The organism is Castellaniella sp., assembly GCF_036379515.1.
Classification (GTDB): Bacteria; Pseudomonadota; Gammaproteobacteria; order Burkholderiales; family Burkholderiaceae_B; genus Castellaniella.
The window spans coordinates 57,136-114,674 of record NZ_DASVGN010000021.1 but is presented as its reverse complement, the minus strand read 5'-3'; the positions used below and the strand labels follow the sequence as shown (position 1 = coordinate 114,674).

Here is a 57,539-nt window from a genome sequence, read left to right as displayed (position 1 = left end):
GCAGCCCGTGCCGTGCGTGTTCTTGGTTTCGATTCTCTGCCCAGGCAGTTCAATCATGCGGTCACCATCGTGCAGAACGTCGACTGTGTCGCTGCCGGGGAGGTGCCCCCCCTTAAGGTACACCCAGCGCTCCCCTTGGTCACTCATCAGTCGCCGTAGCCGCTCGGCCGTGCGGCGCATGTCCTTCACGTTGTCGGGTGGACTTTGTTCCAGCAGGACGCCTGCTTCCGGCAAGTTGGGCGTGATGACCGAGGCCAGCGGGACCAGCCCTGTGCGCAGGGCGTCCACGGCCTGACGTTCGAGCAGATGGTCGCCGCTCTTGGCGACCATGACGGGGTCCAGGACAAGATGGGTTGGCTTCCAGTGTGCCAGGCGGTCGGTGACAGCCCGGATCACGCCGGTCTGCCCCAGCATGCCGATCTTGACCGCGTCCACGCGCACGTCGGAAAACAGGGTGTCGATCTGCGCAGCCACGAAATCTGGCGGTACGGGGCAGATCTGCGTGACGGCCTGTGTGTTCTGTGCCGTGAGCGCCGCGATGACGGCCATTCCGTAGGCCCCCAGTGCACTCATCGTCTTGACGTCAGCCAGAACGCCGGCACCCCCCGAGGGGTCCACGCCGGCAATGGTGAGTGTGTTGGGAATCATGCAGGGCTCCTGTGGCGCGGGGTGTCAGGAATCACCCCTTGAAGAGCTCACTAGAATAATGCATTTGGATGCTCACTGAGGCACGCGGGGGGTGGTCGCCTCTCGGCTGCTTTCAAGATCCCTGCACAGCGCGACGGCTGCGTCGACCAGGCGTGGCCCGGGTCGGTGCAGCCAGTCGGAGGCGATGGCGTAGAAGTGCCCGTCCTTGGCAGCTGGCAGCCCGTAGCGGGCCCACCAGCTGCGTCGGGCCTGCAGGGTGTTGTGCCCCTCAGGTGACATGATCACCACGTCGGGGTTCAGGTGCAGGACGGATTCGACGCTGACTTGCGGGGCGGCGATGCGTGAATCCGCATACAGATTGCGCCCGCCGCAGTGTCTCAGGATGTCATTGATGAGCGGGTCTTTGCCCAGTGTGTAGAGTGGGTCGGCGCTGACTTCAATGAACACGCTCTGGACTTTGGCGCGGGGCGCGTGCAACTGGCGGATTTGTTGCTCCAGATGCGAGGCTTCCTGATTGGCCACCCTCTCGGTGCCCAGTCGCCGCCCCAGGCTGCGGATCAGAGTCGGGATATCTTCCAGGCTTTGCGGATTGGCGTAGATCAGCGGCACCTTCAGCCTTTTGAGGCGTTCTGCCAGCGCCGAGGTGTTTGGCGAAGGCTGCCATCCGATCACCAACGTGGGGCGCAGCGCCAGGATGGCTTCGTCATCGAGCTGCATGACGTCACCTACGTGGGGCAGGGCTTGCACGGCCGGCGGGTAGTTGCTGTTGCGGTCCGTACCCACGACGTCAGCCCCTGCTCCGGCCGCAAAAACCAGCTCCGTGACGCTAGGGGCGAGCGTAATGACCCGGGGAGACGCCGCAGCAGCAGGGGTGATGCTTGCCAGACACAAGGCGGCCCACCAGGCCCACGCTGTTCTGACGAGCACCCTCATGGCTACATTTTCCAGGAAAGGTTCACGAACACATTGGAACCCGGTGTGTTGTAGCCGTCTACCAGAACGTAGTCCTTGTCGAGTACGTTGTTCCAGCGCACCTGCACTCCCAGGGATTTCGTGAGGTCATAGGCGGCCGTCAGGTTCACCAGTGAGTAGCCGCCCAACGGGGTGGTATTGGCGGCATCGTCGTAGCGGTTGCCGGTGTATTGGTATTCGGCACCGAACTTCCATGCCTGGATGCGTTGCTCTGCTGACAGATGGAAAACCTGGCGTGCCCGGCGGGGGAGCATCGAGCCTTGATTGGCACGGGGTGCGTCATTGCGTGGGTCCATGAAATCGGCGCTGGCGCGCAGCGTCGTGTTCCCCAGGTGTTGCTCTCCGGTGAGCGTCAGCCCGCGAATCACCGCGCGATCCAGGTTCTGCATCTGGAATGCTGAATCCGCCGCGATCATGTCGGTGATGGTCAGCTGGTAGAGCGTTGCCCGCAGGAGTGACCCGTGGGCCTGATACTGCAGATGGGTTTCCAGGTTGCGCGATTTTTCCGGCTTCAGATTCGGATTTGAACCCCATCCGGGTCCGGCGTAGAGGTCGTTGAACGTAGGTACCCTGAAGCCCGTGTTGCCGGCCACGCCCGCTTGCCAGTGGTCGCCCAGGTCCAGGTCGGCCCCCAGGCTGCCCGTGGTCTGGCTGCCATAGCTGCTATAGCGGTCGTTGCGCGCACTGGCCTGCAGATGGACTGGGCCAAACACCCCTTTGTAGACGGCGCCGGCCGCGGTGTCGTCACGTTGATTCTTGGAATAAAGGTTGGATCCGAAGATGTTTTCTTCAGTGCGCTCTATGAACAGCGCCACCTGCTGGCCTTTGACAGGCTTGAAGGTGTGGGTCCAGTTGTATTGACGCTTGATCGATTCGACGGTGCTGTCGTAGGCGCGATCATCGTAGCCATCCTTGGAAAACCCGAAGCGCAGGCTGCTCGTCCACCAGGGGGTGAGCTCATCCGTGCTGGTGAGGCTGTAGGCCTGTTGCCGGTAGATGGCGTGGGCGTTGGGGATGGATGAGCCGGCATCGTAATCGCCATCGATATAGCCGTTGTAGGCCGTGAGCCCTACGTGGTGGCCCGGGGCCCAACGATATCCCAGGGTGCCCGACCACGCGTGGCTGTGGTAGCCGTCCCGATCCGGGTTGTAGCTGGAATTGGACGTCCCGTCTTCTTCCAGCCTGCGCGTGGCGTTGTAGCCTCGGCTGTCGGCCCCGCTCGTTGAAAAGCTGTAGTCCCAGCCGTGGCTGGCACCCGAGAGTCCCAGGCTGGATTTGGCGGTGTCGTTGCTGCCGTATCCCAGGTTGGCCCAGGCCGAAAGCGGCTTGTCCTGTGCGCCTTTCTTGGTAATGATGTTCACGACGCCACCGACGGCACTGGACCCGTACAGGCTGCTGGCGCTGCCGCGCAGGATCTCGATGCGTTCTACGGTAGACGGGTCTATGGCCGCGAAGGCGGTTTCGCCGGACGAGGCACCGTTGACGGGGATGCCGTCGACCAGAACCAGCGTTTCCTGCGTGCTGGCGCCTCTCAAGGAAATACCGGTCAGGGTCTGGGGCCCGCCGCGTGGCGTGATCTGGACGCCGGGCGCTTGCCCGATGATCTGGGCGACGCTTTCGCCCTGTGCGGCCTGCAGTTGCTGCGGACCGATCACAGTGACGTCACCCACGACATCGCTGAGCGGTTCGGGGGCACGGCTGGCGGTGACGATGATTTCCTGCAGTGTCGGAATGGTGCCTTGATCGGGCAATGATTGGGCCGTAGCGGCCAGGGGGAATAAGAAACAGAGGGCGACCGTGCAGCGGCACGGTGAACAGGCAAAGGGCATGATGGTGTCCTGGTGGGCGCGCGTCCCCGCACGCCGGATGGCAAACGCTCGTCGATCACGGTCGTGGTTGATGATCGTGAATCAACAAAGAGTCAGGAAATTGAAGCAGGCTGGTATCGGGCTGGCGCGTCGTCCGGTCTTTCGACCGGGCAGCGCGCTCACCGTTGCGGGGGCAGCACAGCCAGACTCGTGAGGAGTCCTCTGTTTCCCATTTGAATGCCGCGCATTGCACTGCGAGGCATACCTTGTCGTACCAACTGATTGATCTGGTGCGCCTTTTTGAGTGCGCACAGTCGTCAGTCAGCACATGACTTCGACGCGCAATATATCATGCTGGCTCGGCGGTTCCAACAGGGGCCGTGTGACCGGCTCTTTGACGCTCCCCCCTGTTGCCGACTGGCTTTATCACCCTCTCTGCCGTTCCAGCAGCTGGCGCAGCATGGCGGCCTGAAGAGAGGGCAGTACCGTCTGGTGCGGCGTTCAGGCTGCCTGTGTGGCGTGCCAGCGGTTCCCCAACAGGAAGTTGGCGATGCGCTGCATCAGGCCGTGTTCATCCTGGGTGCGTGCGGCACGGGCTGCACGTTCTTCGGCCATCAGACGCTCGAAGGCCTGGTTCACGGGGTAGTTGGAGAAAGGTGCCACCATGGAATGCTCCTTCAGTCGCCGGTTTGATTAGGGATAACCCTTATAGGGTTTACGATAGGATACCAGATTCCGGTTCGAATTTGAAGGTAGATGAAACGGCGGTGCAATGATTGGTGCGGAGGCGCGAACGATACAATAGAAGCCTTTTTTCTTTCGTCCCGGATCGACTGTGAGCTACCCCGTCCTGCCTTATCCCATCGAATCCTATACACGGGGCGCCGATTTCGTCCGCCTGCTGGATCAACGCATCGTGGTGCTCGATGGCGCCATGGGAACCATGATCCAGCGCTACAAGCTGACCGAGACCGATTTCCGAGGCGAGCGTTTTGCGTCTCATGTGAAGGACCTGAAGGGCAACAACGATCTGCTCCCGCTGGTGCGCCCCGATATCCTGCGCGATATTCATCGGGCCTACCTGGAGGCGGGTTCGGACGTCATCGAAACGGATACGTTTGGCGCCACGCGGGTGGCCCAGGCTGACTACGGCCTGCAGGATATCGCTTACGAGATGAACCTGGCGGCCGCCAAGCTTGCTCGTGAAGCTTGCGATGCAGTAGCCACACCCGATCATCCGCGTTTCGTGGCCGGGGCCATCGGCCCACAGCCCAAGACGGCCTCGCTATCGCCCGACGTCAATGATCCCGGCGCGCGCAATGTGACCTTCGAAGAGTTGCGCGTCGCGTATACCGAGCAGATCAATGGGCTGCTCGATGGTGGCGTCGATATCCTGCTCATCGAAACTATTTTCGACACGCTCAATGCCAAGGCGGCGATCTTCGCGATTGAAACTGTCTTCGACGAACGCGGCATTCGGCTGCCTGTCATGATTTCAGGGACAGTGACGGATGCATCCGGCCGCATTTTGTCGGGGCAGACGGTCGAGGCTTTCTGGAATTCGGTCCGGCATGCGCGGCCCGTCACGATCGGTCTGAATTGCGCGCTGGGCGCGGCGCTCATGCGGCCCTATGTGGCCGAGCTCTCGAAGATCTGCGATACCTACATCAGCGTGTATCCCAATGCAGGCTTGCCCAACCCCATGGCTGAAACCGGATTCGACGAAACGCCGGCTGATACCTCGGGGATGCTCGAAGAATTTGCGCAGGCAGGGCTCGTCAACGTGGTGGGCGGCTGCTGTGGCACCACACCGGACCATATTCGCGAAATCGCGCGCAAGGTCAAGGGCTTGCCTCGGCGCGAGCCTCCTGTCATCCCGGTGAAGACACGCCTGTCGGGGCTGGAGCCACTCAACTTTGATCGTGAGACGCTCTTCATCAACGTGGGTGAGCGTACCAACGTCACGGGCAGCAAGAAGTTTCTGCGTCTGATTCGCGAAGAAAAATTCGACGAAGCGCTGTCGGTGGCGCGGCAGCAGGTCGAAAACGGGGCTCAGATCATCGACGTGAACATGGACGAGGGCATGCTCGACGCCCTGGCCCTGATGCCGCGTTTCCTGAATCTGCTGGCGTCGGAACCCGATATTTCGCGAGTTCCCGTGATGATCGACAGCTCGAAGTGGCCGGTGATCGAGGCGGGCCTGCGCTGCATGCAGGGCAAGTGCATTGTCAATTCGATCTCCATGAAAGAAGGCGAAGAGCCGTTCATCGAGCATGCAAAATTGTGTCGCAAGTATGGTGCGGCAGTGGTCGTCATGGCGTTCGATACCCAAGGCCAGGCGGACACGCTGGAGCGCAAGACGTCGATCTGTGCACGCGCCTACGACATTCTGGTCAATCAGGTCGGGTTTCCGCCGGAAGACATCATTTTCGACCCCAACGTGTTTGCAATCGCCACCGGGATCGACGAACACAACCCCTATGGGGTGGATTTCATCGAGGCGTGCGGCTGGATCACGAAGCACCTGCCACATGCGCGCGTTTCGGGCGGGGTTTCCAATGTGAGCTTCTCCTTCCGTGGCAATGAAGCCATGCGAGAGGCCATTCACGCGGTGTTCCTGTACTACGCCGTCAAAAACGGGCTCACCATGGGGATCGTGAATGCCGGGCAGCTGGGGGTGTATTCCGATCTGGATCCCAAGACGCGCGACTTGGTCGAAGACGTGGTGCTCAATCGGGCCGAACCGGTCGGGAAGACCGATCCGGCAGATGAACGCACCCCGACCGAACGGCTGGTGGAACTGGCCGAGACCATTCGGGGTGCCGGCACCAAGAAGGAAGAAGACCTCACATGGCGTGAGGGCACGGTGCGCGAGCGTCTGACGCACTCGCTCGTGCATGGCATCACGACTTACATCGTCGAGGACACCGAAGAAGTTCGCCAGGAGATCGCCGGAAAAGGCGGGCGCACGATCGAAGTCATCGAGGGTCCGCTCATGGATGGTATGAACGTGGTGGGCGATCTGTTCGGTTCGGGCAAGATGTTCCTGCCGCAGGTGGTCAAATCAGCGCGCGTCATGAAGCAGGCAGTAGGCCATCTGCTGCCGTTCATCGAAGACGAAAAGAAGCTGCTGGCCGAAGCCGGGGGCAACGTGCGCTCCAAGGGCAAGGTGGTCATCGCCACGGTGAAGGGTGACGTGCACGACATCGGCAAGAACATCGTCACGGTGGTCCTGCAGTGCAATAACTTCGAAGTCATCAACATGGGGGTCATGGTGCCGTGCGCCAAGATCCTCGATAAGGCCAAAGAAGTAGGGGCTGACATGGTGGGGCTCTCGGGGCTCATCACCCCCAGCCTCGAAGAAATGGCCTACGTGGCCTCCGAGATGCAGCGTGACGAGTATTTCCTGAGCCGCAACATCCCCTTGCTCGTGGGCGGCGCCACCACCAGCCGTGTGCATACTGCCGTGAAGATCGCCCCCAATTACGAAGGGCCTGTGATCTATGTGCCGGATGCCAGCCGTTCAGTGCAAGTGGCCACCAGCCTCATGTCCGATCAGGTCGAAAGCTACCTGAAGAGCGTGGTGGATGAATACGAATTGGTGCGCGAGCGCCATGCCCAGCGCAAGGCGCAGCCCATGCTGACCATCGGTCAGGCGCGGGCATCTCGTCCGGCCATCGACTGGGCTCATTACACGCCGCCCCGCCCCAAGTTCATTGGCCGGCGCACGTTCAAGCACTACGATCTGCACGAGATCCTGAAGTTCCTGGACTGGACGCCGTTCTTCCAGTCCTGGGGGCTGATGGCACAGTTCCCGGCCATTCTCCAGGACGACATCGTGGGCGAGCAGGCGCGCAAGCTCTACGCCGAAGGGCAGGCCATGATGAAGCGTATCGTCGAGGGGCGCTGGCTCACGGCCAATGGGGTGGTGGCCTTCTATCCGGCCAACAGCATCAACGACGACGACATCGAGATCTACCGCGACGAGACGCGCAGCGAGGTCTTGCTCACGTGGCGTGGTGTCCGCCAGCAGACGCAGAAGCGTTCGGGGGTGGACAACAAGTGCATGTCCGATTTCGTGGCGCCCAAAGACAGTGGGGTGACGGATTACATCGGCATGTTTGCGGTCACGGGCGGTCTGGGCATTGAAAAGCACATCGATCAGTTCCAGAAGGATGGCGATGATTACTCCGTCATCATGCTGAAGGCGCTCGCCGACCGCCTGGCCGAAGGGTTCGCTGAAACTCTGCATGCGCGGGTGCGTCGCGACTTGTGGGGGTATGTGCCCGACGAAACCTTGTCCAACGAGGACGTCATCGCCGAGAAATACCAGGGCATCCGCCCGGCACCGGGCTATCCGGCTTGTCCGGAGCACATCGTCAAGCGCGAGATGTTCCGCGTGCTGGATTGTGGCGAAATCGACATGGAACTGACCGAAGGGTTTGCCATGATGCCTGCTTCCAGCGTGTGCGGCTTCTACTTCAGTCATCCGCAGTCCAAGTACTTCAACGTGGGCAACATCGGCGCCGACCAGGTCGAAGACTATGCCCGCCGCACGGGGCGTGACGAAGACGACGTGCGCCGGACGCTCGCCAGCGTTCTGCGTTAGAGGGGGGCCCATGCCTGACGCCACGCAGCGCAAGACCTTGGGCGCCTTCCTGCGCGGCGCCCGCGCGCGCGTGAGCCCGGGCGACCATGGCTTGCCTGCGGGGGTGAGGCGACGTACTCCTGGCTTGCGGCGTGAAGAGCTTGCGCAGATCTGCGATATCAGCACCACGTGGTATTCCTGGATCGAGCAAGGGCGGGACGTGACCGTGTCGGTCGACGTCTGGAGCCGCCTGGCCCATGCGCTGCGCCTGACGCGTGCCGAGCGTCATTATTTGTTCAGCTTGGCCGAATCTGCGGACCCCGAGGCGGCGCAACAGCAGGCAGTAGCCTTGCCCGATGGGCTCAGCGATTGCGTCGACAGTATTCGCTGCCCGGCCTACATCCTGGATCAGGCCTGGAACATGCTTGCGTGGAATGAGGCGCTTTCGCACGTGTTCGATGGTTGGCCTTTCAGCGGCCGAGCCAATTTGTTGCGCTATATCTTTCAGGAACCGGCTGCGCGCAGCCTGGTGGTGGACTGGGAAGAGCGTGCAAGCCGTGTCGTGGCCGAGTTTCGGGCCGACGTGGCAAGCCATGCGGCCGACCCTGACATCCAGCGCCTGGTGCTCGACCTGCAGACTGTGAGCCCGCTCTTTGCGCGTTGCTGGACGCGTCAACAGGTGGTGGACCGAGAAGGCGGGTTGCGCGAATTTCAGCATCCCACGAATGGCCGCCTGTCGTTTCGGCAGTTCACGTTTCGTCTGGCGATACGGCCGGACTGCAAGCTGGTGATGCTGCTGGATGCAAGCTCAGCGCCGCCGATTGCGTAGCTGATTGCCCGCGTGGGCCGGCAGGCGTTGGAACGAAAGGCTGGAGGCGGCTGCCATGATCGACACTACGGCAAAGCCCCACATGACGTCGATGCGATTGGCTTCCAGCCCCCCGCGCAGGCTGATGCTCAGGTTCAATGTCAGCGCTGCACACGCGACCCCCAGGCTCACGCCCAGCTGCTGTGCCATGGCCGAGAAGCTGCTGGCGCGGCTCATTTGGGCGGAGTCCAGATCCGCGTAGGTGAGCGCATTGATGGCAGTGAATTGCAGCGAGCGGAAAAACCCGCCAATGAGCAGGACCCCCACCATGATCCAGACCGGTGTGTCGGCACGAAAGAGCGCGCAGGCAGCCGTCAGGCTTGCAGCGATCAGGGCATTGATCGTAAGGACGCGACGGAACCCGAAGCGGCTGACGATGGGTGTCGCCACCAGTTTCATCACCAGGGCCCCTGCTGCCGACGTGAACGTGATCATGCCGGCTGAAAATGCCGAGAGACCGAAGCCCACCTGAAGCAAAATGGCCAACAGGAACGGTGAGGCGCCGGTGGCAAAGCGGCACAGATTGCCGCCCAGCACGGATACGGCAAAAGTCTGTGTGCGCAGCAGGCTCAGGTCGATGATGGGGTAGGTGACGTGACGGGCGTGGCGCACGTACAGCACGGCGCAGAGCACGCTCAGCACCAGCAACCCGGCGATGGTGCCCATCCCCATGCTCTCGTGGCCGATGGCTTCGAGGCAGGTCATGACGGCCGCCATGGCGATGCCGCTGAGCAGGAAACCCACCCCGTCGAGCCGGGGGCGGGTCTCTGGAGGCAGATGGGGGATGAACTTCAGCACCAGTGCAATGCCCAGGATGCCTACCGGGATATTGATGAGAAAGATCCAGTGCCACGAGGCATAGGTCACGAGGAACCCGCCCACAGGGGGTCCGATGACGGGTCCCAGCAACGCAGGAAGTGTCAGAAAGGCCATGGCCTTGAGCAGCTCGGATTTGGGTGTGCGTCGCAATAGCACGATGCGTCCCACTGGCACCATCATGGCGCCCGCCGCCCCTTGGATGACGCGTGCGGTCACCAGCTCGGACAGCGTCTGAGAGGCAGCGCACCCGGCCGAACTCAGGGCAAACAGCGCGATGGCCGCCAGAAAGACGCGCTGCCCGCCGAAGCGGTCGGCAGCCCAGCCGCTGATGGGCACAAAGATGGCCGTGGCCAGCAGGTAGGCCGTGATGGTGATGTTCATGTGAACTGCCGTCGTGGCGAAATCCACCGCCATGGCCGGCAGTGCCGTTGCCACGACCGTAGAATCCAGCATCTGCATGAACAGTGCACATCCCACGATGAACGGGATCATCCGCTGCTGCAGCGGGCGGTCGGGGGTGTCGGAGCCAGAATGGGCGTTGTGTGCGGGCATCAGAAACGGCGGGTTGCACCTAAGGGTGCTGTACACTTGGGGCAAATTGGCCACGGCGGCCGACTCAAGCTCGTTATTATGGCAAACAATTTTCAATCCGAACTGACGCAGTTCCTGAATCATTACAAGACGGAACATCCTGATACCGAAGCCCGCCAGCGCGCGGGGCGCTTTCGCTTGTGGGACAAAGAACTGGACGCCGAACAGCAAGAAGGCTTCCGTGCGGGACGCGTGGCGCAGGAGCCGTACGTCTACTATCAGCACGACTGACCTCTGGCAATGGCCACAGACAAGCCTGCGGCGGGGCTTGATGCCCTGATGTCTCCGGCTGTCGACAGTACGCCAGACGTCGTAGATCACATCGCATTGGCTCGTCTGTACGGTGAGCCGCTGTTTGCGATTCCCCAGGATCTGTACATTCCGCCCGATGCGCTCGAGGTTTTCCTCGAGGCGTTCGAAGGGCCGCTGGATTTGCTGCTCTACCTGATTCGCAAGCAGAATTTCAACGTGCTCGACATCCCCATGGCCGAGGTCACTGCGCAGTACCTGACGTATGTGGATCAGGTGAGGCAGACCAATCTTGAGCTGGCCGGAGAATATTTGCTCATGGCGGCGCTCCTCATCGAGATCAAGTCGCGCATGTTGCTGCCTGTGCGCCAGTCCGACGCAGGCGAGGAAGCAGAAGATCCGCGCGCCGAACTCGTGCGGCGGTTGCTGGAATACGAACGCATGAAGCTTGCGGCCCAGCGGCTGGATGCCCTGCCCAGGGTGGGTCGCGATTTTGCGGTGGCGCATGCCCAGGCCGAGCTCCAGGCCGAGCAGTGGCTGCCCGACGTCAGCCCTGAAGACCTGCGTGAGGCCTGGAGGGCAATCCTGCATCGGGCCCAGCTCAACGCCAGCCACCGCATCACGCGCGAACAGCTGTCGGTGCGTGACCACATGAGCCACATCTTGCGGCGGCTCTCGGGGGTGCGTTTCATGGAATTCACAGAATTGTTCATGGAGCGGATTGCCACAGGCGAGCCGACGGCTGTCATCGTCGTGCATTTCATTGCACTGCTTGAGCTGGCCCGCGAGTCTTTGCTCGAAATTACCCAGGCGACGGCGTATGCCCCGCTGTATGTCCGTTTGACTTATACCCATTCCGATTAGCGCCCCGTCTGTGCGGTTTGGCTCAGACGGGACGCTGGACTGGAGACCGGAGGCTCTCTTGAAAGTTGTTCACACCATCGAAGAATTGCGGGATCAGTTGCGTGGGCAGCTGCGCGTGGCGTTCGTTCCTACCATGGGAAATCTGCATGCGGCTCATTTGTCGCTCATGCACCTGGCGCGCCAGCATGGCGACCCCGTGGTGGCCAGCATTTTCGTCAATCGCCTGCAGTTTGCCCCCAACGAGGATTTCGACCAGTACCCGCGTACGCTGGCCGAAGATGTTGAAAAACTGGAGGCCGCCCGCGATGTTTATGTGCTGTTTGCACCCGATGAGCGCGAGCTGTATCCCGAGCCTCAGAATTTTCGCATTCAGCCGGCAGAAGCATTGGGCAAGATTCTTGAAGGCGAGTTTCGCCCCGATTTTTTCATGGGTGTCAGCACGGTGGTGCTCAAGCTCTTTTCCTGTGTGCAGCCCAGCGTGGCGGTGTTCGGCAAGAAAGATTATCAGCAGCTGATGGTGGTACGCGCCATGTGCCGTCAGTTTCAGTTGCCGGTCGAGATCATTGCCCATGAAACCGTGCGGGATGCCGATGGGCTGGCCCTGTCCTCGCGCAATCGCTACCTGAACCCCCAGGAGCGCGCGGAAGCGCCACAGCTCTACCGCTTGCTGCAGCACGTGCGAGATGAAATCCGGGCCGGACGAGGCGTGGACGACCTGGAGGCTGAAGGCATGCAGACGCTCAAGAAACGAGGCTGGGTACCGGATTACGTCGCCGTGCGCCGGCAACGCGATCTGGGCTCGCCTTCGACCGACGAAGTGGCCGCTGGCGAGCCGCTTGTGGTCCTTGCGGCCGCCCGATTGGGACGCACGCGGCTCATCGATAACCTGGAATTTCAGCGCGGGTAAGGTTTTGGTGCCGTTAGAAATGGCCTGTTAGAAATGGCAGGTGTACGGCGCGGTGCCTCATGACAGAATGCCCCCATAAAAACTGATAGGGGGCATTCATGAATCCAGATTTGCACGCGGGCCCAGACCCAGACCCAGATTCCGTTCAGGCGCTTTTTGGCACGCTCACGCTGCGCGAACGCGAAGTCGCTGCCTATATCACCCAGGGCACGCCTAACAAGATCATTGCGGCCGAACTCGGCATCTCACAGCGCACCATCGAAGCGCACCGCGCCAGAATCTTCCTGAAGCTCAGGGTCCGCAATGCCGTCGAGCTGACTCAGCGCTGCCTGTATTGGTGTGTGCCGGCCGTTGCGCCGGCCATGACACTGGCTGAACCCGATTCCCGGGTGGTCGTCCCGGCAGGTTTCAATGCGTCGGGCAAGCCTGTGCCGGGTGCGAAGCCAGCTCGTCGATGGGGTCTATGTCAGCCTGGCGTGTCAGTCGCGCGTCCAGCAGCGGGGCTTGCCCGTTCAGGCGCATCACCCGCCATACGTTCGACTGGATGAGCTCCAGCGCAGCATAGGCCTGGTTGCCCGACTGCAGTACTACGCGGGTCGGGTCGGTGCCGGTCAGGAACCAGCAGCCCATGGCGGTCTGTGCGGGTGCGTTTCCGGTCAGCATGGCATTGCGCGCACGCCACTGCCCGTCGGGGGCCAGGGTGAGCGTCATGCGGGTCGCTGAGCACACGTTGCTGTCTGGGCACGGGACCGTACCCAGGTAAGTGCGGGTTTCGGTCAACACCGAAGGCAGTGCGCTGGGGGCTGATGTACCGGCGGCCGGTGCCGCAGGGCTGCCTGGCGTTGCCGCTGTGGCCGGTGCAGCGGTGGGTGCAGGGTTTGCCGGCTTGGTGTTTTGGTCACCAAAACCAAATTGCAGTTGCGAAGGTGCCGTACCGCTCCCCGCGCCTTGGGCGCGCTGCAACGCATCAGTAGTGGTGCTTTCGCGCGGGATGTTGTAGTAGCCCGGTTCGCGTTGCTGCGCGCACGCGCTCAAGAGCGTGAGCAGGCTCAGGCTTACCAGAGAGCCTAAAAGAGTGGTAATGGGGCGGCGCGACATAAGGCATTGGCGTTCGGGTTCCGAAGCCGCCATTCTACGCATTTGAAGAGGGCTTGGCGATTGGGAACCGACTTGTACCGGTGGCTTGCCTGGGTCGTGGCCGTAGGGGTCATGGCGGGGATCGGCCTGCGAATGCGGCGCTGGGCCGAGGCGTATGCGCAGCGCCTGTATGCGGGACATGATGCCACCTCGGGCACGCTCTTTCAGGCTTTCCTGGATTCCAGCCCTTTGCGTCCGGTGATCGATGGTTTTGCCGCCCTCCTGCTGGGAGCGCTGGGTGGCGCTGTCCTGGGGGTGCAAGGGGCGTCTGCGTGGCCTTGGGTGGCGCTAGTGTTCATCCTGGCAGCACTTGCCTGGATCGATGCCTGTAGCGGCCTGCTTCCGGATGCGCTGACTCTGCCTTTCATGATCCTGGCCTGGGTATGGGGGCCGCTGACACTGACCACGGCCAGCAGCGCATCTGCGCTGGTCTGGGCGGGGCTGACTGCGGCTGCCGGCCTGTTTTACTGGTGGCGAGGTCGTGAAGGCCTGGGTGCGGGGGACATCAAATACCTTGCAGCCCTTGCCGGCTGGGTCGGTGTCCCCTCGGCTTGCCTGGTCTTGTGGCTTGCCTCTTTGCTGGGCGGGCTTGCCTGGTTATGTTCGTCTCGCATTCGCCGCCAAGGGGCCTGCGCATTTGGGCCTTGCATCAGCGTGGCAGCCTTGCCGGTTGTGCTGTGGGGTGATGCGTGGCTGACTCGATCCGGGATTGCCTGAGCCGGCTGTGGCCAGCCCACCTGCGGTAAAGTCTGGGTTTCGGTGCGCGGGGTACCTCCATGTTGACGATTGGTCTGACGGGCGGAATCGGGTCTGGCAAGTCGAAGGTTGCCGATTTTCTGGCGCAGTGGGGGGCCTCCATCGTGGATGCGGACCAGATTGCGCACAGCCTTACGGCGGTGGATGGCGAAGCCATCACTTCTTTGCGTCAGGTTTTTGGCGATGCGGCCATCCAGCCTGACGGCGGCCTGGACCGTCGCTGGATGCGCGATCGGGTGTTTCATGATGCCTCTGCCCGTCTGCAGCTCGAAGCGGTCCTGCACCCGCTGATCGATCAGGCCATGCGGATGCAGGCCCGGTTGGCTGATGGTCCGTATTGCGTCTTCGTGGTGCCGCTTTTGGTGGAATCCGGGCGCTGGCGCGAGCGGGTTGCCCGTATCTGTGTGGTGGACTGCGATCCGCAGACGCAAATCTCGCGCGTGCAGTCCAGAAGTGGGCTGACGCAAGATACCATTGAGCGTATCATGACCGCTCAAGCATCCCGGGAGGAGCGCCTGGCGGCCGCTGATGACGTCATCTTGAATGACGGCACGACGGATCTGGATACCTTGCGTGCGCGTACGCGTCGTTTCCATGATATCTGGTGTAGCCAGGCAGCACGATGATCGGCCGGACATACCCTTACGAGTAGGATCTCGCTGCGTGATTTTGTACGAAAACCCTTGCAACGAACGTGTGCGGACTCTCTTAAGGGTCGAATACCTCTTTGATCGTCTGTTTTTCTTCATCAAGGGCGAAGACCCGCGCTGCCATCAGATTGCCTTGACGACTTTGTTCGAGTTGCTCGATATGTGCGACCGTGCGGACGTGCGTACTGCGGTGCTGCAAGATCTGGACCGCCATCGTGCGGCGCTGTCGGGGTTGCGAGAACATCCGGGGGTGGATCGCCCCACGCTCGACAAATTGCTGAACGACATCCGGTCGGCGTCTGCCGATCTGGCCGATCAGGGGCGCATCGGCCAAGGGGTGCGCGAGAACGAATGGCTGGCAGGTTTGCGTGGTCGCATCACCGTGCCGGGTGGTTCGTCTCCTATCGATTTGCCGTCGTACTATGCCTGGCAGATCAAGTCTTCGAGCGCTCGTACGCATGATCTGGATGGCTGGATACGTCCCTTCATGCCCTTGTATAAAAGCGTTGCACTGATTTTGCAGCTGCTTCGCGATGCCGGCGATGCACAAGATCAGCTGGCAACTCAGGGGGCTTACCAGGAAATGCTGGGCGGCAAGACTTTCCAGCTGCTTCGCGTCTGGGTCGACCCTGCGCAGGGGGTATTCCCCGAAATCAGCGCCAATAAATACGTCATCTGGGTACGGTTTTCCGCCCAGGACAATACGGCCAAGCCTCAACCGGCCGGGCGAGACATCCGCTTTCGCCTCGCGCGCTGCAACATTTAGCTCATGATGGCCGATTCCTCGACTCGGCGGCTTTGGGGCCGAACCCGGGTGCTGGTCGTCCTGTGCGTGGTGGCTGCCGTGGCTGCGTGGTTCTGGTGGCATGGCCATTCGGGGACCCAAGCCCCCGGCTTCAAGGTCGGGGCGCTAGCAACGCCCGTGTCAGTGGTTCAAGCGCGCGCGGGGCAGGTGGACCGGTCCTTGCGCGCCTTGGGTACGGTCACGCCGGTCGCCACCATCACTGTTCGCTCTCGGGTCGATGGCCCGTTGCAGGCCTTGCACTTTGTCGACGGGCAATCGGTGCATGCGGGCGACCTTCTGGCGCAGATCGATCCGCAGCCCTTTCAGATTGCTTTGCAACAAGCGCAGGGCCAGCAAGCCCAGCATACGGCCCAGCTTGAGAACGCGCGCCTCGATCTGACGCGTTACGAGACTTTGTACAAGCAGAATTCCGTGTCGCGCCAGCAGCTGGATGCGGCTCGAGCACAGGTACGCGAGCTGCAGGGGCAGTTGCAGACGGATCAGGCAGCGGTCGCCAATGCAAAGCTGCAGCTGAGTTACACCCGTATTTTGGCGCCCGTGGATGGGCGCCTTGGGCTGCATAAGGTCGATGTGGGCAACATGGTCCATGCCTCGGATACCGAAGGTCTGGTCGTCCTCACACAGCTGCGGCCCATGGATGTCGTGTTTGCGATTCCTCAGGGCAGGTTGCCTGACCTGCTGGACGCCCGTCGTACGATTCCGGACTTGCGCACCGAGCTCATGCAGGCCGTGAACGGCCCTGTCGTCGCGACCGGCACCCTGCTGGCGGTGGACAATCAGATCGACGTGGCGACTGGAACTGTGCAGCTCAAGTCCCGCTTCGCGAATGCGGACGATACGCTGTTCCCCAACCAGTTCGTCCAGGTGCGCCTGCGGCTGGGGTTGGAATCCGGGGTCGTGTTGCCGCTGCGCGCGGTTCAGCGCAGTTCGGCGGGGCAGTTCGTCTATCGCATCGATGCTCAGCACAAGGCGCATGTGGTGCCGGTGGTGACAGGGGTGGACGATGGCAATCAGGTCGTGATCGAGTCAGGCCTGACAGTGGGTGACACGGTGGTCGTCGAGGGAACGGACCGCTTGCGTGAGGGCAGCGCCGTCGAAGTGGTAGCGCCTGAAGCGCCATCGGCTGCGGTGCCTGCAGGCCAGGCAAAAGATGCTGGAGGTCCCGTACCGCAGGGTTCGCGTTCGTGAACCTGTCACGTCCGTTCATCCTCCGGCCCGTGGCGACCACGCTCGCCATGATTGCGTTGATGCTGGCGGGCTTCATGGGATATCGCGAGCTGCCCGTCTCGGCCTTGCCCCAGGTGGATTTTCCCACCATTCAAGTGACGACCCTGTATCCGGGCGCTGGCCCGGATGTCATGACGGCGTTGGTGACGTCGCCACTGGAGCGGCAATTCGGACAGATGCCGGGGCTTTCGCAGATGCTCTCCACCAGTTCGGGGGGATCTTCGCGCATCACCTTGCGGTTCGACCTGGGCCTGCCACTGGACGTGGCCGAACAGGAAGTGCAGGCCGCCATCAACGCGGCGTCCAACCTGCTGCCGGCCGACATGCCGTCGCCTCCCATTTATCACAAGGTCAACCCCGCCGATACGCCCGTCATGACGTTGGCCGTGACCTCCCCGACGCTCCCGCTGTACCAGGTGCGTGACCTTATCGAAGTGCGGGTCGCCCAGAAGCTGGCACAGATTTCAGGGGTAGGGCTGGTGAGCATCGCGGGCGGGCAGCGTCCGGCCGTGCGCATTCAGGCTGATCCCCAGGCCTTGGCCGCGCATGGACTCACACTGGCCGACGTGCGCAAGGCCGTGACGCAAGCCAACGTCAACCAGCCCAAGGGAAGCCTTGACGGTCCACAGCGGTCGCTGACACTGAACGTCAACGACCAGTTGCAGGACCCTGCAGAGTACGAGCAGCTCATTCTGGCCTACGAGAATGGTGCGCCCCTGAGGCTGGGGGACGTGGCTCAAGTGAAGCGGGCCGCTGAAGACCGCAACCAGGCGGCATGGTTTGGCCGGACGCCGGCCGTTTTGCTCAATATCCAGCGCCAGCCGGGGGCCAACGTCATCGATGTGGTGAACCGCATCCAGGCGCTTTTGCCCAGTTTGAGGCTGACGCTGCCTACGGGGATCAGCCTGCAGGTGGCGGCCGATCGCACGCACACGATACGAGATTCCGTGCGTCACGTGGAGCTCGAGATGCTGCTGGCCATCTTCCTGGTGGTGGCGGTGACTTTTGTGTTTCTGCGCACGTGGCGGGCCACCTTGATCCCAGGGGTGGTGGTGCCCCTGTCTTTGGTGGGAACGTTCGGGCTCATGTATCTGTTGGGCTTCAGTATCAACAACCTGACCCTCATGGCGCTCACGATTGCGACGGGGTTCGTGGTCGATGACGCCATCGTCATGATCGAGAACATTGCCCGTCATATCGAAGAGGGCCAATCACCGCTGGCGGCGGCGCTGCGCGGTGCGAAACAGATCGGTTTCACGCTGGTGTCCCTGACGGCGTCCTTGATCGCCGTGCTGATCCCCCTGCTCTTCATGGCGGACGTTGTCGGGCGCCTGTTTCGTGAATTTGCCGTCACGCTGTCGGTGGCGATCCTGTTGTCTTTGCTGATCTCGCTGACACTCACCCCCATGATGTGCGCGCGCATGCTGCGTCCGCAAGCCGAGGAAAAGCATGGACACTTCCTGCAGTGGGCGGGCGCTGCCATGGATGGCCTGGTGGCCTGGTACGACCGAGGCTTGCAATGGGTGCTGGCGCATCAGCGTGCCACGTTGTGGGTGGCCCTGGCGACCCTGTTCGTCACAGCGGGGCTTTATATAGGCATTCCCAAGGGGTTCTTCCCACAGCAGGATACCGGTGCGATCCTTGCGATCACCCAGGGGCCGCAGGCAGCTTCCTTCACGGCCATGCAAGGGCTGCAACAGGCTGCAGTTGCCCGGGTTCTGCAAGACCCGGCGGTTGCGTCCGTCACCTCGTTTGTGGGCATTGATGGCGACAATACAACCCTGAATACGGGGCGCCTGCAGATCACACTCAAGCCCTTGTCCGAACGCACGGATGGCGCCGACCTTGTCATTGGCCGTCTTCAGTCCTCGTTGCATTCGGTCGTGGGACTCCAGACCTATCTGCAGCCTGTGCAGGAGTTGTCGGTCGAAGACCAGGTGAGCAGGGCTCAGTATCAGATGACGGTCTCCAGCCCGGACTCAGCCGCGTTGAATCAGTGGGCGCCTCGCCTGGTCGAGGCCATGCAGGCTTTGCCGCAACTGCGCAACGTGAGCAGCGACGCGCAGAACCAAGGGCCGTCGCTGTCCGTGGTCGTGGACCGTGATGCGGCGGCACGTCTGGGCGTGACCCAGGCATCCATTGACGACGCGTTGTACGACGCTTTCGGGCAGCGGCTGATTTCCACCATTTATACGCAGTCTTCACAATATCGCGTGGTCCTGGAGGCGGATGCGGCGCTCATTGCCAGCGGTCCTTCGGCCTTGCAGCAGCTATACGTGCCCACGGGCGGTGGTGGCGTGACGCCCTTGGCTACCGTGGTGCATCTGCAGCCGGGTGTGACGCCCTTGGCCGAACAGCGGTTGAACCAGTTTCCGGCGGTCACGGTCTCTTTCAATCTGGCGCCTGGCATCGCGCTCTCGGATGCGGTGCAGGCGGTGGGAGATGCTCGGGCGAGCCTGCATGTTCCAGATTCCATCGATACGCAGTTTCAGGGTGCAGCGAGGGCTTTCGAGGTGTCTCTGTCGAGCACGCTGTGGCTGCTGCTGGCGGCCGTGGTCACGATGTATATCGTGCTGGGTGTACTCTACGAGAGCACCATTCACCCGATTACCATTCTGTCCACGCTGCCGTCTGCGGCGATCGGGGCCTTGCTGGCACTTTGGCTCGCAGGGTCGGAGCTGGACATGATCGGCGTGATCGGCATCATTTTGCTCATTGGGATCGTGAAAAAAAATGCGATTCTCATGATCGACTTCGCGCTGGAAGCCCAGCGTGATCGGGGTCTGGGCCCACAAGCGGCCATTCATGAGGCTGCGCTGCTGCGTTTCCGCCCCATTCTCATGACCACGCTGGCGGCGTTTTTCAGCGCCATTCCGCTGATGCTGGCTTCCGGATCGGGGGCTGAACTGCGCCAACCCCTGGGCCTGGCCATGGTGGGAGGGCTGCTCTGCAGCCAGCTCCTGACCCTGTTTACCACGCCCGTGATCTATCTCATGTTCGAGCGCCTGGCGCACTGGCGTCGGGCACGTCCGTCATGAGGTTCTTTGCCCTATTCCTGCACCGACCCGTGGGGACCAGTCTGCTGTGTCTGGCCATGGTGCTGTCAGGGGTTCTGGCGCTGCGATTTCTGGCCGTGGCGCCGCTGCCGCAGGTTGATTTCCCCATGATTTCGGTGTCGGCCTCGCTGGCCGGTGCAAGCCCGGAAACCATGGCCTCCAGCGTCGCCATGCCGCTGGAACAGTCGCTGGGTGCAATTGCAGGCGTGAGCAGCATGAGTTCGCGCAGCAGCGAGGGACAGACCACGATCTCGCTGATGTTCAATCTGGATCGCGACATCAATAGCGCGGCACGCGACGTGCAGGCCGCCATCAACGCCGCGCGTCCATTGCTGCCCTCGGGCATGCGAAACAACCCCACGTATCGCAAGGTGAATTCGGCGTCTTCGCCCGTCATGACGCTCGCCCTGACGTCCGATACCCGAACTCAGGGCGAGCTCTACGACCTTGCGTCCACGGTCCTGGCGCAGAAGCTGTCGCAGGTCAGCGGGGTGGGACAGGTGACGGTGGGTGGCAGCTCCTTGCCTGCCGTGCGTGTACAGCTCGATCCTCGCGCACTGGAATCCATGGGGGTGTCGTTGGATCGCGTGCGACAGGTGCTGCAGGATGCCAACACCTTCAAGCCTGCCGGCATGGTTGAAGAATCGGCGACCCAATGGCAGATCCGTTCCGGTGCGCAGCTGCGCAAGGCGGCCGATTATGCCCCGCTCGTCGTGGCCTGGAAGGATGGCCGCCCCATCCGCCTGAGCGACATCGCCCGGGTGCAGGATTCGGTGGAAGACACCAATCAGGTGGGCTATTTCAACGACAGGCGGGCCGTCCTGCTCATCGTTCGCCGTCAGGCGGGTGCCAACATCATCGACACGGTCAACGAGATTCGCGCGCTCCTGCCCACGTTTCAGTCGCTGCTGCCCGCCCAAGTGAATCTGACGATCGCCCAGGACCGCACTCCCAGCATCCGTGCGTCCTTGCGCGAGGCAGAACTCACGCTGGTGCTGTCCGTGGTCCTGGTGGTCGGTGTGGTGCTCGCTTTTCTGGGAAACTGGCGCGCGGCGCTCATCCCTGCCATTGCGGTACCGGCTTCGCTCATCAGCACGTTCAGCCTGATGTGGTGGTTCGGTTTTACGCTGGATACGATTTCGCTCATGGCGCTCATCGTGGCCACCGGTTTCGTGGTGGACGACGCCATCGTGGTGCTGGAGAACATCATGCGCCACGTGGAGCGTGGGATGCGTCCCGCGCGGGCCGCCCTGCGGGGAGCCACCGAGGTGGGCTTTACGGTGGTGGCAATGAGCGTGTCGCTCATTGCCGTGTTCATCCCGCTGTGGCTGGTGGGAGGGCTGGTTGGACGCTTGTTCAAAGAGTTTGCAGTCACCTTGTCGGTGGCCATTGGTGTGTCCTTGCTCATCTCGGTCACTCTCACCCCCGTGATGGCGGCCCGGTTCCTAAAGCTGCAGCCACCCCTGGAGCCTCGGCCGCGCGGCCTTTTCATGCAGGGATTGCACCGATCAGGGGCGTGCGTCATGCGCGGCTATCAACGCTCCTTGAGGTGGTCGCTGGACCATTCTCGCGTGGTGTTGTTGTTGCTGCTTGCGACCGTGGGGCTGAATGTTTATCTGTACGCCAGCATCCCCAAGGGGTTCTTTCCGCAGCAGGATACGGGGCAGCTCATAGGCTTCTTCCGGGTCGATACGGGGACATCGTTTGACGAGACTCAGGCGCGGCTGAACGCTTTTCGCAAAGTGCTGTTGTCCGACCCCGCCGTGGAGACGGTCACGGCCTACGCCGGCGGGCGTGGTGGGAGTAATTCAAGCTTCATTCAGATCCAGCTCAAGCCCTTGTCCGAGCGCGGTGTCAGCGCAAATCAGGTGGTGGATCGCCTGCGGCCCAAGTTTGCGCATACTCCGGGTGCACGCATGTTCCTGGTGCCGCAACAGGACATTTTCGTGGGGCATTCGTCCCGATCCGGCTCGTATTCCTACGAAATCATGGGCAGCGATCTGGCCTTGCTCAAGCTGTGGCTGCCCCGTGTACGCAATGCACTGGCGGCCTTGCCAGAATTGGTGGACGTCGATGACGATGTAGAAGATCGGGGACGCCAGGTAGGGCTCGAGGTTGATCGGGACGCGGCCCGGCGGCTGGGCGTCCAGATGTCCGATCTGGCGGCCGTTCTCAATAATGCCTTCAGTCAACGTCAGGTTGCCGTGTTGTATGGCGCCTTGAACCAGTATCACGTGGTCATGGCGCTGCAGCCGCAGTATGCACAGGACGTGCATTCTCTGCAATCCTTGCATGTCGTGACCAGCAGTGGCCAGAAGGTGCCATTGATGGCTTTTACGCGCCTGACCGAAGGGACGGCGCCCAACTCCGTGAATCACGACGGCCTGCTCGCGGCCGATTCGGTCGATTTTGGCCTGGCGCCCGGCGTATCTCTGGATCAGGCCCTGCAGGCCATCAACCAGGCCATGGCCCGCATCGATCTGCCTACCCGGGACCTCCAGGCGGGACTGGATCAGAGCGGCAGCATGATGCGCAGTGCCGTGGCCCAGCAGCCCTGGATGCTGGTGGCGGCCCTGGTGGCCATGTACCTGGTGCTGGGGATGCTCTACGAGAGCACCATTCATCCCATTACGATTTTGTCGACCTTGCCGTCGGCGGGTGTCGGGGCGTTGCTGGCGATGCGCATGGTGGGGATGGAGTTCACGCTCATTGCGCTGATCGGGGTGTTTCTGCTCATCGGCATCGTCAAGAAAAATGCCATCATGATGGTCGATTTTGCACTGCAGGCCCAACGCCGTGACAGCCTGAGCCCGCGCGACGCGATCTATCAGGCTTGCATGGCGCGCTTTCGTCCTATTTTGATGACCACTCTATCGGCCATGTTGGGCGCTTTGCCTCTTTTGCTGGCCACGGGGGCAGGCGTCGAGATGCGGCGCCCCCTGGGCCTGACGATCTTTGGCGGGCTGCTGGTGAGCCAGATACTCACGCTGTACACCACACCGGTGGTGTACCTTGCACTGGATCGCCTGCGGCATCGCACACGTGGTGCACGACTGGAAACGTCGCGGGGAACTGCGGGATGAGGACACATCAGTGGACGCAAGCATGACGACGAAGGACCAGAGGCTTTCTTTTTGCGGGCGCTCTTTCTGGCTGGCATGCGGCCTGTGCCTGTGCGTCAGTGCCTGCACGGTGGGGCCCGATTACCATCGGCCGGCGCAGAGTGTGGGAACTGCCTATGCGCAGGCTCCGGCAGGCAGCTGGCAGGTAGCCCAGCCGCAGATGGTCGTGCAAAGCGAGTGGTGGAAGGCCTTGGGCGATCCGGAACTGGACCATTTGATGACTCGGATGCCTGCCGGAAACCTGGATCTCGCACAGTCCGAGGCACAGTATCGACAGGCTCAGGCCGCCTTGGGCGCTTCGCGCTCAGCCCTGTTTCCGGTGGTCGGTGCCTCGTCTTCGGTAAAGCGTGCAGGGCAGGGGCTGGCGGCCCCCGGAAACCCGGCCAATACGTATGATGTGTCGGCGGCTGTGACTTGGGAAGCTGACCTTTGGGGTCGCGTGCGGCGCGGCATTGAGGCGTCCCGTGCCGGTGTGCAGGCGAGCGAGGCCGACCTGGCGGCAATGCGCCTGAGCTTGCAGTCTACGCTGGCGCAGTCCTACATGGCGGTGCGGTCCAGCGAGATGCAGGACGCGCTCCTGGAGCGTACCTTGCAGGCGTACCAGCAGGCGCTCACCATGACGCGCCATCGGCTGGCGGCAGGGGTGGCCACGCCGGCGGACGTCGCGGCGGCGTCTGCCCAGCTGGATCAGGCACGCGTGCAGCGCATCCGGCTGGGCTGGCAACGGGCACAGCAGATCCACGCGGTTGCCGTGTTGCTGGGGCAGGTGCCTTCGGGTTTTCAATGGCCGGCGGGGCGGGGCTTGCCGCCGGTTCCTCAGGTGCCCGCAGGCGTACCTTCCGCCTTATTGCAGCACCGCCCCGACATTGCGGGGGCCGAACGGCGGGTTGCGCAGGCCAATGCACAGATTGGGGTGGCCCAGTCGGCCTGGTTCCCGGACCTGACTTTGAGTGCTCAGGGTGGCTACAGTGCCGGTGCGTTCGCGTCCTGGATCACCGCTCCGGCGCAGTTCTGGACTTTGGGCCCTGCGCTGGCCCTGACCTTGTTTGACGGTGGAGCACGCAGTGCGGCGGTCGAGCAGGCGCGGGCTGCCTACGATGTGCAAGCGGCCGCCTATCGCAAGACGGTCCTGGATGCGTTGCGGGAAGTCGAAGACGCCCTGGTCCAATCACACGACATGGTCGACGAGCAGGCCGCGCAGGATCGCGCCCTGGCGGCTGCGCGCGAAACCTTGCGCCAAGTGACCAATCAGTACCAGTCGGGGCTCGTGGATTACCTGAGCGTCGTGCAGGCCCAGACCGCTGCCTTGAGCGCAGAGCAGAATTCGGTGAGCCTGCAGGCGCAGCGTCTGGATGCCGCCGTGCAACTGGTCGTGGCACTGGGCGGCGGCTGGCCTGGGCTGAATACCGGCAGCGTGGCACCCGGAACATCGGCGCCACGCTGATCCGAGATCGTTCAATCTTCGAGCAGAGCTCCACGCAGCGCGGCGATGCCATGGGCGCCGTGCAGTCGGGCAGTTTCCAGTGTGGCAGTCGATTGGCCGCCAATGGCGAAGACAGGACGGTGCGCCTGATTGGCCAGCGTCTGGAAGGCGTCCCAGCCCAGAGGTGCATCGTGTGGATGGGAGGCCGTGGGCAGCACGTGACCCAACACCACGAAGTCAGCCTGCAGCTGCCGTGCACAGTCGATGTCCTGAGCCTGATGCGCCGACACGCCCAACCACCCAGGCGGGCGTGTGTCCTCCTGCAAAATACGCTGTGCATCGGCCGCACGCAATTGGATGCCATCCGCCTGTGGCCACCATGCGCGAGGGTGGACGCTATTGATGAGACAGCGGGCATCGTGTTGGCGGCACAACGTGAGTGTGGCTACAAAGGCCTGGTGCAACGAGTCCGCATCACCCTGCCAGGTGGGTTCACGAAACTGCACCAGCCTCAGGCCACGCATCAGCTCCTGGCGCAATTCGCCCAGCCATGTCTCGAGATGCTCCGGGCCGCCGATTTGGCTGATGCGGTAGCACTTGGGCAGGCGCAGCCAACGTAGCGGCGGGGTGGCCGCCGGCAGTAACGATCCCCCACCGGGTGCGATGGGGTGTTCGGATTCGTCCAGGCGGATGTCCCAGGGGTCCACCCAGTCCAGCGCCTGGTTCTCGCGCCCGTGGGGTTCTCCTGTCCAGGCCGTCACCTGACAGAAGGCGAGCTCAACGACAGTTTTGGGATATTCGTGCACGTGCACGACCCAGGGGTAGATGTGCGTCGCGTGGATGCCCAGCTCTTCGTCGAGCTCGCGCACCAGCGCCTGTTCGACGGTTTCGCCCGCCTCGATCTTGCCGCCGGGGAATTCCCACCAGCCTGGCCAGGCCTTGCCCTCGGGGCGCTGGCCCAGCAGCAGGCGGCCGCGCTGGTCCAGGATGAGGCCGGCGGCCACACGAATATACGGTTTAGACATGGCGTGCCGTCCAGTCACGGGCAAATTGCCGTGCGACCCGCCCAGAGCGTGAGCCTCGTTCCAAGGCCCATTGCAGCGCCTCGATGCGGGCCGCATCGAGCTGCGGTGCAGGGCATCCCTGAACGGTCAGCCAATGCTGCACGATGTCGAGGTAATCGTCTTGCCCGAAAGGGTAGAACGAGAGCCACAGCCCGAAACGTTCAGAGAGCGAGATTTTTTCTTCAACGGTCTCGCCCGGGTGGATTTCGCCGTCTGCCTGGTGTTCTGCCTGCAGGTTCTCGTGCATGTATTCGGGCATGAGGTGCCGGCGATTCGAGGTCGCGTAGATCAGCAGGTTCTCACCGGGTGAGGCCACTGAACCGTCCAGCGCGGATTTCAGGGCCTTGTAGCCCGCCTCGCCTTCTTCGAACGACAGGTCGTCGCAGAAGATGATGAAGCGCTCGGGGCGGTTCGCGATCAGATCGGTGATCTGGCCCAGGTCACCCAGGTCGGATTTGTCGATTTCGATGAGCCTGAGCCCGCGCTGCGCATGAGCATCCAGCATGGCGCGTACCAGTGAACTCTTGCCCGTGCCGCGCGCACCGGTCATGAGCACGTTGTTCGCCGGTTTGCCGTTGAGGAACGCCAACGTGTTGCGTTCGATGACGGCCTTTTGGCGTTCGATGTGTTGCAGGTCCCGCAGATGGATAGGGGTCGTGTGGTGCACTGCATCGAGCCAGCCGCGATCGCCGCGCCGTTGCCAGCGGAAGGCGTAGGCCGTCCAGTCGATCGGTGGGGGAGCAGGAGGCAGCCAGGCTTCGATCTGTGCCAGGACCGACAGTGCTCGGTCCATCAATTGCTGCATTTCGGCATGGGCAGCCACAAGGTTCTCCTGAATATGACACGGAAAGTATAATCTGGGTCTTTGCGGCCGCGTTGGGCGGGCGCCCACCAGTATCCGGGTCCGTCTTGAACTTTTCCGAACTGTTCGCTCCCATTGTTGCCGACATGCAGGCCGTCGACGCGGTCATCCGCGCCCGCCTGGATTCCGACGTCGTCCTGATTCGCACCATTGGTGATTACATCGTAGGAGCTGGCGGCAAGCGCATGCGTCCGGCCATGGTGTTGCTGGTTGCCAATGCCCTGGGGTATCACGGGGTCAATCACCATAAGTTGGCTGCGGTGGTTGAATTCATTCACACGGCCACGCTACTGCACGACGACGTAGTGGATGAGTCCGACATGCGCCGGGGGCGCGAGACGGCCAACGCTGTTTTTGGCAATGCGGCCAGCGTGCTGGTGGGCGATTATCTTTACTCGCGCTCGTTCGAGATGATGGTAGAGACGGATTCCATGGCCTCCATGGCCGTCCTGTCATCGGCCACCACCGTGATTGCCGAAGGCGAAGTCCTGCAGCTGCTCAACGTGCACGACCCGGACGTCTCACTGGACCGCTATCTGCAGGTGGTGCGCTACAAGACAGCCAAGCTCTTCGAGGCGGCCGCCCAGGTCGGGGCCATTATTTCAGGTGCGGCTCCTGCGCTGGTCACGGCGGCCGCAGATTACGGGCGCCATGTGGGGACGGCCTTCCAGCTGATTGATGATGTGCTGGACTACAGTGGCGACGTACAGGCATTGGGCAAGAACGTGGGCGATGATCTGCGTGAAGGCAAGCCCACGCTGCCCTTGATCCGCGTGCTGGACGTGGGCTCGGCCGAACAAAAAGCCTTGATCCGCGGTGCCATCGAAACCGGCAATGCCGATTTTGACGCAGTGGCGCGCGCCATTCATGCGACCGATGCGCTTGACTACACCCGCCAGGCGGCGCGTGCCGAGGCCGATCGTGCGCGCGAGTCTCTGGCCGCGTTCCCGAATTCCGAATATCGAGAAACTCTGCTAAAATTCTGTGCTTTCGCGGTCGAGCGTGATCGTTGAAAGTTCCCGTGGCCCGCTTGCAGCGCAGTTCTTCGCAAGCAGCCAATCGCACCGTCGGGGTGTAGCTCAGCCTGGTAGAGTACTACGTTCGGGACGTAGGAGTCGCATGTTCGAATCATGTCACCCCGACCATCTTCTTTCTCTTGTCTCCCCTTGTAAATCAACGCTCTAGGCGATATCTCGCATAAGAGCCGGGCTGGCTCTACCCCATTAATCGGGGGATGGGCACTCATCAAACACGGTTGATCACACCGTTCCAATCGCATTGCGCCAAGACTCACAGGCGGTAATTCTCGAAATTCCTGAAGCCATAGGCCAGCACCTTGGTCGGACTTTGCTCGAACTGACCGATCAGTGCCACGTACCGATGCAGCCGTTCTTTCCGCAGGACGGCTGGCTTCCAGTGTTGGCGGCGCATCAGACTCAATAGCCTCCGGCTCACCTCGTAGCCGCCAAACACCAGCCGGCCTATCGTTTGCCGGTGCCATGCGCAGAGTTGGCGCTGCAGGATCGTGAGCTCCCAGCTTGCCCCCACCTTCAGAGTCGTGAATCCCCCGGAATTCCAGAACGCCGCTTACGAAATGGCAGATTTTCAGTACATTTGGTACTATTTTGTTTCACTATGCAGAAAATCTGTCTTTTAACTTAAAGAAAATCACCTATGCGACGCTCGACGAAGACCCATCGATCAGTACCCCGGATTGTAACTGCCACCTGTGCCTGTGTTCTGGTAACTGCGCTAGCAGGTTGCGCAACAGAGCAGTCTCAGGCGCTACAAGTTCCGACCGTCGCCTCGGCGGGGACTGCATACCAGGGAGTGCGCAGCCCCATCTCGGTTGGAAAATTCGACAATCGCAGCGATTTCCTGCGTGGAGTCTTTTCGGACGGAGTTGATCGTCTGGGGAATCAGGCAAAGACCATTCTGGTTAGTGACCTGCAGCGTACGGGCCGTTTCCGCGTTCTAGACAGGGAGAATCTTTCCGCCATCGGGCAAGAGGCTCAGTTCAACAAGAAAAATGCGCAAATCCAGGGTGCGCGTTACGTCGTAACCGGTGATGTGACCGCGTTCGGACGCAAGGTCACGGGGGACCATCAGCTTTTCGGCATCCTGGGTCGTGGGAAAAAACAGGTTGCTTACGCCAAAGTCGACCTCAATGTGGTCGATGCTTCAACGTCCGAGGTTGTCTACTCGACTTCAGGCGCGGGCGAGTACAGCTTGTCGAACCGCGAAATCATCGGCTTTGGCGGCTCCGCAGGCTACGACTCGACGTTGAACGGGAAAGTTCTGGATCTGGCCATTCGCGAGGCCGTCAATCGGTTGGTTGAGGGTATCCAAAGCGGTGCCTGGCAACCACAAGCGAACTGAGGAAGTTATCGATGAAAGCAACTCTGCTACTTCGCCATGTCCGTGCTGTGGCCACGGTGGCGACGAGCCTCGCACTAGGCGCGTGTGCTCACCAGCCACAGATGTATAGCTGGGACAGTTACCAGCCGGCTGTCTATTCCTATCTGCAGGCGGATGGCGATCCATCCGAACAGATCCAATCCATGGAGAAAAACATAGAGACTGCCCGCGCTGCGAATAAGCCTCTGCCGCCAGGCTTCCATGCACAACTGGGGATGCTGTATTTGCAATCGGGGAAGAGTTCCGACGCAGTCGAGCAGCTCCAGAAGGAGAAGACAGAATTCCCTGAGGCCACGACATACATGGATTTTCTGCTGAAACGTAAGGGAGCCGATACGGATCAAGGACACGATCCACAATCGTCGCTCACACGAGAACCTGCCCACACCTTGGCACCCATCGGCAAGCCTCAAGCCAATACAAAGGAGTCATCATGAAAGCACTCGTATGTCGCTTCATGCACGCTACTGCCTTGGTGACGACTCTGGCGCTGGTTGGCTGCGCTGCCAACCAGCAGCAGGTGGATTACACGGCATTTCGCGAAAGCCATCCCGCTTCCATCCTGGTTTTGCCGCCGCTCAATGAAACGCTTGAGGTTCAAGCGTCAAACGCGGTACTTGCACAGGCGACCTATCCGCTAGCCGAATCCGGCTATTACGTGATTCCGGCAGCCGTCATGGCCGAAACCTTCCATCAGAACGGGCTCACCACACCAGCTGATATTCAGAATGTCCCGGCGAAGAAACTCCGCGATATCTTCGGGGCGGATGCGGCTCTTTACATGACTGTCACGAGTTATGGGTCCAGCTACGCGGTCTTCGCCAGCACGGCAAAGGTAGCAATCGATGCTACCTTGGTGGACTTGCGATCAGGGGCGCAGCTTTGGTCGGGACGCAAGGAACTGGCAGAGAGCAGCAATAGCGGCGGTGGAGGAATCATTGGCATGCTTGTCAGCGCTGTCGTAAGCCAGATCGCGAACACGCTTTCGGACCGAAGCTTCCGAATCGCCGGTGGTGCAAACACTCTGTTGCTCTCGGCTGGGCAACCCAACGGCCTGCTTTACGGGCCTCGTTCGCCCAAATATCAGTCGCAATAGCGAAAGGATTCTGGATACCCCAGGATCCGAGCATGCCGCCCGCCATGCGGGCGGCACTTAACGGCGCATGCTTGGAGACCGATACCATTCCATCGATGTGCTCACCGGGCGCAGCAGAATCACGGTCTTGCCGCCTTTGACCTCATGGTAGTGTGTTCCAAAGCCTAACCACGCCCCCACCAGAGGCCGGTCGTGGCGGTAAACGACCCATCCTCTTCGAATTTCAAGGCTGATTGCACTTCTTCCGGTGCCTCGCATTGCAGGATGCGGATGACTTCGACCTGCTTTGGCGGGGTGCGCATCCTTGTCACCCACGGCTGGAACTCCAGCCGAGTGGGCCAGGATTCGTGTGCGATGCCCGCGAAACCAGCGGCCGCCAGTAGCCGCGCCCATTCGGAGGGGGAGCGATCACGGAGGTGAGATGGGTCCCGCAGCAGTTCCATGGTCTGCAGGTGGGTGTCCACCAGAGGGTTTTCGTCTCCTTGGAGGTCGATAATCAGGATGAGCCCACCCGGCTTCAGCACACGACGCATCTCGATAAGCGCGGCGGGCAGGTTTTCCCAGTGGTGCGCGCTGTAGCGAGTTGCGACGATGTCGAACTGAGCTGTCTTGAAGGGCAGTCGCTCGGCCACTGCCATGCTCGTGTTGACGTTGCGCAGCGCCCGGTCTGCAGCGGCCTTCTTCACGGTGTCCAGCATGCCAGGCAGAGGGTCGGTAGCCGTTACGTGCTTCACCCACGGGGCCAACGCAAAACTCAGGTGCCCGGCGCCGCAGCCGACGTCCAGTAGTTGTTTTTCGGCATGGCCGGGGAGCTCCTGGATGATTTCTTGTGCACGCAGCAGGTCAGGGCCCGAGGAATGCACCCGGCTATGCAGATAGGCTTCGGCCTGAGGGTCGAACTGCGTCTGGATTTTCTGCTGATGTGATTTCGCTTCCATTGCGGGTCCTTCCTGAAGGATCGATGGGACTCACACAATAAGTCTGCAGCTATCCTGGTACAAGTTGTCTGATCATCCTAGTATTAAAAGTACCTCTAGGCGGGGGTTGTCGAAGGCGCGGGGGGTGTTCGGCTACGCGTCCGCACGGGCAATGTGATGCACACCAGGCACGCGAAGATGAGTGCGACACCCGTCCATCCCAGTGGAGGGAGCCGTTCGCCTACGATGACGGCGGCGAGCACAGCCGCGACGACTGGCTCCAGAAGAGTGATCGTGGTGGCGGTGCTGGCAGCGATGCGGGCCAGTCCATAGCCAAAGCAGACGTAGCCCAGGAACATTGGCACCGAGGCCATGTAGATGCCCACAGCGGCGTTGGTCCACGAGGCCAGGAATGGTGCGCCCGTTGCAAACAGGACCGGCATCAGCAGCAGGCCGCCGATGCCGAAGATCGCGCCCATTGCTGCTCGCGATGGGATATGGCGCTGCATCAGGCGACGAGCCGCCCAGGAATACAGCGCGTAGGTGAAGCCTGCAAGCAGGCCCAGCGCCACGCCAACGATGATTGATGGTGCAGCAGAGGCCGCGCTGTGGATGCTGCTTTCTGCGATGCAGAGCAAGGCCATGCCGATCAATCCGAGGCCGGCCCCAATGGTCCATCGGGCCGTGACGCGCAGGCCATCCATGACCATTTCGATCACAGCCGATAGCAGGGGTGCGGAGCCGATGGAAATCACTGTGCCGACTGTCACGCCGGCCAGGCGCATCGAACCGTAGAACGCCAGCGGGTAAATGGCGACGGCCAGTGCGCCCAACAGGAGCCAGCGCCATTGCAGGTGCAGCGCAGCCGCATTGCGGGCAATCGCTCTGATGGCAATGGATGCCTGGAGCAGGCCGCCCACGCCCATGGCAGCCGCACCAATCGCGGCTGAGCTGACTCCGGGGGCGAATGTGGCGGAAACGCCGGTCGTGCCCCAGATTACCGAGGCCACCACGACGCTGGCAACTCCGAGCAGATGCTCTTTGGGTGAGGCTGTCATGCCGCCTCCAGCATTGAGGCGGCGATGTGCTTGGCCCGGATGACGCAATCTGCATTGCCTTCGAGGCCGGCGCGGACCACAGCGCCCTCCAGCAGGAACGCCAGATGCTGGGCGAGCTGTTCGGTGCGTTCCACCTCGCCCGGCATCAACTCGGTCAGGTGCTTGTTCAGGAGGGCTTCGACTTCTTCTTTGTGAGTGCGCACCGCTTCGCGGCCGGAGTCCCCAACGGGTAGCTCGGCCGCTGCGTTTAGCAACCCGCAGCCGCGAAACCCGCGCTCATGGGCATGTTCGGCGTGGTCGGCGTACGCCTCGAACACCGACAAGACCCGCTCGGCCGGCCCCTTCGCCTGGCGCACGCGGGCCTCGTAGAGCGACAGCCATTCAGCGTGCCGGGTTTGCAGGTATTCCGAGACCAGCTCGGCCTTGGAGGTGAAGTTGTTATAGAGGCTTTTCTTGGCGACGCCCGCCTTTTTGACGATGGCATCAATACCAGTGGCCGCAATGCCATCGTTGTAGAACAGGATGGCGGCAGCATTCAGCAGCCGATCGTGGGCGCTCTCTTTCCTGTTGAGCTCGGTCGGGGCCATCTGGCTTTCCTGTGTTTTGTAGGTAGGTCATTCTACCTACTTTTCGCATCGTGCGGGGTCACCGGGGATGCACCATCCACTAAAGCAAATCGCAGCAACATCAAGGTCAGCATCCCCAAGCGTAAGCGGCGGCGCTCGAAGCCGCCGAAACGCGCACGACTTCTACCTTGCGTGTGCGGCCGTTCGATGCATGAGGCTCGCGTTTCACCCAGCCGTCGCGTCAAGCCAGATGACCTGGCCGCGGCCGATTTCGCCCAGTCGCGCCGTCAATGCGGCGGCCGCGTCTTCGGCCAGCGTAAACACGAACACCACGTGCTCACCATGCTGCACCTGCTGCAACAGGCCTCCGGCAGCATCGATCTCGCGGCGGACCGTTCCCTCAAGTGCATATGACGCCGAACAGCGCAGGGCTGTCATGCGCACCAGAGGAATCTTGGTTGCGTTCTTGAGGGCTTGCGCCACGCAGTCCGTATACGCTCGGACCAGCCCGCCGGCACCCAGCTTGATGCCGCCGAAATGGCGCACGACGGTTGCGAGCACGCCTTCCAGGTCTTGATGACGCAGGACTTCCAGCATGGGTCGCCCCGCCGTGCCTGAAGGCTCCCCATCGTCGACGGCTGCGGACTGTCCGCCCGCAAGCAATGCCCAACAGACGTGGGTCGCCGCGGGATGCGCCACCCGCAGTGATGCCACGACCACTTGTGCCGCAGCGCGGTCGGCGATCGGTTGAACGCAGCCCAGGAAGCGGCTTTTCTTGATGATCAGTTCGCTATGAACTGCGGACGTGATGCTCTGCGCCACAGGGGATGCCAGCTGAAAATCACCATTGTAAGGAAGCGTCCCGTCAGTGATTCAATGTGCCAAAGGTCTCATTGAGCCAGTCGTGCATCATCCGGTACGAGCGGGCCGCAGCCTTGGCGTCAAAGCGGCAATTGCCCGTCTTGGCGGTGGCCTCGGTCTCGGTGAAACAGTGCACGGCGTGACCGATTTCCACGAACTGCCAGTCGGCCGGATCCTGGTGCATTTCTTCGGTAAACTTGGGTGCGTCCGGCATGGTGGCGGTATCGTCGGCCCCATTGATTGCCAGTACCCGCGCCTTGATGTTGCGCGCAAGCGCCGGGTCGTCGGTGCTCAGATCACCGTGGAAGGACACCACGGCCTTGACGTCCGACCCGCTGCGGGCCAGATCCAGCACCACCGCGCCGCCAAAGCAGAAGCCGATCGCAGCCAGCCGTGCGGGATCGATGGGCGCCTGCGCTGCCTGTCCCTTGAGCTGCGCGTACGCGGCAGCAATGCGGGCCCGCATCAGGGGCCGGTCAGCATACAGCGGCTTGACCGCTGCTTGTGCCTCGGCGGTGTTCGTCGGGCGCACGTGCTCGCCATACATGTCGGCCAGCAGGATGACGTAATCCTTGCCGGCGATGCGTTCGGCCTTGGCAATGGCGAGATCGTTCACGCCTGTCCAGTTGGGCACCATCACCAGCCCCGGGCGCTTGGCCTGCGAGGCATTGTCATAGACCAGAACACCCTTGAAATGGGTGCCGTTCAAAGTCCAGGTTACAGGTTCTTGAATCATGTGTGCAGAGGCCGGCGCTGCGATCAGTACGGCGAGCAGGACCAGCAGGGCGCGGACGAATCGCATGACAAGCCTTCCAGAAGGTTTTTCAATAGCCTAGATCCGCGTCCGGCCTTCTGCAAGCAGACTGCTGCCCTGTCCTATTCCTCCACAAACGCATTTTGCCGGCGTTTGCGGATTGCCGGAAGGACCACCATCAGCAGCAGCCCGGCGGCTGCGACCAGCAGACCAGCCGAGATAGGGCGCGATACGAAAACGCTCCAGTCGCCGCGCGACAGCAGCAGGGCGCGGCGCAGGTTCTCTTCCATCATGGGGCCAAGGATCAGCGCCAGCAGCAGCGGTGCGGCTTCCATTTCCAGACGGTTGAAAACGTAGCCGATGACGCCGAACCAGCCCAGCATCCAGATGTCCCAGGTGCTGTTGCTGAGTGAATAGGCACCAATGGCGCAGAACAGCACGATGGCGGGAAACAGCCAGCGATAGGGCAGGGTCAGCAGGCGCACCCAGGCGCCGATCAGCGGCAGATTCAGGACGATCAGGATGGCGTTGCCGATCCACATCGAGGCGATCAGCCCCCAGAACAGGTCAGGATTCGAGGTCATGACCTGAGGCCCCGGCTGGATGTTGTGGATGATCATGGCGCCCACCATCAGCGCCATCACACTGTTGGGCGGCAGGCCCAGCGTCAGCAAGGGGATGAAGGCGGTTTGCGATCCGGAATTATTGGCCGATTCGGGCCCGGCGACGCCTCGAATGTTGCCTTCGCCGAAGGGGACCTCGCCGGGCTTCATCTTGATTTTCTTTTCAGTCGTATACGAAGCAAACGACGACAGCACGGCGCCGCCCCCCGGTAGGATGCCCAGCAGCGAGCCGATGAGCGTCCCCCGAAAGATCGCGGGGGTCATGAGCTTCCAGTCTTTGCGGGATGGGTAAAGGCTGGAGAGCTTCACCTTGAAGATTTCGCGTTTCTGGTCGTTTTGCGACAGGTTGGCCATGATCTCGCCATAGCCGAACAGTCCCATGGCGATGACCACGAAGTCGATGCCGTTGGATAGCTCACTGATGCCGAAGCTGTAGCGTTGCATGCCTGAATTGACGTCGGTTCCCATCATGCCCAGCAGTAGCCCCAGCACGATCATGCCCAAGGCCTTGAGCACCGATCCGGATGCCAGGATGATGGAGCCGATCAGGCCCAGCATGATGAGCGAAAAATACTCTGCAGGGCCGAACTTGAAGGCAAGTTCGGTCAGCGGTACGGCAAAGGCGGCGATGACGACGGTGCCGAAGCATCCCGCGACGAACGAGCCGATGGCGGCGGCCGACAGGGCCGGCCCTGCGCGGCCCTTGCGGGCCATCTGGTAGCCATCCAGCACTGTGACGACCGATGAGATCTCGCCGGGCAGGTTGACCAGGATCGAGGTCGTCGACCCGCCGTAGGCCGCGCCGTAGTAGATGCCGGCCAGCATGATGAGGGCGGTCGTGGGGTCCAGGGCAAAGGTGCTGGGGAGCAGGATCGCAATGGTGGCTGTGGGCCCCAGGCCAGGCAGAATACCGATCAGCGTGCCCAGCAGGCAACCGATGAAGGCATAGGCCAGATTCTGCAGCGTGAGCGCTACGCTGAAGCCCAGCGCCAGATGTTCGAATACTTCCATGGGTGGGAGTCCTGTCCGGTGGGGCTAGAGGCTGGGCAGAGCAGAAAACTGCATCTTCAGCGCGAATACGAAGACCAGCCAGCTGGCGGCCGACAGCACGACGGCGAGGATCAGCGTTTCTCGTCGGCGGGATTCCGGGCTTGCCAAGGTGGCCACGGCAATGATGAGCAGGGTCGCGATGATGAAGCCCAGCGGCGGAATGTGCAGGGCGGGCCAGCCCGAAATGGCCAGGCCAAACAGCGCGTTGGCCAGCGTGACGAAAATGACGGCCCGAAAGGCCCAGGGCTTGGTGCGTCCGCCGTCTGGCGCGGCGATCGAAAGCGCGCGAATGCACAGAACTGCGCCGATGGCGGCGAGCAGAACGCTGCATAGCAGGGGGAAGTAACCCGGGCCCATGTGGGCACTGGTCCCCATGCGGTAGCTGAGGGCGCCCCACCCGAATAGGGCGCCCAGCACCACGAAGATGGCGCCGGCGTAAAAATCCTTCTGGCTCTTGATGTGCATGGGCTGTTCAGTCCGGTGCGGCCTGGACTGTGCTGCAGAAGTTCAGGTCGTTTTCAGTTTCTTTCTGAACGGATGTTACCAGCCCCTCTTGAATCCTTCCGAATCTGCCAGGCCCTATAGAGGTGAGGAATCGTGAAAGGCGGTGAAGTCGATGATCTCCGCGCCGTCCTCCCCGAGGTGGACCATGTTGCGATATTGCTGGTTCCAGCGGATTTCTTCGGGCTGCCAGCGATGGCGCGCCAGCATGGGCTGTGACGTCGCTTCATCCACCCCTTCGATGATCAGAATAAGCGACGAGTCGATGGCGGTCAGCGCTTCGGAACTCATGTCGTGCAGCGGGCTTTGTTCGTCGATGACATGCATCACGCTCCAGCCAAGAGATAGCTCGGGATGGATGTCAGACACCAGCTTGAGCGCGATGGCACGGTAGACCTTGACCCCTTCGGTTGAGGTATCCATGCGCATCAGGAAGAGCCTGGCTGTCGCCTTGAGAATCACGTCCTGGCGTTCGTTGGCCACTCGCATGACCAGTGTCGGCACGCCGTTGACCGGGTGCACGACGGCGTGCTGCGCGAAAAGGAACCGAGCGCGGGGTCTGGAAAAGCGCGCGAAGGTCAGGCCCGTGAGCAGAGCCACCGAACTGATGCCAGAGAACATCTCGACGGCAGACACGATGTGTCCGTAGAGGGTCTGTGGATGCATTTCGCCGTAGCCTACCGTGGCCAGCGTCTCGACGCTGAAGAAAAAGGCGTCGGAGAAACTGTGGGACGTCAGCTTGGTGATGGCGCTGCCATCCACCCAGTAGAGGGTGCCAAAGCATAGGTTGAGCAGCAGGAACAGAAGGCCTGCACTAATGAAGAAGGTGGGCCAGGAGGCGGATATCGCGTGGTGGTAGAGGTCGTTCCAGAATCGCCGGTTGGCAAGCCCCTTGATGATGAACTGGCGCTGGCCGAAGTGGAAGGTGCGCTGGCGAAACGCCTGGATGCTTGCCGAAGATATCCCTGTCATGTCCGTCTCTGCTGTGGGGCCTTCCCTTCCCGTGCCACGACCGGCTGCTGATACCGATGTCGCGTTGGGTATCACGATAGGCGGCGAATGTGGCGCAAGCGTGGAGAATTCTGAAGACAAAGTAACGGTCGGAAAAACATCTGAACGTGAGCCTGCGAGCAGGTTCTAATACGTATCATGAAAACATTTCTTCTGCGTCGTCTCGGCCAGATCATCGTGTCGCTGGCCGCTGTGTCCGCTCTGGCGGGCTGTGCCGTGTATGCGCCTGCGCCACCGGCCTACTATGACAGCGATGGCGTCGTCTATGCGGCGCCTGCGCCAGTCTATGTGGGCCCACCCGTCTATCTGAATTTTGGCTGGTGGGGCGGGCGCGGTTATGGCCGTGGCTGGCATCACGGCCGTCGCTGGTAAGTCAGTTGCGGGAAGGGCGCAACAGCCGCAGGCTGTTGCCTACGACCAGCAGGCTTGCGCCCATGTCGGCAAAGACAGCCAGCCACAGCGTGCCCAGGCCGGCCAGGGTCAGGGCCAGGATCGCAAGCTTGAGCCCTAGCGCGATGGCAATGTTCTGAATCAGGACCCGGCGGGTGGCCCGCGACAGGCGGATGAACCACGGGATCTTGCGCAGATCGTCGTCCATGAGGGCCACGTCGGCCGTTTCTATCGCGGCATCCGTTCCCATGGCACCCATGGCGAAGCCTATATTGGCGCGTGCCAGTGCTGGAGCGTCGTTGATGCCGTCGCCCACCATGCCCACGGTCGCCCCGGTTTCAGCCAGGCGTCGCACGGCCTGCAGCTTATCGTCTGGCAGCAAGTTCCCCTCGGCCCGGGTGATGCCGACTTGTTCGGCGATTGCGGCCACCGTATGGGGGTTGTCGCCCGAGAGCATGGCGACCTGGACGCCCAGGTCGCGTAATTCGCGGATTGCTTCGGCGCTCTCCGGTTTGACGGCATCGGCCACGGCGTACAGCGCGAGGACGGTCCGAGTGTCCGATAGCAGAACGACGGTGCGGCCCTGTTCCTCGAGGCGAGCCAGCTTGGCTTCCAGTTCTGGCGAACACAGCCCGCGCTCGTGAATCAACCGGTGGTTGCCTAGTAGATATGTCTGGCCTTCGATTCCTCCCTGGACCCCTCGGCCGGCCAGTGCCTCGAATTGAGTGGGAGAAATGGTCACTGGCGGCAAGGCCAGGCCTTGCACGATGGCTTGCGAGACCGGGTGGCTTGAGGTCGCTGCCAGAGTGTTGGCAAGCTCCGCGCAGCGGCCGGCATCCAACGTGCCCAACGGTTCGCCCTCTGTGAGCGTCGGTTGGCCGCGCGTGATGGTTCCGGTTTTGTCCAGTGCCAGCCAGCGCAGCTTGTGGCCTTGCTCGAGGTGGATGCCCCCCTTGATGAGAATGCCGTGGCGGGCGGCAGCGGCCAGCCCGCTGACGATGGAGACAGGCGTAGAGATAACCAAGGCGCAGGGGCAGGCAATCACGAGAAGCACCAGCGCCTTGTAGATCCATTCTTGCCAGCCGCCCAATCCGGCGAGTGGCGGCACCACGGCGATGAGCACGGCCAGCGCCACGACCAGAGGTGTGTACACGCGGGCAAACTGGTCCACCAGTCGTTGCGTGGGGGCGCGAGAGGTCTGTGCGGTTTCAATCGACTGGATGATGCGAGCCAAGGTCGATCGACTTGCCGCCGAAGAGACCTGGTAATCCAGGGTCCCTGTCGTGTTGATGGTTCCAGCGTAGACGGGATCGCCTTGCGCCTTGTCTACCGGCAAGCTTTCTCCGGTAATGGGAGATTGGTCTACGGTTGAGGTGCCGGACGATACGACACCATCGAGTGCGATGCGCTCACCGGGGCGGACCTGCACGATGGCCCCGACCGATACCGCGCCAGCGGCGATTTCAGCCCATTGGCCGTCGGCCTGCCGGACGCGCGCCTGGTCGGGTGCGAGCTTCATCAGGCTTTCGACGGCGTGACGTGCACGGTCCAGAGAGTGTTCTTCGATGCGTTCTGCCAGCGTGTACAGCACCATCACCATGGCGCCCTCGGCCCACTGCCCGAGAATCAGCGCGCCGGTGACGGCAATGCTCATGAGTGCGTTGATTTCGAGCCGCCCGTGGCGGATGGCGACCCAGCCTTCGCGGTAGGTGCCCAGGCCGCAAGCCATGACGGCCGCGATGGCCAGTGCGGCCGGCACGAACCAGGGGGCGCCCAGCCAGTGTGCGATTTCGGCCACGACAGCGGCCGCAGCTGACAGCGCCAGTACGGGCCAGCCCATGGGTGCTGCATGGGCGTGTTCGTGTACTTCGCCGTGGGCATGCTCTGTGCTGCAGCAGGAAGTACAACACGCGGAATGAGTTTCGGTCGACATGGCAGGTTTCCGGAATGCGTCTTATGATGGAGTACACACCCTGAAGTCACTATAGGGTCAACTGCGGATCAACTGTGGGGACGACTGTGGGACGAAACCCAATCATTCCCTCTGAGGTTTGTGATGAAAATCGGTGAATTGGCCCGTGCGGCCCGGTGTTCCGTCGAGACGATCCGCTTTTACGAAAAGGCGGGGCTTCTGCCTGAGCCGGCCCGTACCGAAGGCAACTATCGCCAGTATGGTCAGGCACATCAGGACAGGCTGCGGTTCATTCGCAATTGCCGCAATCTGGATATGACCCACGATGAGATCCGTGCCTTGTTGGCGATGGTGGACAATCCGGCACAGGATTGCGGCACCATCAACCATCTGCTGGACGAACACATCGCGCACGTAGACGTGCGCTTGCGCGAGCTCCGCGACCTGCGAGGCGAGCTGCTGCGCTTACGCGATCAATGCCGGATTGAACAGCCCGTCGATACGTGCGGCATCGTGCGTGGCTTGTCTCATATGGAGACGGTGGCGACGCCGGTACACGCCTCTCATTTGGGTTGAGGGTGCGGCGGCTGCACGCAAAGCCAAAAATCGCAGTATCGTTGCGCAGTTCCGCAAGGACGACGCGGGGGCTGCGTGTCGGCTCCTGGCACTTTCATGACTCCGTTGACGACTCGGTACTCCCATGATCAAGATCAATGAGCACTATCACAAGCTGCAGGCCAGCTATCTGTTTGCCAACATCAACAAGCGCGTGCGCGAGTTTCAGGCGGCGCACCCCGAGCGCGAGCTGGTCTGGCTGGGGATTGGCGATGTCACTCAACCTTTGCCCAATGCGTGCATCACGGCGTTTCATAAGGCGGTCGATGAACTGGCCGATGCCCGCACGTTTCGCGGCTATGGCCCGGAGCAGGGCTACGCCTTCCTGCGTGAGGCCATCGCCAAAGGCGATTTCGCAGCTCGCGGTGCCGACATCCAGCCCGATGAAATCTTTGTGAGCGACGGCGCCAAATGCGACGTGGGCAATATCCAAGAGTTGTTTGCCAGTGATATTCGCGTGGCGATCTCCGATCCCGTCTACCCCGTTTACGTGGATACCAACGTGATGGCGGGTCGTACTGGCGAGGCCAGGGACGGACGTTATCCGGGGCTCACTTATCTGGATTGCACGCCCGAGAACGGCTATGCGCCGCAGTTGCCTGATGGCCCTGTCGATCTGATTTATCTGTGTTCGCCCAATAATCCGACGGGTGCGACGCTCAGCCGTGAGCAGCTTCAGGCGTGGGTAGACTACGCCCGAGAAAACCGTGCCCTGATCCTGTTTGACGCCGCCTACGAGGCCTTCATTCGCGACGACAGCCTGGTGCATTCCATCTACGAGATCCCGGGCGCGCAGGATGTCGCCATCGAATTTCGCAGCTTCTCCAAGACGGCAGGCTTCACGGGCGTGCGCTGCGCCTACGCGGTGGTGCCCAAGCGCTGCATGGCTTATACCGCTGCGGGTGCGCCCGTGTCGGTGCGTGACCTCTGGACCCGTCGCCACACGACGAAGTTCAACGGGGTGTCATACCCCGTGCAACGCGCTGCCGAGGCGGTCTACAGCGCTGAGGGACAGCGCGAGGTGCGCACGCTCATCGATTACTACCTGAGGAATGCCGCGTATGTCCGCGAGGCCCTCCAGCGCATGGGCCTGGCCTGCGTAGGGGGTGACAATTCCCCCTACATCTGGGTGCAGTCTGATCGAGATTCATGGGCTTTCTTTGATTACCTCCTGAACGAGGCGGGCGTGGTATGCACGCCAGGCGCCGGGTTTGGGCGGTGCGGTGAGCACCATATTCGCATCAGTGCATTCAACAGCTTCGAGAACATCCAGAAGGCCATGCAGCGCATTGCCGATGTCCTGCAGGCCTGAGTCCTGCATTCTTTGCCCATCGAGGATTTTTCATGCCCATGTCCGCCGGTTTTCGCGAGCGCCTTTTTCCGTTGTTGCCTGATCTGGCGGCTCATTTCGGTACACCGTTTCACGTCTATGACGAGGCAGGCATTCGTCAGACTGGTGCCTTGCTGAAACAGGCGTTTGCCGACGTGCCTGGATTTCGCGAGTACTACGCCGTCAAGGCACTGCCCAATCCAGCCATTTTGCGCATCATGCGTGACATGGGTTTTGGCTTCGATTGCAGTTCGGTGGCCGAGCTGGTGCTGGCTCGTCAGGTGGGGGGGCAGGGTGAAGACATCATGTTCACCTCGAACAACACGGCGGCCGACGAGTTCTCGGCCGCCTTGGCCGAAGGCGGCTGCATCCTCAATCTGGACGATATCAGTCTGATCGACAAGGTGCCGCAGCTGCCCGACCTGGTGTGCTTTCGCTATAACCCCGGTCCCAACCGGACTGGCAACAGCATCATCGGAGTCCCCGAAGACGCCAAATATGGGGTGTCTCATGCGCAGATTCTGCAGGCTTTCCAGGCGGTTCAGACGCGGGGGGTGACGCGCTTTGGTCTGCATACGATGCTGGCTTCGAACGAACGCAATGCTGACTACATGATCCAGACGGTCGAGATGCTGCTCGAACTCATCGCCTGGGTCGGTCAAGAGCTGTCCATCCGCTTCGAATTCATCAATATCGGTGGCGGGCTGGGCATTCCGTATCGACCGGAAGATTCAGCCTTTGATGTGCAGAAGCTGGGCGACGCCACGGCGCTGCACCTGCAACGTTTTTCACAGCTCCACGGTTACCAGCCCAAGGTGTACATGGAAAGCGGGCGCTACGTGACGGGGCCGCACGGGGTACTGGTGACTACCGCCATCAATCGCAAGGACATCTATCGCACCTATGTGGGCGTGGACGCCAGCATGTCGGCGCTGATGCGCCCCGGTATGTATGGCGCCTATCACCATATCGACGTACTGGGGAAGACCCACGGCACGCAGGACGAAGTCGTGGATGTCGTCGGGTCTCTGTGCGAGAACAACGACAAATTCGCCATTCAGCGCAGTCTGCCCAAGGTCGCGGATGGCGATCTGCTGGTCATCCAGGACACGGGCGCTCACGGCCAGGCCATGGGTTTCAATTACAACGGCCGGCTGTGGCCCAAAGAACTGTTGTTGCGCGAGAACGGCCAGGTGGAGTTGATTCGTCGCGCGCAGACGCTGGATGATTATTTTGCAACGCTGACGTTCGCGCCCGAGGTTTTCCAGCCTCGGCGATAAGGCCGCGCCTGTTTGGTGGCGTGTCCTGTCCTGTTCGGTACTTGCCCCAGCCGCGCAGGGCACTACACCGGGTCGAAGTGCGTCATGACATCCAGTACCGGCAGGTCGGCCATGACACGCGTGCGGGCTTCTACGGCAATGGCGTGGCCTTGCTCGATGGTGAGCTGGCCATCCATTTCGATGTCGACTTCGACCCAGACCATGTCACCCATCTTGCGGGTGCGCAGGTCGTGGATGCCCCGAACCCCTGGAGTGCCCAGGATGCGCTCGCGGATGGCCTGTTCCGTGTCGCTGTCCACTGCGCGGTCGACGAGGTCGTTGAAGGCCTGCCAGGAAAATTTCCAGCCCATGCGCATGACCATGAGCCCGACCACCAGGGCGGCCAACGGGTCGGCCAGCCTGAGGCCCGCCAGGTTGCTGGCGATGCCGATGGCGACGACCAGAGAAGAAGCGGCGTCTGAGCGCGCATGCCAGGCATTGGCCACCAGCATGGTGGAACGCACCCGGCGTGCGACGGATAACAGGTATCGAAACAGGCCTTCTTTGGCGACCAATGCCAGCAGCGCCATGTACAGTGCGATCTGATGCACGGTAGGAATCAGGCTTGGGTTTTCCAGACGTCGGAAGCTGCCCCACAGCATGCCCAGGCCCACGATCAGGAGCAGCGCTCCTACGCCCAGCGTGGCGGCGGTTTCGAACCGCAGATGACCGTAAGGGTGATCCGCATCGGGTGCCTTGCCGCTATGCTTGTTGGCAAACAGCACCACCGCGTCGGAGATCAGATCCGACAAGGAGTGTATGGCATCTGCGATCAGCGCCTGTGAATGCGCGAACAGGCCGATCACCATCTGGGCGGCCGTCAGCAGCAGGTTGACCCAGACGCTGACCCAGGTGCTGCGTTGGGCCGCCGCGTGACGCTCGGGGGAGTCACTCGATGGAAAGCCCGGAGGAACGGGGGAATGGACAGGGGGCATGCACGCAGTATACGGGCTGAGGTCACCCGCCTGTGCAGTACACTCAAAACCTTGTCGGTGAGAGAGGTTTTGCAGCGCAATGCGGATTCGGTGGTCCAGTGGCCTTGCCCGTTTATGGCGATTCTTGCCGACCCTGCCGTGGCATTGGCTTTTTGCGATTCTGGTCTCGGTCGATGGGTATTTGTTCCTCGACCCCGCCCTGCAGACGCTGCGAGGGCACGGCATTCTTGAAACACTTCGGGCACTGGATGGCGAGCACATCGCCAGTTTTGTCCAAACCGGCGGCATCCCCGAAATCTCGCGCCTGATGCTGGGGATCGGCGTTCAGGTCATGGCTGTAGGCCTCTTCATGCGGGCCCGGCTTGCCTGGGCCATGAGCCTGCTGTTGCTGGCTATCGTCAGCACCTTTTCCTTGTGGCGTGGACAGGGGCATGTGGGCCTGCTTGTCTACACGGTGGTGCTGGTCGCACTGCTGGTGGCGTACTGGCGCCACTTTGATCGGTCCAGCCTGACCGCTGGCAGCCTGTTTGCCGTCATCAGCGTGGGCTCGCTGCTGGTGTATGCCGTGTTCGGGGTGATGTATTTGGGCGATGAATTCACGCCCCCCGTCAAAGACCCGATCACGGCGTTCTACTTTGCCATCGTGTCCATGTCCACGGTGGGGTATGGCGACATCACCCCCCACACGGCAACCGCACGGTTGTTTACGGCTTCCATCATCATCATGGGGATCACGGTTTTTGCGACGTCCATAGGCGCAATTGCCGGGCCCCTCATCGGAGGAAATCTGCGGCGCCTGATGCGTGCGCGGATCTCACATGCCATGCGAAAGAACCACATCATCATCGCCGGGGTGAGCCCCCTGGCGCAAAGCGTGTATGCCGCGTTGCGGCAACGGGGCCACGAAGTGACCGTGATCGTCCCTACAGACGACACGACTCCTTATCCTGCAGATGCAGACGTGCTGGTGGGCGATGCGTCGGATGCCGATGTGTTGCGTCGGGCGGGTGCGGGGCAGGCACGCTATGTCCTGGCCCTGCGCCTGGATGATTCTGAAAACGCCTTCATCGTGATGGCGGGGCGTGAAGTGGCGGGGACGGACACCAAGCTGGTCGCATTGGCGAATTCATCCGTGCACCTGGCCAAGATCCGGCGCGTGAACCCCGACATTGTGATTTCGCCGCAAATGCTGGGCAGCGAAATCCTGGCGCGCACCCTGAGCGGCGAACCCATCGATGAGGCCCTCATCACGCAGTTGCTGTTTGGTGAGAAGACGCCCGAGAGCGCTGCGTGATTACTCTTTGCCCGGGCCTTTCTCAGTGGGATAGCTGGCAAATTTGACGTTCTGCAGCACCCCGTTGATGCACTCCCCTGGCAGGCCCGTGACGTTCAACTGACGGAGCCTATCTGCTGGATTACGATTTTGTCCTGAACCCTGTCGAGGAATCGTGATGCGTGCTTTTACGTTCAACAGCCAGCCTGCACGGGTGATATTCGGCGACGGTGCGCTGGCGAACCTTCCTGACGAACTGGCCCGCCTGGAGGTGAAGAAGGTGCTGGTGCTGTCCACGCGACCGCAGCAGCTTGCGGCCCAGAGTATCGCCGATCAGATCGGGGCGCGTGCAGCAGGGGTGTTTGCGGGCGCGGTCATGCACGTCCCGATCGAGTCCGCCCAGAAGGCAGTCACGCAGGCGCGCCACCTGCAAGCAGATTGCCTGCTCGCCGTAGGGGGCGGTTCCACCACGGGCCTTGCCAAGGCGATGGCCTTGCAGATCGACTTGCCTATCGTGGCGATTCCCACCACCTATGCGGGCTCCAAGATGACGCCGATCTTTGGCATCACTGAAGCTGGGCTCAAAAAAGTTCCGGTGTCAAGCGTTCTGTGAAAACAGCCTGATGGCTGGAAGTCTATATGGGACGCGGGGTTAGCTCTATCCTGGGCCGCTTTGCGGGGCTGCGGCGTTGTGGGCTAGGAGCCACATAAGAGCGTCGCGGTAGAAAGCCGGAGCGTGCTGCATCAGGGACGATTGCCAGCAGACGGTGTCCGCGTTTGGTCATCATAGCCCCATCGGTCGCCGCCGGCCAGAACGAAGAACGCGCAGTCTTGGGCTGCGCGTTCGAGAGATGACCACTAGCGGAAACCGGCATCTTCAGCTTGGCTTCGGCGGCGCGGCCTTGTCCGCGCCTCGCTTCCTGAATCCCCGATCCTCCGCCATGAACGGTTCGAGCATGTGCGGGATCAGGGTCGCCGCATCGACTGCTTCGCCGTAGGTCTGCGCGTGCAGCGCGGCGTAGTGGTCGAGATCGGCTTTCATGCTGGCCGGGCAGGCAAAGGTCAGCTTCGTGGATTCCGTTTTCGGCAGCGGCCCCAGCCGCAGCTTGCGCGTCGTCATCGTGAAGTCCCCCTGTTGAAGAAAAGCGGCTGGTACGGCCGCAGCACCAGATCGCGGTTGACGATGATGCGAACCGGCAGGCCCGGTCGTTCGGTCAGCGTCGGCTGGATGTTCATGTTGCGCCGGGTCATCTCTTGGCCGACCTGATTGACGCTGTCCTGGGCGCTGTCGCGTCCGGCGATGATGATGCGGTTGCCGTCCTGCCGATTCTCCGGTGCGGCCAGCTCGGCACCGACACCCAGCAGCGTCGTCAGCGCCGCCCCGGCGAAGATGCGGCCCCAGTGATAGTCCACGTCGTCTTCCAGCCCGGCATAACCAGCCGGGTCGGTGCCGGCCAGGTTGTCGAGCGTGAGCGAGGACGTATCCGGCAGGATGATTCGGTTCCACACCACCTGCACGCGGCTCTGCCCGTAGCTGACCTGACTGTTGTATTTGCCCAGGATGCGCGAACCCTGCGGGATCAGCAGGAACTTGCCGGTGGCCGTGTCATAGACCGGCTCCGTCACCGTGGCGATCACGTCGCCCGGCAGATCGGACTTGATGCCCGTCACCAAGGCAAGCTACAGAAGATCATTGACGCTGAACTTGGACTACTCGGCACTTCCGCACGCGATCTCCTAAGTGCGGGCCGACACCTTGGAAGGCAGCTCGTTCTGTTTCTTGATGGCTACAATGAGTGTCCGGAAGCCTATGTGTTCAATCGCAAGATCGCACTGTCGCAGCTTGTGTCCTTTATCCATAGTGGCAGCCTTAGCTTTCGCCACAGTCCAGGACGTGATTTTGGTGATGCCCTAAAAAGGGCATGGAATGAAGCAACCACGCATAGCGAGTTCTACGTCCTTCTTGGAATCACTAGGCTCACGAAGCAAGCATCATGGGCAGCGCCATATGTATTGAATCTTCTTGAGCGATTGAAGAGCTTGCCTTACCACCTTCAGCTAGCCACGATGGACTTTTGTGTCCATTTGAGAGACGTAGATGATGGCGTCAAGGAAAAGATGATTGCGGCGCTTGAGGACTCTATTGACAAACTCGGCGTGTTCATGAACTCCATGATCCTCGATGCGCTGAAGGGTTTGGGCGGACTAGACGCCGAGGAAGATAACTACAGAACGGTGGTCTTAAATGAGATCGAAAGAGTGTTCTCCGAGCCGAGCCCGCAGGCCGACACGGAAGCATGGAGTATCTTTTCGCGACAATTTGATCACCCGTATGACAGCATCTATTGGGACGAGGTCCACAATCTCGCTGGCGATCAGAAGCGGCAGTTCCTCTTCAAGGCACTCAAAGGGGCGAGCACCGAGTATGTTTCGTTTGTCGGCATTCTGATTCGTCAGCTCGCAGACTTCGGTGACCCCGCAGTTTCTGAGGCTATTGAGCCATGGCTTAGGTTGCCAGCCAAACGGTCGGTCATGCCACAAGATGCGGTCGAGGCATTTTTCGCAGCGCACGAAGCGATGGGAATTTTGAGCCTTCCACTTCCTACAGCTCCGGCATCGCCTGTCGATGTCGATGAAACTATGCGAGCCTGTATTGGCTTCCGCCACAATGACATGATCCAGCGTGCGAACCTCCACCAGCGTCAGAGCCTTTTTCAGCCGCTGCGTCAGCACCTTGTCGGCACTGCTTGGCTCGGGATTCCCGCTCTGATGGTTATGCGAAAGGATCACCGCCGCCGCATTGAGCCGCAACGCCTCCTTGACCACTTCGCGCGGATACACCAAGGCACTGTCGATGGTGCCGTGGAACATCTCCCGGTACTCGATCAGCCGGTGGCGCGTATCCAGAAACAGCACCGCAAAGACTTCATGCTCGAAGCCTGCCAGCTTGTTGCGCAGGTACTCTTTGACCAGCGCCGGCGAAGTGAACTCTGCACCACACTGCATCTTCAGCTCAATGGCCTGGCGTGCCGCTTCAAGAATTTGATCCACCGATGCCGGCAGGTAGCGCCCCTGGGCGTCACGCACCAACAAAGCGTCATCGAACGAGGAAAAGGACAGTTGCGACATGATCGTGCTCCGGTTGCTCGGGCGGAATTGCCCGGAACAGCAAGACCGCCTACACCCCACTTAGCCATACACCCGCCGTTGGCAAGTGCGCAGCACGCGCAGGCCCGGATCAACGATCCAGGCCGAAGGCGTCAGGGATCAGTGCCGAATGGCTGTGATTCGGCACGAAGCACGGGGCGCAGCCCGCGAGCCCGACGGCGGTACGCCGGGACGCACAACTATGGCTTATCGTCCTTGAGGGACAGCGTGCCGCGAGATTCAAGCAGACGCCGCGTGTTCTCCAGTTCCTTTTGCAGCAGTTCGGCATCCGGCAACACCGTCCGGTAGTTCGCCGCCATCACCTTGGTCGGCAAACCATCCAACGCATACCGCGCCAGGGCATGGCCCTTGTCGGCACACAGGATCAGGCCCACCGGCGGGTTCTCGTCCGGGTAAGCCCAATGCTCCTTGGCATAGTTGCAGTACATGTGCATCTGCCCCACATCGGCATGGGTCAAGCTGCACAGCTTCAGGTCGATGATGACCAGACAGCGTAGCTTGCGATGGAAGAACAGCAGATCGACCCGATACCAGGTCTGGTCGATGCGCAGCCGACGTTGCCGCCCGACGAAGGTGAAGCCCTCGCCCAGTTCCAGCAGAAAGTCTTCCAGCCGCTGGATCAAGGCCGCTTCCAGGTCGGATTCCGAATACTCGTCCTTGAGGTCGAGGAACTCCAGCACATACGGGTCTTTGATCGCATCATTGGGCGTGACAGCATCCTCGGGCTTGGCCACGGAGCCCTTGAGCAGCGTCGCAGCCTTGTCCTTGGACAAGGCCGTGCGTTCATAGAACTGGCTGCCGATCTGCCGGTCGAGTTGGCGCACGCTCCAGCCGCCGCGCAGCGCCTCGGTCTCGTAGAACTGGCGAGCATGGTCATCCTTGACCGACAACAACCGAACATAGGCCGACCACGGCAAGGTGAAGGCCTGGGCCAGTTCGGCGAGATCGAATTTCCGAGACACCGTCTCGGAATTCTCGATGGGCAGTCCTTCACCAGATTTCCGAGACAGTGTCTCGGAAATTGCCTCAAGGGGGTAAGCGGCGAAAAAGCGCCGCATGTTCTCCAGGTTGTCCGGGCTGAACCCGCGCCCGAATCGCGCCGTCAGATCGGCGGACAACCTCGCCATCAACTGCTCGCCGTAACCGGCCCGTCGTCTGCCTTTTTGCTCGGCTTCGACGATCCGGCGGCCAATCTCCCAATAGCTGGCCGTCATCAGCGCATTGACGCTGCGTGCCGCTGCCTGACGCGCCGCATCCAGCAGCGCCACGATGCCACCGTGGATGCCGGCATAGCCAGCCGGTAAGGCGGCGGGCTTCCGCGTTGCCACAGGTGTCTTCCTTGTCATGCTGTTGCCTCCATAGAACGGGATGCCCCGGTAATCGCCAGCCGCCGATTCGCCACCAGCTCGGCCGCATCCCGCACTGGCTTGTCCTCGGTATGAACATAGTGCATAAACATCGCCACGGTCTTGTGACCTGTGAGCTTCATGCCCACCTTGGTCGGCACGCCCGAGTTGGCTATGTCGGTGGTCGCCCGGTGGCGGATGCCATGCGTGCCGACGTGCGGCACACCAGCGGCCTTGAGCACGCGCGTCCAGCCGCCGTAGTGCTCACCGTGGGTCAAGTGCCGAGTTGGATCGTTGGGCGACGGCAGGACGTAGGGGCAGCCTTCCCGACGTGGCGCAGTGGACAGCAGCCGATAGGCTTCCTCGCTCATGGGTTTGGAAATGCCGCCGGTCTTGCTGTCGGGCCAGACGACGCGGCGCTTTTCCAGATCAATCCAATCCCACTCCAACGGGCAGATTTCGGAGCGACGGGCGGCGAACTCGAATTGCAGGCGAATCGCCAGCGGGATGACGTAGTTCTCCAGTCCCTCGGCTTCCAGATGCTCTAGGTGACGGAAGATCCGCACCAGCTCGTCATCCACGATGAGCCGGGTTTCCTTGCCGGGCGGGTACATCGGGACGTGGCGGCACGGATTCGTGCCGTCCGGGCGTAGCCCCCACACTTCGGCCAGGTTGAACATCTTGCGCAGCACGCCGAAAGTGCGATTGGCCTCGGCCTGCTTGTAGGCCAGCTTCTTCATCAACGCGGCCACGTCTGGGCGCTGCACGTCCTGCACCTTCATCCGCCCCATGATCGGGATGATGCAGCGGTCGATCACGCCCTGATAGCCGCGTTGCGTGCTGGGCTTGTTGCGCTGCTTGGGGTAAGCGATTGATAAACCTGCTGTATCGAGGCTTGGCGTAGTCCAGCGAATTGCGGTACTGGAGTCATCGTGAAACAAAAAAACGGGCCGCGATCCGCGTGTGCTGCCCAAGACGGTGATCTATGACCCTGCGCTCACGCTGGGTCTGCCGGTGGCCGTGAGCATCACTAGCGGCATGAATGCCATCGCCCATGCCGAGGTCCATACCGTGGTGTTGCCGCAGGCGTTGGCGTTCAACGCCCCGGCAGTACCCGAGGCCATGCATCGCATCGAGCGTGCCCTGGGCGTGCAGGGAAGCAAGAGCGCGCCGGCCGCGGTGTTCGATCTGGCGCGCGATCATGATGCGCCGACGGCTCTGCGCGACATTGGCATGAAGGCCGCCGACCTCGACCGTGCAGCCGACATCGCCGTGCAGAACCCGTACTGGAATCCTCGACTCATCGGGCAGGCCGAGCGAGGGGCCATTCGCGAGCTGCTCCAGGCCGCCTACGAGGGGCGCAGGCCCGACTGATGTCGTGTAGAGCAGGGGCGCGCGACTCTCGCCGCCCTGGTATCAGTGAATCCGCATCCCCGGTTCAGCACCGGGCCAGGGTTCCAGCACGTAGATGCCAGGTTGTGCTTTCTCGTCCGCGTGGCTGGCCGCGAGCACCATGCCTTCCGAGACTCCGAAGCGCATCTTGCGCGGTGCCAGGTTGGCCACCAGAACCGTGAGCTTTCCTTTCAGGTCTTCTGGCTTGTAGGCTGACTTGATGCCGGAGAACACCTGTCGCAGACGGCCTTCTCCCACGTCCAGGGAAAGCCGCAGCAGCTTGCTGGAGCCTTCGACTTCGGTGCAGTCCACGATGCGCGCGATGCGCAGGTCGATTTTGGCGAAGTCATCGATCTGGATGGTGTCGGCAATGGCTTCGCCACCGGGCAGAGCGGCCGCTGGCGCTTCGGGTGGCTCGAACAGCGCTTCGAGTTGGGCTGGGTCCACGCGTTGCATCAGGTGTTTGAATGCTGCAATACGACTGGGCAGCGTGTCGGCGTCCGCCCAGCGGTAGGGGTGGGCGTATCCGAAGAGCTCGCGTGCCACGCGGTCGGTCAGTGCCGGGAGGACCGGCGCCAGCATGACTGAAAGGGCTTGAAAGCCCGCCAGTGCCCGCGAGCAGATGTCTTGCAAGGCCGCCTTCTGGCCCGCGTCGGCCTGTGCCAGCCCTTTGGCCAGTACCCACGGCTGTGCAGTGTCAAAGGCCTGGTTGATGCGGTCTGCCTGGGCCATGATGCGGCGGATGGCACGCCCATACTCCCGGCACTCGAAGTCGGCCTGCACCTGGTCGGACAAGGTGCGCAGCTCGGCGCGCAGCGCTTGCGTGTCGCCCACGTAGCCCAGTTGCCCATCGAAGTGGCGCGTGATGAAGTTGGCCGCGCGGCTGGCGATGTTGACGTATTTGCCGATGAGATCGCTATTGACCCGGGCGATGAAGTCGTCGGGATTGAAATCCACGTCCTCTACGTGGCCATTGAGCTTGGCCGCGATGTAGTAGCGCAGCCATTCGGCATCCATGCCGATGTCCAGGTAGCGCAGCGGCGAGATGCCGGTACCGCGGCTTTTGGACATTTTTTCGCCGCTGACGGTGATGAAGCCATGCACGTGCAGCAGGTCGGGCACTTTGCGCCCCGAAAACTTCAGCATGGCGGGCCAGAACAGTGCATGAAAATACACGATGTCCTTGCCGATGAAGTGCACCTGTTCAGTGGTGCTGTCGGGCGCGAGCAGAGCGTCGAAATCCAGCCCTTGCTCTTTGCAGTAGGCCTTCAGCGACGCCAGGTAGCCGACAGGTGCATCCAGCCATACGTAAAAATATTTGCCAGGAGCGTCCGGGATCGGGATGCCGAAGTAAGGCTCGTCGCGTGAGATGTCCCAGTCGGCCAGATTGGCCTCTGCGCCCTCGGCGGCCCCTAGCCATTCACGCGTCTTGGCCAGCACTTCGGACTGCAGTCGTGCGCTGCCGTCGGCGCGATGGCCATTGGTCCACTCTTGCAGGAAGGTGACGCAGCGCGGATCGGACAATCGGAAGAAGAAGTGTTCGGAGCTGCGCAGCACGGGCCGCGCCTTGGTGATCGTGGAATACGGCTCGATGAGTTCGGTTGGCCGGTACACTGCGCCACAGACTTCGCAAGAATCGCCATACTGGTCTTTGGCATGACAGTGTGGACACTCGCCCTTGATGTAGCGATCGGGCAGGAACATGCCCTTGACCGGGTCGTAGAATTGTTCGATTTCGTGGCGATCGATGAAGCCGGCGGCTTTCAGCGCACGGTAGATGTCTTGCGACAGCGCCACGTTTTCGGGCGTGTCAGTACTGTGCCAGTGATCGAAGCGGATGTGAAAGCCGTTGAGGTACTTGGGCCGTTCGGCGGCGTACCGAGCTACCAAGGCTTGAGGCGTGATGCCTTCGGACTCTGCCTTGAGCATGATGGGCGCGCCGTGCGCGTCGTCTGCCCCCACGAAGTGCACAGTGTGTCCTGCCATGCGCATCGCTCGCACCCAGGTGTCCGCCTGGATGTATTCCATGATGTGGCCGATGTGAAAGGAACCGTTGGCGTAAGGAAGGGCAGTAGTGACGAAGATCGTGCGCGACATGAGGGCAGAATAGAACGGACAAAGATGTCTATTCTAGGGGATTTCGCGCATTTCGATGTCGACTACGTCCTGTTTGCGGCTCTTTCCGGCCGGGCCTGGCCAGTGACCAGGCTGGGGCGGTGACGGTGGGCGGCGGCGTTCTTCCCAGTAGGCCTTGACGCCGAATGGCCGCCCTTGCAGGCGTGCCACGATGTACAGCACCCCGATGGCCAATGCCGTCGAGGCCATGAAGATCAAGGCCATGATCATGCCAAAGAAGGCAAGGATCAGGAATAGCGCGGCGCGTAGAGTGTTCTGGATGAGATTCATGAGACTGCAACTCCTGGTGCCGAAAAAATGGGTCTCGCGCGGCAGCGGCGCGGCGTTGTCATGTCCATATCGGGGTCAATCGGCGGAATTCCAAGAGCGATCCGCTAAGCTTATGGTTTCCGAAGAATACGACTGGAACCCACGATGAGCATCACACCTCAGGACGTCCGTACGGTCTTGTCCCGCGTTGTCGACCCTGAAACGCACAAGACGCTGGCGGTAACTGAACCCGAACTGCAGATTGTTGCAGCTGGCGCCGCCTTCAATGTCACTGTAACCCTCGGCTACCCCATATTCAATGGTGGCGAGGCCTTGCGTGCGGCGATCGCCACAGCGCTCGATACGGCTGGCGTGTCGTTGGGGCAGCTGGATTTGCGCATGAAGGTGCGCGCCCACGCGGTGCAGCGGGGGCTGAGGCCCTTGGATTCCGTCCGCAACATCATTGCAGTGGCCTCGGGCAAGGGGGGAGTGGGGAAAAGCACCACCGCGGTCAATCTGGCGCTGGCCCTGCAGGCGCAGGGCGCCAAGGTGGGCCTGCTCGACGCCGATATCTACGGGCCCAGCGTGCCCATCATGCTGGGCTTGTCGGGCAAGCCCAAGAGCGCCGACGGCAAAAGCATGGAGCCTTTGGTGGGCCATGGGCTGCAGGCCAATTCCATTGGTTTCCTGATGGACGACGATGGGCCGGCCATCTGGCGCGGCCCCATGGTCACCCAGGCCCTGACACAGTTGCTTTCACTTACAAACTGGAATGATTTGGACTATCTGATAGTGGACATGCCGCCTGGAACCGGCGATATTGCCCTTACGATGGCGCAGAAAGTACCGCTCACGGGGGCTGTGATCGTCACGACCCCGCAGGATCTGGCGCTCGCAGACGCCCGCAAGGGTCTAGTCATGTTCCAGAAGGTGGATGTCCCGGTGCTGGGGATCGTTGAAAACATGTCGGTGCATATCTGTTCGAATTGCGGGCACGCCGAGCCTATCTTCGGGCAAGATGGGGGCCGTCATCTGGCTGCAAATTATCACTTGCCCTATTTGGGTGCGCTGCCCCTGCAGTTGGATATTCGTGAAGAGACCGATTCGGGGCGCCCGAGCGTCGTGGCCTCGCCCGATGGCAGGGCCGCCCAGCTGTATCACGAGATTGCGCACCAATTGGCCATCCACGTGGCAGGTCAGCCACTGGACGATTCCGGCACGCGACCCAAGGTCGTGGCCCGCAAGTCCTGATGCATTGGAGGGGAGCAGCTATTTTCTGCGGTGCGGCAGTTTGCATGGCGCATGTCGCACTGGCTGCTCCTCCTGAAGTCATCATCGATCCTGGCGGTGCCCCGCCCAAGGTGCTGCAAGATATTACAAAAGCAGTCGGCGCCATCACTCGCCTGACGCAGGACCAGGATGTCCGTGAAGTGGCGCGATTGCGGCGCCGTGCCTGGGACGCGACCCAGGCGGCTTTGCGTACCCAGGGGTATTTCGCCGCGAAAGTCACGCTGGACGTGACCAGCGGCGCTCCGAACGGCGGCGAATTCTGGGACATCACCATCGTGCCGGGCGAGCGTACGCAGGTGCGGCAACTGGGCCTGACCTTCAACGGTGCCATTGCGGCAGCCCCCTACGCGGGGCGTCGCGAGGTGCTCGAACGCGACTGGTTGCTCAAGCCGGGCATGCCGTTCATCAATGACGACTGGAGCAAGGCCAAGACCGATCTGCTCGACGAGGTGTCGGCCGAGGATTTCTATTACGCCCACTTCGATTCCACGCAAGCGCTGGTTGATCCGCAGGCGTCCAGGGCAGACCTCAAGGTGGACGTGAACAGCGGACCTCCGGTGCGTCTGGGCAAGCTCGAAGTCATTGGCTTGAAGCGGGTGCCAGCGTCTCTCATCCGACGTTACGTGCGCTACGACCCGGGAGACCCCTACGATCGGCGTCAGCTGGAAGACTGGCAGCAGGCCTTGCAGTCCACCACGTTCTTCCGCGGGGCCTTCGTCACCCTGGGCGATGGCACTGCCCAGGCGGGGCAGAGCACGTCCGAGGTTCAGGAGTCCCGGCTGGATTCCGCCGCCGCCGGAGGTGAATCCACGCGCTCGCTTCCTGGAGCCGCGCGGGGTGATGCTCCCGTGACCTTGCCCGTGCGGGTGCAGGTCACTGAGGCACCTGCTCGCTATTTCAGTGGTTCTCTGGGGGCTGACAGTGACCATGGGGTCCGTGCCGAGGGCCTGTACCGCCAGAACGTGGTGTTCGGTTTGCCTGTCTGGCTCGAAAGCGGTGCAGGGGTGGACGTGGATCGCCAGCGTGCCTTCTTCGATGTCCATTTGCCGCCCACTCGGGATGGGTACGACGACAGTTTTGGGCTCTTGTATGACCATTCCGACATCCAGGGCGTGGAGAACAGCCGTACGGGGATAGGCTGGAAACGCAGCCAGGAACGCAAGGCGGCAGGCAATAGTCGCGTGGAATATGAAGTTCGCTGGGGTGCACAAATCACCTACGACAAGACGCGGATAGCGGGCGCCTCACATTACGAAGTCCCGAGCTGGGTGGGCACGTGGCAGTGGCTGCGCCGCGATGTTAACTCCAAGTACGATCCGCGCGAAGGCAACCTGGTCTCGGTGGGCGTGGGGGTGGGCACTACCCTGGACACGGGCAAGCCTTTTTACCGCAGCAGCGTTCGCGCGCAGAAGTGGTGGCCGGTGGGGCCGCGTGACGTACTGACCGTGCGCGGTGAAATTGGCAAAATCTGGTCGCAGACGGATCGACTTCCGCAGGATTTTTCGTGGCGGACCGGCGGCGCTCGCAGCATCCGGGGCTATCGCTATCAAAGTATTGGCCTACAGGAAGGCGACGCCATCGTAGGTGCGCCCGTGCTGGGTGTGGCAAGCCTGGAGTACACCCATTATTTCACCGACATTCTGGGGGCCAACGTGTTCGTGGATGCCGGGGATGCGGCGCCTTCCTTCGGACAATTTGACTGGCACGTGGGCTATGGCACCGGTTTGGCGGTGCGCACGCCCGCAGGCCCCTTCTTCGTGGACGTGGCCTGGGCGCAGAAAGATAAGCGCCTGCGATTGCAGTTTTCACTGGGGATCGCGTTTTGAAACCCGGATTCTGGTTCTTGCGACCGTTTTGGCGCGGATTGCGTTTCATTGGGCTATGGGTTCTGCCGCCCGTGGTCTTGGCCTTGGTGCTGATGCTGGGGTTTGCCGTCTGGTGCGTGTCGAGTCAGGTGGGTACTCGCTGGTTGCTGCAGACTGTCGTTGCGCAGTTCAACGGCCAGATTCAAGGGGTCCAGGGGTCGATTGCCAAGGGCCTGCGCGTCGGTGACCTGTCTTTGTCCGTGCCGCAGGCGCAGGTGCATTTGCAAGATTTCGATCTGCAGGTTCTGTGGTCAGCGCTGCGCGAAGGCCGGCTTCAGGTGCGGGATCTTTCTGCGGCGGTGGTTGAAGTACAGCTGAGTGCTCCTTCTGGGGCCGCACCCGGGCCCTTTCAGATGCCGGTATTACCCGTTACGGTGGAGGTGGATCGGCTGGCCGTGGGCCGTTTGGCAGTGCAGCAAGGAGGGCGGCCCTTGCCGGTCGAAGTCCGGGACCTCGCCAGCGCAGTGTCCCTGGATGCAGGGGGTGTCGCGCTGACGCTCCAGAATCTGAAGCTGGTGCATGGCGACACACAGTTCGTGCTGCAGGCGCAGGTCAAGGGATCCCTGGATGATTTGCGCGTTCAGGCCCAGGGCGCTGGCGACGGCATGCGGTTGGACCTGGATGCGCAGGTGTACCCGCAGGAGGCTTTTCCGCTTGGGAAAACCCGGCTGTCCCTGAGTTTGCCGCGCGAGGCCTCGCTGGAACTGGATGTGGACCCTCAGGCGCCAGATGCGACCGGCGCTCGTCTCGTCCAGGCTCAGGTCAATGCCCGCAATCTGAATCCGGGGCCCTGGCTCCCCAAGACCGTGGGGGCGACCTTGCTGAATCTGAGCGGTTCGCTGCAGTTGCAGCTCACCGCCGCGCAGAAGCTGGAAGCGCTGGCCGCTCAGTTGGAGTTGAAAGGGCCCAACCGCTGGAATGGTTCGCCTCTGTCAGGTCACGTGAAGATCGCACGCCTGGGGCGGGATCACGGCGTGCTGTTTGATCCGCAGGCCTCCGCGCTGCTCGACCCCTTGGGCCTCACCGTGTCGGGTCTGGATATCGCGCT

The 57,539-nt window shown here is 61.8% G+C and carries 48 protein-coding genes, 1 tRNA gene, 5 pseudogenes and 1 riboswitch (2 of these 55 only partly in view); of the genes and pseudogenes, 28 read left to right on the top strand and 26 right to left on the bottom strand.

Going from position 1 to position 57,539, the window contains the following annotated elements; genetic code table 11:
- From thiD to VF285_RS07060, 4 genes are all read right to left on the bottom strand, one after another.
- Nucleotides 1-648 carry the 5' portion of a bifunctional hydroxymethylpyrimidine kinase/phosphomethylpyrimidine kinase gene (gene thiD, locus VF285_RS07075; RefSeq protein ID WP_346951912.1) on the bottom strand. Its footprint begins 171 nt before the window's first position, so 648 of the gene's 819 nt are visible here — the first part of the coding sequence; its start codon is at nt 646-648; its stop codon lies beyond the left edge, outside the window.
- Nucleotides 649-720: 72 nt separating this feature from the next.
- Complete coding sequence (locus VF285_RS07070) at nt 721-1,581, bottom strand: cobalamin-binding protein (RefSeq protein WP_346951911.1); 861 nt, start codon at nt 1,579-1,581, stop codon at nt 721-723.
- A gap of 2 nt (nt 1,582-1,583) precedes the next feature.
- Nucleotides 1,584-3,371, bottom strand: coding sequence for a TonB-dependent receptor domain-containing protein (locus VF285_RS07065; RefSeq protein ID WP_346951910.1), 1,788 nt, complete (start codon nt 3,369-3,371; stop codon nt 1,584-1,586).
- Nucleotides 3,372-3,540: 169 nt separating this feature from the next.
- Nucleotides 3,541-3,712: riboswitch (cobalamin riboswitch) on the bottom strand.
- Nucleotides 3,713-3,929: 217 nt separating this feature from the next.
- Nucleotides 3,930-4,094, bottom strand: a complete 165-nt coding sequence (locus tag VF285_RS07060; protein ID WP_346951909.1) for a hypothetical protein — start codon at nt 4,092-4,094, stop codon at nt 3,930-3,932.
- Nucleotides 4,095-4,263: 169 nt separating this feature from the next.
- Between VF285_RS07060 and metH the strand changes: the two genes are divergently transcribed.
- The gene (metH, locus tag VF285_RS07055) at nt 4,264-8,037 is read left to right on the top strand and encodes a methionine synthase (protein ID WP_346951908.1); all 3,774 of its coding nucleotides are present in this window, start codon (nt 4,264-4,266) and stop codon (nt 8,035-8,037) included.
- Between the two features lie 10 nt (nt 8,038-8,047).
- Complete coding sequence (locus VF285_RS07050; protein WP_346951907.1) at nt 8,048-8,845, top strand: helix-turn-helix transcriptional regulator; 798 nt, start codon at nt 8,048-8,050, stop codon at nt 8,843-8,845.
- Here VF285_RS07050 and VF285_RS07045 read toward each other — a convergent pair.
- Complete coding sequence (locus VF285_RS07045) at nt 8,825-10,255, bottom strand: DHA2 family efflux MFS transporter permease subunit (RefSeq protein ID WP_346951906.1); 1,431 nt, start codon at nt 10,253-10,255, stop codon at nt 8,825-8,827. The two genes, VF285_RS07050 and VF285_RS07045, sit on opposite strands and share 21 nt — an antisense overlap.
- 78 nt (nt 10,256-10,333) lie before the next feature.
- Between VF285_RS07045 and VF285_RS07040 the strand changes: the two genes are divergently transcribed.
- The 4 genes and pseudogenes from VF285_RS07040 to VF285_RS07025 form a co-directional block, all read left to right on the top strand.
- Complete coding sequence (locus VF285_RS07040; RefSeq protein ID WP_346951905.1) at nt 10,334-10,525, top strand: DUF3460 family protein; 192 nt, start codon at nt 10,334-10,336, stop codon at nt 10,523-10,525.
- 9 nt (nt 10,526-10,534) lie between these two features.
- On the top strand, nt 10,535-11,407 hold the full coding sequence (locus VF285_RS07035) for a ScpA family protein (protein WP_346951904.1): 873 nt from the start codon (nt 10,535-10,537) through the stop codon (nt 11,405-11,407).
- A gap of 58 nt (nt 11,408-11,465) precedes the next feature.
- Complete coding sequence (gene panC / locus VF285_RS07030; RefSeq protein ID WP_346951903.1) at nt 11,466-12,314, top strand: pantoate--beta-alanine ligase; 849 nt, start codon at nt 11,466-11,468, stop codon at nt 12,312-12,314.
- A 98-nt stretch (nt 12,315-12,412) separates the two neighbouring features.
- Nucleotides 12,413-12,625, top strand: a pseudogene (locus VF285_RS07025) (LuxR C-terminal-related transcriptional regulator); the annotation flags it as partial.
- Between the two features lie 97 nt (nt 12,626-12,722).
- Here VF285_RS07025 and VF285_RS07020 read toward each other — a convergent pair.
- Complete coding sequence (locus VF285_RS07020; protein ID WP_346951902.1) at nt 12,723-13,445, bottom strand: copper resistance protein NlpE N-terminal domain-containing protein; 723 nt, start codon at nt 13,443-13,445, stop codon at nt 12,723-12,725.
- 27 nt (nt 13,446-13,472) lie between these two features.
- Here VF285_RS07020 and VF285_RS07015 point away from each other — a divergent pair, with 27 nt between their 5' ends.
- The 7 genes from VF285_RS07015 to VF285_RS06985 are packed head-to-tail and all read left to right on the top strand — an operon-like array spanning nt 13,473 to nt 24,511.
- Entirely contained in the window at nt 13,473-14,168 is a 696-nt protein-coding gene (locus VF285_RS07015) for an A24 family peptidase (protein ID WP_346951901.1), read from the top strand.
- Between the two features lie 59 nt (nt 14,169-14,227).
- Complete coding sequence (gene coaE / locus VF285_RS07010) at nt 14,228-14,833, top strand: dephospho-CoA kinase (RefSeq protein ID WP_346951900.1); 606 nt, start codon at nt 14,228-14,230, stop codon at nt 14,831-14,833.
- A gap of 37 nt (nt 14,834-14,870) precedes the next feature.
- Nucleotides 14,871-15,623, top strand: a complete 753-nt coding sequence (gene zapD / locus VF285_RS07005; protein WP_346951899.1) for a cell division protein ZapD — start codon at nt 14,871-14,873, stop codon at nt 15,621-15,623.
- A gap of 3 nt (nt 15,624-15,626) precedes the next feature.
- Entirely contained in the window at nt 15,627-16,850 is a 1,224-nt protein-coding gene (locus tag VF285_RS07000) for an efflux RND transporter periplasmic adaptor subunit (protein ID WP_346951898.1), read from the top strand.
- Complete coding sequence (locus VF285_RS06995; RefSeq protein ID WP_346951897.1) at nt 16,847-19,927, top strand: multidrug efflux RND transporter permease subunit; 3,081 nt, start codon at nt 16,847-16,849, stop codon at nt 19,925-19,927. Before VF285_RS07000 ends, VF285_RS06995 begins: the two co-directional genes overlap by 4 nt.
- The gene (locus tag VF285_RS06990; protein ID WP_346951896.1) at nt 19,924-23,028 is read left to right on the top strand and encodes an efflux RND transporter permease subunit; all 3,105 of its coding nucleotides are present in this window, start codon (nt 19,924-19,926) and stop codon (nt 23,026-23,028) included. Before VF285_RS06995 ends, VF285_RS06990 begins: the two co-directional genes overlap by 4 nt.
- A 22-nt stretch (nt 23,029-23,050) precedes the next feature.
- Complete coding sequence (locus VF285_RS06985) at nt 23,051-24,511, top strand: efflux transporter outer membrane subunit (protein WP_346951895.1); 1,461 nt, start codon at nt 23,051-23,053, stop codon at nt 24,509-24,511.
- An 11-nt stretch (nt 24,512-24,522) separates the two neighbouring features.
- On the opposite strand, the gene VF285_RS06980 is transcribed toward VF285_RS06985, so the two are convergent.
- The gene (locus tag VF285_RS06980; protein WP_346951894.1) at nt 24,523-25,515 is read right to left on the bottom strand and encodes a Nudix family hydrolase; all 993 of its coding nucleotides are present in this window, start codon (nt 25,513-25,515) and stop codon (nt 24,523-24,525) included.
- Nucleotides 25,508-26,359 carry an ATP-binding protein gene (locus VF285_RS06975; protein WP_346951943.1) on the bottom strand — a complete coding sequence of 284 codons (852 nt, stop codon included), beginning with the start codon at nt 26,357-26,359 and terminating at the stop codon, nt 25,508-25,510. Before VF285_RS06975 ends, VF285_RS06980 begins: the two co-directional genes overlap by 8 nt.
- 104 nt (nt 26,360-26,463) lie before the next feature.
- Here VF285_RS06975 and VF285_RS06970 point away from each other — a divergent pair, with 104 nt between their 5' ends.
- Entirely contained in the window at nt 26,464-27,429 is a 966-nt protein-coding gene (locus VF285_RS06970) for a polyprenyl synthetase family protein (RefSeq protein WP_346951893.1), read from the top strand.
- A 55-nt stretch (nt 27,430-27,484) separates the two neighbouring features.
- A tRNA-Pro gene (locus tag VF285_RS06965) sits at nt 27,485-27,561 on the top strand.
- Between the two features lie 145 nt (nt 27,562-27,706).
- Here VF285_RS06965 and VF285_RS06960 read toward each other — a convergent pair.
- Nucleotides 27,707-27,964 (bottom strand): hypothetical protein, encoded by a 258-nt coding sequence (locus VF285_RS06960; RefSeq protein WP_346951892.1) that lies wholly within the window; start codon nt 27,962-27,964, stop codon nt 27,707-27,709.
- 126 nt (nt 27,965-28,090) lie between these two features.
- Between VF285_RS06960 and VF285_RS06955 the strand changes: the two genes are divergently transcribed.
- Genes VF285_RS06955 through VF285_RS06945 form a run of 3 tightly spaced genes read left to right on the top strand, consistent with a single transcriptional unit; the run spans nt 28,091 to nt 29,930 of the window.
- Nucleotides 28,091-28,795, top strand: a complete 705-nt coding sequence (locus VF285_RS06955) for a CsgG/HfaB family protein (RefSeq protein WP_346951891.1) — start codon at nt 28,091-28,093, stop codon at nt 28,793-28,795.
- Nucleotides 28,796-28,806: 11 nt separating this feature from the next.
- A complete protein-coding gene (locus tag VF285_RS06950) occupies nt 28,807-29,271 on the top strand; it encodes a DUF4810 domain-containing protein (RefSeq protein WP_346951890.1) in 465 nt (154 codons plus the stop codon).
- Nucleotides 29,268-29,930 (top strand): DUF799 domain-containing protein, encoded by a 663-nt coding sequence (locus VF285_RS06945; protein ID WP_346951889.1) that lies wholly within the window; start codon nt 29,268-29,270, stop codon nt 29,928-29,930. Before VF285_RS06950 ends, VF285_RS06945 begins: the two co-directional genes overlap by 4 nt.
- Nucleotides 29,931-30,094: 164 nt before the next feature.
- Here the strand turns inward: VF285_RS06945 and VF285_RS06940 are convergent, their stop codons facing one another.
- The 8 genes from VF285_RS06940 to VF285_RS06905 form a co-directional block, all read right to left on the bottom strand.
- Complete coding sequence (locus tag VF285_RS06940) at nt 30,095-30,868, bottom strand: class I SAM-dependent methyltransferase (protein WP_346951888.1); 774 nt, start codon at nt 30,866-30,868, stop codon at nt 30,095-30,097.
- A gap of 95 nt (nt 30,869-30,963) precedes the next feature.
- The gene (locus VF285_RS06935) at nt 30,964-31,905 is read right to left on the bottom strand and encodes a DMT family transporter (RefSeq protein WP_346951887.1); all 942 of its coding nucleotides are present in this window, start codon (nt 31,903-31,905) and stop codon (nt 30,964-30,966) included.
- A complete protein-coding gene (locus tag VF285_RS06930) occupies nt 31,902-32,492 on the bottom strand; it encodes a TetR/AcrR family transcriptional regulator (protein ID WP_346951886.1) in 591 nt (196 codons plus the stop codon). Before VF285_RS06930 ends, VF285_RS06935 begins: the two co-directional genes overlap by 4 nt.
- 204 nt (nt 32,493-32,696) lie before the next feature.
- Nucleotides 32,697-33,293 carry an IMPACT family protein gene (locus VF285_RS06925; protein WP_346951885.1) on the bottom strand — a complete coding sequence of 199 codons (597 nt, stop codon included), beginning with the start codon at nt 33,291-33,293 and terminating at the stop codon, nt 32,697-32,699.
- A gap of 43 nt (nt 33,294-33,336) precedes the next feature.
- A complete protein-coding gene (locus VF285_RS06920) occupies nt 33,337-34,134 on the bottom strand; it encodes a dienelactone hydrolase family protein (RefSeq protein WP_346951884.1) in 798 nt (265 codons plus the stop codon).
- A gap of 74 nt (nt 34,135-34,208) precedes the next feature.
- Nucleotides 34,209-35,720, bottom strand: coding sequence for a tripartite tricarboxylate transporter permease (locus tag VF285_RS06915; protein WP_346951883.1), 1,512 nt, complete (start codon nt 35,718-35,720; stop codon nt 34,209-34,211).
- Nucleotides 35,721-35,744: 24 nt separating this feature from the next.
- Nucleotides 35,745-36,224, bottom strand: coding sequence for a tripartite tricarboxylate transporter TctB family protein (locus tag VF285_RS06910; protein WP_346951882.1), 480 nt, complete (start codon nt 36,222-36,224; stop codon nt 35,745-35,747).
- 114 nt (nt 36,225-36,338) lie between these two features.
- Nucleotides 36,339-37,232, bottom strand: a complete 894-nt coding sequence (locus VF285_RS06905) for an ion channel (protein WP_346951881.1) — start codon at nt 37,230-37,232, stop codon at nt 36,339-36,341.
- 177 nt (nt 37,233-37,409) lie between these two features.
- On the opposite strand from VF285_RS06905, the gene VF285_RS06900 reads away from it, so the two are divergent.
- Entirely contained in the window at nt 37,410-37,643 is a 234-nt protein-coding gene (locus VF285_RS06900) for a hypothetical protein (protein ID WP_346951880.1), read from the top strand.
- Between the two features lies 1 nt (nt 37,644).
- Here the strand turns inward: VF285_RS06900 and VF285_RS06895 are convergent, their stop codons facing one another.
- Complete coding sequence (locus VF285_RS06895; RefSeq protein ID WP_346951879.1) at nt 37,645-39,594, bottom strand: heavy metal translocating P-type ATPase; 1,950 nt, start codon at nt 39,592-39,594, stop codon at nt 37,645-37,647.
- Between the two features lie 123 nt (nt 39,595-39,717).
- Between VF285_RS06895 and cadR the strand changes: the two genes are divergently transcribed.
- From cadR to VF285_RS06880, 3 genes are all read left to right on the top strand, one after another.
- On the top strand, nt 39,718-40,149 hold the full coding sequence (cadR, locus tag VF285_RS06890; protein WP_346951878.1) for a Cd(II)/Pb(II)-responsive transcriptional regulator: 432 nt from the start codon (nt 39,718-39,720) through the stop codon (nt 40,147-40,149).
- A 124-nt stretch (nt 40,150-40,273) separates the two neighbouring features.
- A complete protein-coding gene (locus tag VF285_RS06885; protein ID WP_346951877.1) occupies nt 40,274-41,500 on the top strand; it encodes an LL-diaminopimelate aminotransferase in 1,227 nt (408 codons plus the stop codon).
- 32 nt (nt 41,501-41,532) lie between these two features.
- The gene (locus tag VF285_RS06880; protein ID WP_346951876.1) at nt 41,533-42,798 is read left to right on the top strand and encodes a diaminopimelate decarboxylase; all 1,266 of its coding nucleotides are present in this window, start codon (nt 41,533-41,535) and stop codon (nt 42,796-42,798) included.
- A 62-nt stretch (nt 42,799-42,860) separates the two neighbouring features.
- On the opposite strand, the gene VF285_RS06875 is transcribed toward VF285_RS06880, so the two are convergent.
- Entirely contained in the window at nt 42,861-43,772 is a 912-nt protein-coding gene (locus VF285_RS06875) for a cation diffusion facilitator family transporter (protein ID WP_346951875.1), read from the bottom strand.
- Between the two features lie 79 nt (nt 43,773-43,851).
- Here VF285_RS06875 and kch point away from each other — a divergent pair, with 79 nt between their 5' ends.
- Both kch and VF285_RS06865 read left to right on the top strand, forming a co-directional pair.
- Nucleotides 43,852-45,066 (top strand): voltage-gated potassium channel protein, encoded by a 1,215-nt coding sequence (gene kch, locus VF285_RS06870; protein ID WP_346951874.1) that lies wholly within the window; start codon nt 43,852-43,854, stop codon nt 45,064-45,066.
- A 157-nt stretch (nt 45,067-45,223) separates the two neighbouring features.
- A complete protein-coding gene (locus VF285_RS06865) occupies nt 45,224-45,658 on the top strand; it encodes an iron-containing alcohol dehydrogenase (RefSeq protein ID WP_346951873.1) in 435 nt (144 codons plus the stop codon).
- A 264-nt stretch (nt 45,659-45,922) separates the two neighbouring features.
- Here VF285_RS06865 and VF285_RS06860 read toward each other — a convergent pair whose 3' ends face one another.
- From VF285_RS06860 to VF285_RS06840, 5 genes and pseudogenes are all read right to left on the bottom strand, one after another.
- A complete protein-coding gene (locus tag VF285_RS06860) occupies nt 45,923-46,165 on the bottom strand; it encodes a DUF2274 domain-containing protein (RefSeq protein WP_346951872.1) in 243 nt (80 codons plus the stop codon).
- A pseudogene (locus VF285_RS06855) lies at nt 46,162-46,722 on the bottom strand (TrbI/VirB10 family protein); the annotation flags it as partial. The pseudogene VF285_RS06855 and the gene VF285_RS06860, both read right to left, overlap by 4 nt.
- A gap of 966 nt (nt 46,723-47,688) precedes the next feature.
- Nucleotides 47,689-48,174, bottom strand: a pseudogene (radC, locus tag VF285_RS06850) (RadC family protein); the annotation flags it as partial.
- Nucleotides 48,175-48,392: 218 nt separating this feature from the next.
- Complete coding sequence (locus VF285_RS06845; RefSeq protein ID WP_346951871.1) at nt 48,393-49,559, bottom strand: PDDEXK nuclease domain-containing protein; 1,167 nt, start codon at nt 49,557-49,559, stop codon at nt 48,393-48,395.
- Nucleotides 49,556-50,425 (bottom strand): annotated as a pseudogene (locus VF285_RS06840) (tyrosine-type recombinase/integrase); the annotation flags it as partial. The gene VF285_RS06845 and the pseudogene VF285_RS06840, both read right to left, overlap by 4 nt.
- Nucleotides 50,426-50,498: 73 nt before the next feature.
- Between VF285_RS06840 and VF285_RS06835 the strand changes: the two are divergent.
- Nucleotides 50,499-50,933, top strand: a pseudogene (locus tag VF285_RS06835) (hypothetical protein); the annotation flags it as partial.
- Nucleotides 50,934-50,975: 42 nt separating this feature from the next.
- Here the strand turns inward: VF285_RS06835 and metG are convergent.
- The gene (gene metG, locus VF285_RS06830; RefSeq protein ID WP_346951870.1) at nt 50,976-53,048 is read right to left on the bottom strand and encodes a methionine--tRNA ligase; all 2,073 of its coding nucleotides are present in this window, start codon (nt 53,046-53,048) and stop codon (nt 50,976-50,978) included.
- Between the two features lie 33 nt (nt 53,049-53,081).
- Nucleotides 53,082-53,357: a hypothetical protein gene (locus VF285_RS06825; RefSeq protein WP_346951869.1), complete on the bottom strand. Its 276-nt coding sequence runs from the start codon at nt 53,355-53,357 to the stop codon at nt 53,082-53,084.
- Nucleotides 53,358-53,501: 144 nt separating this feature from the next.
- Between VF285_RS06825 and apbC the strand changes: the two genes are divergently transcribed.
- The 3 genes in view from apbC to VF285_RS06810 are tightly spaced (at most 44 nt apart) and all read left to right on the top strand, a layout consistent with a single transcriptional unit that may run on beyond the window.
- The gene (gene apbC / locus VF285_RS06820; protein WP_346951868.1) at nt 53,502-54,587 is read left to right on the top strand and encodes an iron-sulfur cluster carrier protein ApbC; all 1,086 of its coding nucleotides are present in this window, start codon (nt 53,502-53,504) and stop codon (nt 54,585-54,587) included.
- Nucleotides 54,588-54,631: 44 nt separating this feature from the next.
- The gene (locus VF285_RS06815) at nt 54,632-56,452 is read left to right on the top strand and encodes an autotransporter assembly complex protein TamA (RefSeq protein ID WP_346951867.1); all 1,821 of its coding nucleotides are present in this window, start codon (nt 54,632-54,634) and stop codon (nt 56,450-56,452) included.
- 17 nt (nt 56,453-56,469) lie between these two features.
- On the top strand, nt 56,470-57,539 hold the beginning of the coding sequence (locus tag VF285_RS06810; RefSeq protein WP_346951866.1) for a translocation/assembly module TamB domain-containing protein. Its footprint extends 2,260 nt past the window's final position; only the first 1,070 of its 3,330 coding nucleotides appear in the window; its start codon is at nt 56,470-56,472; its stop codon lies beyond the right edge, outside the window.

Bases quoted from the DNA above. Each gene is read 5' to 3' on its own strand.
- VF285_RS06880 (WP_346951876.1), top strand. From the start codon at position 41,533: ATGCCCATGTCCGCCGGTTTTCGCGAGCGCCTTTTTCCGTTGTTGCCT.
- VF285_RS06900 (WP_346951880.1), top strand. From the start codon at position 37,410: ATGAAAACATTTCTTCTGCGTCGTCTCGGCCAGATCATCGTGTCGCTG.
- VF285_RS07040 (WP_346951905.1), top strand. From the start codon at position 10,334: ATGGCAAACAATTTTCAATCCGAACTGACGCAGTTCCTGAATCATTAC.
- VF285_RS06905 (WP_346951881.1), bottom strand. From the start codon at position 37,232: ATGACAGGGATATCTTCGGCAAGCATCCAGGCGTTTCGCCAGCGCACC.
- VF285_RS06990 (WP_346951896.1), top strand. From the start codon at position 19,924: ATGAGGTTCTTTGCCCTATTCCTGCACCGACCCGTGGGGACCAGTCTG.
- VF285_RS07050 (WP_346951907.1), top strand. From the start codon at position 8,048: ATGCCTGACGCCACGCAGCGCAAGACCTTGGGCGCCTTCCTGCGCGGC.
- VF285_RS06985 (WP_346951895.1), top strand. From the start codon at position 23,051: ATGACGACGAAGGACCAGAGGCTTTCTTTTTGCGGGCGCTCTTTCTGG.
- VF285_RS06845 (WP_346951871.1), bottom strand. From the start codon at position 49,559: ATGACAAGGAAGACACCTGTGGCAACGCGGAAGCCCGCCGCCTTACCG.
- VF285_RS07060 (WP_346951909.1), bottom strand. From the start codon at position 4,094: ATGGTGGCACCTTTCTCCAACTACCCCGTGAACCAGGCCTTCGAGCGT.
- VF285_RS07035 (WP_346951904.1), top strand. From the start codon at position 10,535: ATGGCCACAGACAAGCCTGCGGCGGGGCTTGATGCCCTGATGTCTCCG.
- VF285_RS06915 (WP_346951883.1), bottom strand. From the start codon at position 35,720: ATGGAAGTATTCGAACATCTGGCGCTGGGCTTCAGCGTAGCGCTCACG.
- VF285_RS06825 (WP_346951869.1), bottom strand. From the start codon at position 53,357: ATGAATCTCATCCAGAACACTCTACGCGCCGCGCTATTCCTGATCCTT.
- VF285_RS06860 (WP_346951872.1), bottom strand. From the start codon at position 46,165: ATGACGACGCGCAAGCTGCGGCTGGGGCCGCTGCCGAAAACGGAATCC.
- VF285_RS06955 (WP_346951891.1), top strand. From the start codon at position 28,091: ATGCGACGCTCGACGAAGACCCATCGATCAGTACCCCGGATTGTAACT.
- VF285_RS06935 (WP_346951887.1), bottom strand. From the start codon at position 31,905: ATGACAGCCTCACCCAAAGAGCATCTGCTCGGAGTTGCCAGCGTCGTG.
- VF285_RS06930 (WP_346951886.1), bottom strand. From the start codon at position 32,492: ATGGCCCCGACCGAGCTCAACAGGAAAGAGAGCGCCCACGATCGGCTG.
- kch (WP_346951874.1), top strand. From the start codon at position 43,852: ATGCGGATTCGGTGGTCCAGTGGCCTTGCCCGTTTATGGCGATTCTTG.
- cadR (WP_346951878.1), top strand. From the start codon at position 39,718: ATGAAAATCGGTGAATTGGCCCGTGCGGCCCGGTGTTCCGTCGAGACG.
- VF285_RS07000 (WP_346951898.1), top strand. From the start codon at position 15,627: ATGATGGCCGATTCCTCGACTCGGCGGCTTTGGGGCCGAACCCGGGTG.
- VF285_RS06950 (WP_346951890.1), top strand. From the start codon at position 28,807: ATGAAAGCAACTCTGCTACTTCGCCATGTCCGTGCTGTGGCCACGGTG.
- metG (WP_346951870.1), bottom strand. From the start codon at position 53,048: ATGTCGCGCACGATCTTCGTCACTACTGCCCTTCCTTACGCCAACGGT.
- VF285_RS06945 (WP_346951889.1), top strand. From the start codon at position 29,268: ATGAAAGCACTCGTATGTCGCTTCATGCACGCTACTGCCTTGGTGACG.
- apbC (WP_346951868.1), top strand. From the start codon at position 53,502: ATGAGCATCACACCTCAGGACGTCCGTACGGTCTTGTCCCGCGTTGTC.
- VF285_RS07020 (WP_346951902.1), bottom strand. From the start codon at position 13,445: ATGGCGGCTTCGGAACCCGAACGCCAATGCCTTATGTCGCGCCGCCCC.
- VF285_RS06895 (WP_346951879.1), bottom strand. From the start codon at position 39,594: ATGTCGACCGAAACTCATTCCGCGTGTTGTACTTCCTGCTGCAGCACA.
- VF285_RS07070 (WP_346951911.1), bottom strand. From the start codon at position 1,581: ATGAGGGTGCTCGTCAGAACAGCGTGGGCCTGGTGGGCCGCCTTGTGT.
- VF285_RS06815 (WP_346951867.1), top strand. From the start codon at position 54,632: ATGGCGCATGTCGCACTGGCTGCTCCTCCTGAAGTCATCATCGATCCT.
- VF285_RS06920 (WP_346951884.1), bottom strand. From the start codon at position 34,134: ATGCGATTCGTCCGCGCCCTGCTGGTCCTGCTCGCCGTACTGATCGCA.
- VF285_RS06980 (WP_346951894.1), bottom strand. From the start codon at position 25,515: ATGTCTAAACCGTATATTCGTGTGGCCGCCGGCCTCATCCTGGACCAG.
- coaE (WP_346951900.1), top strand. From the start codon at position 14,228: ATGTTGACGATTGGTCTGACGGGCGGAATCGGGTCTGGCAAGTCGAAG.
- VF285_RS06910 (WP_346951882.1), bottom strand. From the start codon at position 36,224: ATGCACATCAAGAGCCAGAAGGATTTTTACGCCGGCGCCATCTTCGTG.
- VF285_RS06940 (WP_346951888.1), bottom strand. From the start codon at position 30,868: ATGGAAGCGAAATCACATCAGCAGAAAATCCAGACGCAGTTCGACCCT.
- VF285_RS06975 (WP_346951943.1), bottom strand. From the start codon at position 26,359: ATGCAGCAATTGATGGACCGAGCACTGTCGGTCCTGGCACAGATCGAA.
- VF285_RS06875 (WP_346951875.1), bottom strand. From the start codon at position 43,772: ATGCCCCCTGTCCATTCCCCCGTTCCTCCGGGCTTTCCATCGAGTGAC.
- VF285_RS06885 (WP_346951877.1), top strand. From the start codon at position 40,274: ATGATCAAGATCAATGAGCACTATCACAAGCTGCAGGCCAGCTATCTG.
- VF285_RS06865 (WP_346951873.1), top strand. From the start codon at position 45,224: ATGCGTGCTTTTACGTTCAACAGCCAGCCTGCACGGGTGATATTCGGC.
- VF285_RS07045 (WP_346951906.1), bottom strand. From the start codon at position 10,255: ATGCCCGCACACAACGCCCATTCTGGCTCCGACACCCCCGACCGCCCG.